This is a genomic window from Halogranum roseipondis (assembly GCF_059695585.1).
In genome coordinates this window covers 2315851-2369937 of the sequence record NZ_CM185235.1, presented here as the reverse complement: position 1 = coordinate 2369937, position 54087 = coordinate 2315851, and the positions used below count along the sequence as shown (strand labels likewise).

The 54087-nt window shown below is 65.9% G+C and carries 56 protein-coding genes and 2 tRNA genes (2 of these 58 cut by a window edge); 17 read left to right on the top strand and 41 right to left on the bottom strand.

The genetic code is table 11. The annotated features are described in order from the left end of the window. Positions 1-611: the 5' portion of a Nif3-like dinuclear metal center hexameric protein gene (locus EOHIBHHM_RS12395; RefSeq protein WP_497251002.1), read on the bottom strand. Its footprint begins 157 nt before the window's first position; only the first 611 of its 768 coding nucleotides appear in the window; its start codon is at positions 609-611; its stop codon lies beyond the left edge, outside the window. An 88-nt stretch (positions 612-699) separates the two neighbouring features. Between EOHIBHHM_RS12395 and EOHIBHHM_RS12390 the strand changes: the two genes are divergently transcribed. Further along, positions 700-2223: an HTTM domain-containing protein gene (locus EOHIBHHM_RS12390; protein WP_497251000.1), complete on the top strand. Its 1524-nt coding sequence runs from the start codon at positions 700-702 to the stop codon at positions 2221-2223. Positions 2224-2534: 311 nt separating this feature from the next. On the opposite strand, the gene EOHIBHHM_RS12385 is transcribed toward EOHIBHHM_RS12390, so the two are convergent. From EOHIBHHM_RS12385 to EOHIBHHM_RS12365, 5 genes are all read right to left on the bottom strand, one after another. Continuing rightward, on the bottom strand, positions 2535-3401 hold the full coding sequence (locus EOHIBHHM_RS12385; RefSeq protein ID WP_497250998.1) for an arginase family protein: 867 nt from the start codon (positions 3399-3401) through the stop codon (positions 2535-2537). Next, on the bottom strand, positions 3401-3775 hold the full coding sequence (locus EOHIBHHM_RS12380; protein ID WP_497250996.1) for a translation initiation factor IF-5A: 375 nt from the start codon (positions 3773-3775) through the stop codon (positions 3401-3403). Before EOHIBHHM_RS12380 ends, EOHIBHHM_RS12385 begins: the two co-directional genes overlap by 1 nt. Positions 3776-3972: 197 nt before the next feature. Then, on the bottom strand, positions 3973-4644 hold the full coding sequence (locus tag EOHIBHHM_RS12375) for a nitroreductase family protein (protein WP_497250994.1): 672 nt from the start codon (positions 4642-4644) through the stop codon (positions 3973-3975). 152 nt (positions 4645-4796) lie between these two features. After that, positions 4797-5216 carry a universal stress protein gene (locus tag EOHIBHHM_RS12370; RefSeq protein WP_497250992.1) on the bottom strand — a complete coding sequence of 140 codons (420 nt, stop codon included), beginning with the start codon at positions 5214-5216 and terminating at the stop codon, positions 4797-4799. A 303-nt stretch (positions 5217-5519) separates the two neighbouring features. Next, the gene (locus EOHIBHHM_RS12365) at positions 5520-7397 is read right to left on the bottom strand and encodes an ATP-binding protein (RefSeq protein WP_497250990.1); all 1878 of its coding nucleotides are present in this window, start codon (positions 7395-7397) and stop codon (positions 5520-5522) included. A gap of 99 nt (positions 7398-7496) precedes the next feature. Between EOHIBHHM_RS12365 and EOHIBHHM_RS12360 the strand changes: the two genes are divergently transcribed. Next, positions 7497-7838: a DUF7113 family protein gene (locus tag EOHIBHHM_RS12360; RefSeq protein ID WP_497250988.1), complete on the top strand. Its 342-nt coding sequence runs from the start codon at positions 7497-7499 to the stop codon at positions 7836-7838. Positions 7839-7971: 133 nt separating this feature from the next. Here the strand turns inward: EOHIBHHM_RS12360 and EOHIBHHM_RS12355 are convergent, their stop codons facing one another. The 4 genes from EOHIBHHM_RS12355 to EOHIBHHM_RS12340 all read right to left on the bottom strand — a co-directional run bounded on the left by EOHIBHHM_RS12355 (position 7972) and on the right by EOHIBHHM_RS12340 (position 10239). Beyond that, positions 7972-9210: a DNA double-strand break repair nuclease NurA gene (locus EOHIBHHM_RS12355; protein WP_497250986.1), complete on the bottom strand. Its 1239-nt coding sequence runs from the start codon at positions 9208-9210 to the stop codon at positions 7972-7974. Positions 9211-9255: 45 nt separating this feature from the next. Continuing rightward, positions 9256-9501, bottom strand: a complete 246-nt coding sequence (locus EOHIBHHM_RS12350; RefSeq protein WP_497250984.1) for a DUF8066 domain-containing protein — start codon at positions 9499-9501, stop codon at positions 9256-9258. 31 nt (positions 9502-9532) lie between these two features. Beyond that, positions 9533-9922, bottom strand: a complete 390-nt coding sequence (locus EOHIBHHM_RS12345) for a DUF7993 family protein (RefSeq protein WP_497250982.1) — start codon at positions 9920-9922, stop codon at positions 9533-9535. A gap of 122 nt (positions 9923-10044) precedes the next feature. After that, on the bottom strand, positions 10045-10239 hold the full coding sequence (locus EOHIBHHM_RS12340) for a cold-shock protein (RefSeq protein WP_089820879.1): 195 nt from the start codon (positions 10237-10239) through the stop codon (positions 10045-10047). Positions 10240-10489: 250 nt separating this feature from the next. Here EOHIBHHM_RS12340 and EOHIBHHM_RS12335 point away from each other — a divergent pair, with 250 nt between their 5' ends. Next, entirely contained in the window at positions 10490-11188 is a 699-nt protein-coding gene (locus EOHIBHHM_RS12335) for a class I SAM-dependent methyltransferase (RefSeq protein ID WP_497250980.1), read from the top strand. Here EOHIBHHM_RS12335 and EOHIBHHM_RS12330 read toward each other — a convergent pair. Both EOHIBHHM_RS12330 and EOHIBHHM_RS12325 read right to left on the bottom strand, forming a co-directional pair. After that, the gene (locus EOHIBHHM_RS12330; RefSeq protein ID WP_497250978.1) at positions 11185-11634 is read right to left on the bottom strand and encodes a DUF2240 family protein; all 450 of its coding nucleotides are present in this window, start codon (positions 11632-11634) and stop codon (positions 11185-11187) included. The genes EOHIBHHM_RS12335 and EOHIBHHM_RS12330 overlap by 4 nt on opposite strands. Positions 11635-11694: 60 nt before the next feature. After that, entirely contained in the window at positions 11695-11976 is a 282-nt protein-coding gene (locus tag EOHIBHHM_RS12325) for a HalOD1 output domain-containing protein (RefSeq protein ID WP_497250976.1), read from the bottom strand. A gap of 164 nt (positions 11977-12140) precedes the next feature. On the opposite strand from EOHIBHHM_RS12325, the gene EOHIBHHM_RS12320 reads away from it, so the two are divergent. After that, complete coding sequence (locus tag EOHIBHHM_RS12320) at positions 12141-12518, top strand: 30S ribosomal protein S8e (RefSeq protein WP_497250974.1); 378 nt, start codon at positions 12141-12143, stop codon at positions 12516-12518. Positions 12519-12620: 102 nt separating this feature from the next. Here EOHIBHHM_RS12320 and EOHIBHHM_RS12315 read toward each other — a convergent pair whose 3' ends face one another. Continuing rightward, on the bottom strand, positions 12621-13313 hold the full coding sequence (locus EOHIBHHM_RS12315; protein ID WP_497250972.1) for an SDR family NAD(P)-dependent oxidoreductase: 693 nt from the start codon (positions 13311-13313) through the stop codon (positions 12621-12623). 168 nt (positions 13314-13481) lie between these two features. Between EOHIBHHM_RS12315 and crtID the strand changes: the two genes are divergently transcribed. The 3 genes from crtID to cruF are packed head-to-tail and all read left to right on the top strand — an operon-like array spanning position 13482 to position 16798. Continuing rightward, the gene (gene crtID, locus EOHIBHHM_RS12310) at positions 13482-15089 is read left to right on the top strand and encodes a bifunctional phytoene desaturase/3,4-desaturase (protein ID WP_497250970.1); all 1608 of its coding nucleotides are present in this window, start codon (positions 13482-13484) and stop codon (positions 15087-15089) included. 7 nt (positions 15090-15096) lie between these two features. Then, positions 15097-15930, top strand: coding sequence for a prenyltransferase (locus EOHIBHHM_RS12305; RefSeq protein WP_497250968.1), 834 nt, complete (start codon positions 15097-15099; stop codon positions 15928-15930). Next, entirely contained in the window at positions 15923-16798 is an 876-nt protein-coding gene (cruF, locus tag EOHIBHHM_RS12300; protein WP_497250966.1) for a bisanhydrobacterioruberin hydratase, read from the top strand. The genes EOHIBHHM_RS12305 and cruF overlap by 8 nt, the downstream gene beginning before the upstream one ends. A 44-nt stretch (positions 16799-16842) precedes the next feature. On the opposite strand, the gene EOHIBHHM_RS12295 is transcribed toward cruF, so the two are convergent. The 4 genes from EOHIBHHM_RS12295 to EOHIBHHM_RS12280 all read right to left on the bottom strand — a co-directional run bounded on the left by EOHIBHHM_RS12295 (position 16843) and on the right by EOHIBHHM_RS12280 (position 23107). Continuing rightward, positions 16843-17796: a phytoene/squalene synthase family protein gene (locus EOHIBHHM_RS12295; RefSeq protein ID WP_497250964.1), complete on the bottom strand. Its 954-nt coding sequence runs from the start codon at positions 17794-17796 to the stop codon at positions 16843-16845. Between the two features lie 183 nt (positions 17797-17979). Beyond that, the gene (locus EOHIBHHM_RS12290) at positions 17980-18111 is read right to left on the bottom strand and encodes an HVO_2523 family zinc finger protein (protein WP_497250962.1); all 132 of its coding nucleotides are present in this window, start codon (positions 18109-18111) and stop codon (positions 17980-17982) included. Between the two features lie 96 nt (positions 18112-18207). Next, complete coding sequence (locus tag EOHIBHHM_RS12285) at positions 18208-19728, bottom strand: short-chain fatty acid transporter (RefSeq protein WP_497250960.1); 1521 nt, start codon at positions 19726-19728, stop codon at positions 18208-18210. Between the two features lie 286 nt (positions 19729-20014). After that, the gene (locus EOHIBHHM_RS12280) at positions 20015-23107 is read right to left on the bottom strand and encodes an adenosylcobalamin-dependent ribonucleoside-diphosphate reductase (protein ID WP_497250958.1); all 3093 of its coding nucleotides are present in this window, start codon (positions 23105-23107) and stop codon (positions 20015-20017) included. A gap of 381 nt (positions 23108-23488) precedes the next feature. Here EOHIBHHM_RS12280 and EOHIBHHM_RS12275 point away from each other — a divergent pair, with 381 nt between their 5' ends. Next, entirely contained in the window at positions 23489-23710 is a 222-nt protein-coding gene (locus EOHIBHHM_RS12275) for a DUF8029 family protein (RefSeq protein WP_497250956.1), read from the top strand. A gap of 92 nt (positions 23711-23802) precedes the next feature. Here the strand turns inward: EOHIBHHM_RS12275 and trpG are convergent, their stop codons facing one another. Genes trpG through trpD form a run of 4 tightly spaced genes read right to left on the bottom strand, consistent with a single transcriptional unit; the run spans position 23803 to position 27801 of the window. Beyond that, the gene (gene trpG, locus EOHIBHHM_RS12270) at positions 23803-24429 is read right to left on the bottom strand and encodes an anthranilate synthase component II (protein WP_497250954.1); all 627 of its coding nucleotides are present in this window, start codon (positions 24427-24429) and stop codon (positions 23803-23805) included. Further along, positions 24426-26138: an anthranilate synthase component I gene (locus tag EOHIBHHM_RS12265; protein ID WP_497250952.1), complete on the bottom strand. Its 1713-nt coding sequence runs from the start codon at positions 26136-26138 to the stop codon at positions 24426-24428. The genes trpG and EOHIBHHM_RS12265 overlap by 4 nt, the downstream gene beginning before the upstream one ends. Beyond that, positions 26135-26782, bottom strand: a complete 648-nt coding sequence (locus EOHIBHHM_RS12260; protein WP_497250950.1) for a phosphoribosylanthranilate isomerase — start codon at positions 26780-26782, stop codon at positions 26135-26137. The genes EOHIBHHM_RS12265 and EOHIBHHM_RS12260 overlap by 4 nt, the downstream gene beginning before the upstream one ends. After that, positions 26782-27801 (bottom strand): anthranilate phosphoribosyltransferase, encoded by a 1020-nt coding sequence (gene trpD, locus EOHIBHHM_RS12255; protein WP_497256989.1) that lies wholly within the window; start codon positions 27799-27801, stop codon positions 26782-26784. Before trpD ends, EOHIBHHM_RS12260 begins: the two co-directional genes overlap by 1 nt. A 280-nt stretch (positions 27802-28081) precedes the next feature. On the opposite strand from trpD, the gene EOHIBHHM_RS12250 reads away from it, so the two are divergent. The 3 genes from EOHIBHHM_RS12250 (at position 28082) to EOHIBHHM_RS12240 (ending at position 30324) form a co-directional block, all read left to right on the top strand. Then, positions 28082-28156: transfer RNA gene (locus tag EOHIBHHM_RS12250), tRNA-Val, on the top strand. A 41-nt stretch (positions 28157-28197) separates the two neighbouring features. Then, a tRNA-Val gene (locus EOHIBHHM_RS12245) sits at positions 28198-28272 on the top strand. A gap of 909 nt (positions 28273-29181) precedes the next feature. Continuing rightward, the gene (locus EOHIBHHM_RS12240) at positions 29182-30324 is read left to right on the top strand and encodes a CBS domain-containing protein (RefSeq protein ID WP_497250948.1); all 1143 of its coding nucleotides are present in this window, start codon (positions 29182-29184) and stop codon (positions 30322-30324) included. 67 nt (positions 30325-30391) lie between these two features. On the opposite strand, the gene EOHIBHHM_RS12235 is transcribed toward EOHIBHHM_RS12240, so the two are convergent. Both EOHIBHHM_RS12235 and radB read right to left on the bottom strand, forming a co-directional pair. Beyond that, positions 30392-30856 carry a hypothetical protein gene (locus tag EOHIBHHM_RS12235; RefSeq protein WP_497250946.1) on the bottom strand — a complete coding sequence of 155 codons (465 nt, stop codon included), beginning with the start codon at positions 30854-30856 and terminating at the stop codon, positions 30392-30394. A gap of 72 nt (positions 30857-30928) precedes the next feature. Beyond that, entirely contained in the window at positions 30929-31627 is a 699-nt protein-coding gene (radB, locus tag EOHIBHHM_RS12230) for a DNA repair and recombination protein RadB (protein WP_497250944.1), read from the bottom strand. Between the two features lie 88 nt (positions 31628-31715). Between radB and EOHIBHHM_RS12225 the strand changes: the two genes are divergently transcribed. Beyond that, positions 31716-32516 (top strand): hypothetical protein, encoded by an 801-nt coding sequence (locus EOHIBHHM_RS12225; RefSeq protein WP_497250942.1) that lies wholly within the window; start codon positions 31716-31718, stop codon positions 32514-32516. Between the two features lie 8 nt (positions 32517-32524). Here EOHIBHHM_RS12225 and larC read toward each other — a convergent pair whose 3' ends face one another. Continuing rightward, positions 32525-33874 (bottom strand): nickel pincer cofactor biosynthesis protein LarC, encoded by a 1350-nt coding sequence (larC, locus tag EOHIBHHM_RS12220; RefSeq protein ID WP_497250940.1) that lies wholly within the window; start codon positions 33872-33874, stop codon positions 32525-32527. 198 nt (positions 33875-34072) lie between these two features. Between larC and EOHIBHHM_RS12215 the strand changes: the two genes are divergently transcribed. Both EOHIBHHM_RS12215 and EOHIBHHM_RS12210 read left to right on the top strand, forming a co-directional pair. Then, complete coding sequence (locus EOHIBHHM_RS12215) at positions 34073-36298, top strand: CDC48 family AAA ATPase (RefSeq protein WP_497250938.1); 2226 nt, start codon at positions 34073-34075, stop codon at positions 36296-36298. A gap of 112 nt (positions 36299-36410) precedes the next feature. Continuing rightward, entirely contained in the window at positions 36411-36632 is a 222-nt protein-coding gene (locus tag EOHIBHHM_RS12210) for a dodecin family protein (protein WP_497250936.1), read from the top strand. A gap of 166 nt (positions 36633-36798) precedes the next feature. Here the strand turns inward: EOHIBHHM_RS12210 and phoU are convergent, their stop codons facing one another. From phoU to EOHIBHHM_RS12185, 5 genes are all read right to left on the bottom strand, one after another. Next, positions 36799-37479, bottom strand: a complete 681-nt coding sequence (gene phoU, locus EOHIBHHM_RS12205) for a phosphate signaling complex protein PhoU (RefSeq protein WP_497250934.1) — start codon at positions 37477-37479, stop codon at positions 36799-36801. 129 nt (positions 37480-37608) lie between these two features. Continuing rightward, positions 37609-38487, bottom strand: coding sequence for a phosphate ABC transporter ATP-binding protein PstB (pstB, locus tag EOHIBHHM_RS12200; RefSeq protein WP_497250932.1), 879 nt, complete (start codon positions 38485-38487; stop codon positions 37609-37611). A gap of 3 nt (positions 38488-38490) precedes the next feature. Continuing rightward, positions 38491-40116, bottom strand: a complete 1626-nt coding sequence (gene pstA, locus EOHIBHHM_RS12195) for a phosphate ABC transporter permease PstA (RefSeq protein ID WP_497250930.1) — start codon at positions 40114-40116, stop codon at positions 38491-38493. A gap of 40 nt (positions 40117-40156) precedes the next feature. Then, complete coding sequence (pstC, locus tag EOHIBHHM_RS12190) at positions 40157-41077, bottom strand: phosphate ABC transporter permease subunit PstC (protein WP_497250928.1); 921 nt, start codon at positions 41075-41077, stop codon at positions 40157-40159. 103 nt (positions 41078-41180) lie between these two features. Beyond that, complete coding sequence (locus EOHIBHHM_RS12185) at positions 41181-42200, bottom strand: PstS family phosphate ABC transporter substrate-binding protein (RefSeq protein WP_497250926.1); 1020 nt, start codon at positions 42198-42200, stop codon at positions 41181-41183. A gap of 312 nt (positions 42201-42512) precedes the next feature. On the opposite strand from EOHIBHHM_RS12185, the gene EOHIBHHM_RS12180 reads away from it, so the two are divergent. Then, on the top strand, positions 42513-43514 hold the full coding sequence (locus EOHIBHHM_RS12180; RefSeq protein ID WP_497250924.1) for a PhoU domain-containing protein: 1002 nt from the start codon (positions 42513-42515) through the stop codon (positions 43512-43514). Positions 43515-43576: 62 nt separating this feature from the next. Beyond that, the gene (locus EOHIBHHM_RS12175) at positions 43577-44443 is read left to right on the top strand and encodes a ZIP family metal transporter (RefSeq protein ID WP_497250922.1); all 867 of its coding nucleotides are present in this window, start codon (positions 43577-43579) and stop codon (positions 44441-44443) included. Positions 44444-44458: 15 nt separating this feature from the next. Here EOHIBHHM_RS12175 and EOHIBHHM_RS12170 read toward each other — a convergent pair whose 3' ends face one another. The 4 genes from EOHIBHHM_RS12170 to EOHIBHHM_RS12155 all read right to left on the bottom strand — a co-directional run bounded on the left by EOHIBHHM_RS12170 (position 44459) and on the right by EOHIBHHM_RS12155 (position 47757). Next, positions 44459-44869, bottom strand: a complete 411-nt coding sequence (locus EOHIBHHM_RS12170) for a hypothetical protein (RefSeq protein WP_497250920.1) — start codon at positions 44867-44869, stop codon at positions 44459-44461. A gap of 161 nt (positions 44870-45030) precedes the next feature. Beyond that, positions 45031-46341: a phosphoribosylamine--glycine ligase gene (locus EOHIBHHM_RS12165; protein WP_497250918.1), complete on the bottom strand. Its 1311-nt coding sequence runs from the start codon at positions 46339-46341 to the stop codon at positions 45031-45033. A gap of 97 nt (positions 46342-46438) precedes the next feature. Continuing rightward, a complete protein-coding gene (locus tag EOHIBHHM_RS12160) occupies positions 46439-46750 on the bottom strand; it encodes a DUF8060 family membrane protein (protein WP_497250916.1) in 312 nt (103 codons plus the stop codon). Further along, positions 46747-47757 (bottom strand): DUF7490 domain-containing protein, encoded by a 1011-nt coding sequence (locus EOHIBHHM_RS12155; protein WP_497250914.1) that lies wholly within the window; start codon positions 47755-47757, stop codon positions 46747-46749. Before EOHIBHHM_RS12155 ends, EOHIBHHM_RS12160 begins: the two co-directional genes overlap by 4 nt. 74 nt (positions 47758-47831) lie before the next feature. Here EOHIBHHM_RS12155 and EOHIBHHM_RS12150 point away from each other — a divergent pair, with 74 nt between their 5' ends. Then, a complete protein-coding gene (locus EOHIBHHM_RS12150) occupies positions 47832-48233 on the top strand; it encodes a universal stress protein (RefSeq protein ID WP_497250912.1) in 402 nt (133 codons plus the stop codon). An 11-nt stretch (positions 48234-48244) separates the two neighbouring features. On the opposite strand, the gene EOHIBHHM_RS12145 is transcribed toward EOHIBHHM_RS12150, so the two are convergent. From EOHIBHHM_RS12145 to secY, 8 genes are all read right to left on the bottom strand, one after another. Next, positions 48245-48571 (bottom strand): hypothetical protein, encoded by a 327-nt coding sequence (locus EOHIBHHM_RS12145; RefSeq protein ID WP_497250910.1) that lies wholly within the window; start codon positions 48569-48571, stop codon positions 48245-48247. Positions 48572-48704: 133 nt separating this feature from the next. Further along, the gene (locus EOHIBHHM_RS12140) at positions 48705-49937 is read right to left on the bottom strand and encodes an ornithine cyclodeaminase, nickel-pincer nucleotide-dependent (protein WP_497250908.1); all 1233 of its coding nucleotides are present in this window, start codon (positions 49935-49937) and stop codon (positions 48705-48707) included. A gap of 102 nt (positions 49938-50039) precedes the next feature. Further along, positions 50040-50540: a hypothetical protein gene (locus tag EOHIBHHM_RS12135; RefSeq protein ID WP_497250906.1), complete on the bottom strand. Its 501-nt coding sequence runs from the start codon at positions 50538-50540 to the stop codon at positions 50040-50042. 103 nt (positions 50541-50643) lie between these two features. Next, positions 50644-51603 (bottom strand): alpha/beta hydrolase, encoded by a 960-nt coding sequence (locus tag EOHIBHHM_RS12130; protein ID WP_497250904.1) that lies wholly within the window; start codon positions 51601-51603, stop codon positions 50644-50646. Further along, positions 51600-51977 carry a DUF8159 domain-containing protein gene (locus EOHIBHHM_RS12125; protein WP_497250902.1) on the bottom strand — a complete coding sequence of 126 codons (378 nt, stop codon included), beginning with the start codon at positions 51975-51977 and terminating at the stop codon, positions 51600-51602. The genes EOHIBHHM_RS12130 and EOHIBHHM_RS12125 overlap by 4 nt, the downstream gene beginning before the upstream one ends. A 121-nt stretch (positions 51978-52098) precedes the next feature. Then, on the bottom strand, positions 52099-52299 hold the full coding sequence (locus EOHIBHHM_RS12120) for a DUF7511 domain-containing protein (protein ID WP_497250900.1): 201 nt from the start codon (positions 52297-52299) through the stop codon (positions 52099-52101). A gap of 253 nt (positions 52300-52552) precedes the next feature. Further along, positions 52553-52750, bottom strand: a complete 198-nt coding sequence (locus EOHIBHHM_RS12115) for a SymE family type I addiction module toxin (RefSeq protein ID WP_497250898.1) — start codon at positions 52748-52750, stop codon at positions 52553-52555. Between the two features lie 215 nt (positions 52751-52965). Next, positions 52966-54087: the 3' portion of a preprotein translocase subunit SecY gene (secY, locus tag EOHIBHHM_RS12110; protein ID WP_497250896.1), read on the bottom strand. Its footprint extends 351 nt past the window's final position; the window shows 1122 of its 1473 coding nt (coding positions 352-1473); its start codon lies off the right edge, out of view; its stop codon occupies positions 52966-52968.

The following is a 54087-nucleotide window of genomic DNA, read 5'->3' as shown; positions in this document are numbered from 1 at the left end:
CCCTCGCCGGTGACCAGCACGTCCGCGCCGACGTCGACGGCCTCGTCCAGCCAGTCGACGCCGCTGCCGGTGACGACGGCGACGTCCTCGACCTGCTCGGGGCCGGCGTCGACGAGACGGACGCCGCGGCCGCCGGTGTCGAGCGCGTCGTCCAACTGCGCGGTGAGGTCGTAGATCGACGCCGGGTCGGCGAGTCGACCGCGCTGGCCGACGTACTCCGGCCCCAGCGCCCCGAACGGGTCGCGCTCGTGGAGGTCCAGTACGTCGCCGACGCCCGCGGCGTTCCCGAGCGTCTGGTGGCCGTCCAGCGGGAGATGCGAGACGTACAGCGCGACGTCGTTGCGGGCGAGCGGCGCGATCCGCTCGTACTCGCGGCCGGTGACCCGGTCGAGCCCGCCCCAGACGAAGCCGTGGTGCGTCACGAGCACGTCCGCGCCGACGGCGACGGCGCGTTCGGCGGTCGCCACGGCGGCGTCGACGGCGAAGGCGACGTGGTCGACGGTTCCCTCGTCGCTGCCGACCTGCAGCCCGTTCGGACTGGCGTCGACGTCGGCGTAGTCGTCGGTGCGGAGTTCCTCGTCGTACCGGGCGAAGAGGTCGCTTCGGTCCATGGTCGAGACGTGGCGCGGCGGTCGCTTGTAACCCCCGCTCGACGGCGGGAACACAAACTATTCACGGACGGACACGACCACGGGGAGTATGTCTCTCCAGTCCGGGTCTCGACTCCTGTCTCGCGGCCGGACGGCGATCGAACGCCGGGTCGGCGTCGACGTGCGTGCGCTGGCCGCGCTCCGCGTCTCGCTCGCGCTCGTGCTCCTCGCCGATCTCCTCCTCCGTTCGCGCAACCTCGTCGCCTTCTACACCGACGCGGGGACGCTCCCGCGGTCGCTGCTCGCCGCCAGCTACCCGGCCTTCGCGACGTACTCACTGCACGGGCTCTCCGGCGACGCGTGGCTACAGGTCGCGCTCTTCGTCGTCGCCGGCGTCCTCGCCCTGTCGCTGCTCGTCGGCTACCGGACGAAGACGACGCTGTTCCTCTCGTGGCTGCTTCTCGTCTCGCTGCACGCCCGCAACCCGTACGTGCTCAACGGCGGCGACTCGCTGCTGCGCCGACTGCTGTTCTGGGGACTGTTCCTCCCGCTCGGGCGACGGTGGTCCGTCGACGCGCGCCGCCGCAGCGGTGCCGAGTCCGTTACCGCCGTGACCGACCGCGTCCCGGAACCGCTCGTCGCCTCCGTCGCCTCGGCGGCACTGCTGACGCAAGTCGTCCTCGTCTACGCGACTAACGCGGTCATCAAACTGCGCGGCGACGTCTGGCTCGACGGGACGGCCATCCTGCAGGTGTTCAGTCTCGATCAGTTGACGGTGTTTCTCGGCGATACTCTCGCGAACTACCCGACGCTCCTCCGCGCGTTCGGCGAACTGTGGCTCCTCATGGTCGTCGCGTCGCCACTCCTGATACTCCTCACCGGACGGGCACGGGCCGCGTTCGTCGCGCTCTTCGTCGGGATGCATCTCGGGATGCTGGCGACGATGAAGCTCGGGATCTTCCCGATCGTCTCGATCTGTGGCCTCTTGGCGTTCCTCCCGACCGTAGTCTGGGAGACGATCGAGCGCCGGGGCGTCGACCCGCTGCGACGACGGACACGCGTCGCTCGGACCGAGCGTACCGTCGACGACCTGTTGCCGACGACGGCGTTCCGGAGCGGGGAGCGGTGGACGACGCTGTCCGACCGCGTCGCTCCGGCGGTCGTCAGCGTGCTCCTGGTGGTCGTCCTACTCTGGAACGCTGCGTCGGTCGGCGTCGTCGACACGCCGGAGGTGGTGGAGTCGAACGTCGATCCCGGCCAGTTCCGCTGGAACATGTTCGCCCCCGCGCCGCTGAACGTCGACGGCTGGTTCGTCGTCCCCGGCCGTCTCGACTCCGGCGAGCGGGTCGACGCCTTCCGGGGGTCGGACGTCGACTGGGAGAAACCGGACGAGGTCGACCGGACGTACCCGAGCGCCCGCTGGCGGAAGTACCTCCAGGACGTCCGGTGGGGTGGCGACACGCGTCTCCGCCGCGGGTTCGCCGACTACCTCTGTCACCGCTGGAACAGCGACCACGAGGACGAACTGACGTCGCTCACCGTCAGCTACGTCCAGCAACCGACCCGGCTCGACGGTCCGGAGCCCACGAAGCGGGTCGAACTGCTCGAACACCGGTGTCCGGCCGGGACGTGAGACCGACGGAACCCCGCGACCGACGCCCACCAGCGTTTTCCGTGTCACGAGAGTAGCGATAGCTGCGCTCGTGCCCTCGGGTACGGGTCGCGACCAACGAGAGGTGTCCACTATGGGTAAATTCCGCAAAGCGATGTACGCGTGGCGAAGTCTTCCACGACGGACGCAGCGACGTATCATGCGCAAAGGAAAGAGCCTACTCGGTAAGGTCAAGCGATAGCTGACCTCGCACCGCTCGTTTCTCCGACGACCGCCACCGGAGAGCCGTTGCTCCGGTATCCGTGATATTCGGAAGACGAAGGATCGAAGAGCTACGACTGTGCGGCGTGTCCGGCGTGCGAGAAGACGAACTCTCTCAGTAACTTCCCGGCGAGCGCCGCGGCCTGTCCGTCGTCGCGGTCGTTCACCTCGACGACGTCGAACCCCGTCGTGTAGGGCGCGACCGCGCGGACGACGTCGCGCATCTCTCGTGGCGTCAGTCCGAACGGCTCCATCGTCCCCGTCCCCGGTGCGAACCCCGGGTCGGCGGCGTCGACGTCGACGCTCAGATAGACGCTGGTGTCGTCGTCGAAGTCGGGTGTCCAGTCGGCGACCTCCTCGGGTGGGACGACCGTCACGTCGTCGGCCTCGGCGCGTTCCCACTCTTCGGGCGACCCGGTCCGCGTACCGAGGATGACGGCCTCGTCGGCATCGCCCGCGGCGTCTCCGTCGTCCACGTCGTCCGCACCGTCTTCCGGCCACCCGTCGAGGATCCGGCGGGTGACGGCCGCGTGGCTCCACGGGTTGCCGTCGTAGTCGTCTCGGAGGTCGAGGTGGGCGTCCAGACAGACGAACACGTCCGGGTCGACGGCGGCGACGCCCGCGGCGGAGACGGTGTGTTCGCCGCCGACGGTGATCGGGAGCGCGTCGTCCCAGACCACGTCGGTCAGCGTCCCGCGTAGCCACTCGACGTAGGCTGGGGTGTCGTCCCACGCGCGGACGTCGCCCGCGTCGTGGACACCGAGTTCGGAGAAGAACTGGTCGGTTCGTCGGTCGTAGTCGTCGTACGTCTCGGCGTACGTTCGCACCCGGTTCGGTCCGAATCGCGTTCCGGGCTGGAACGACGTCGAGACGTCGAGTGGAGCGCCGACGACCACGTACCTCGCGTCGCTGCGGTCGGCGGTCGCCCCGGGAAACATTACACTACCTTACGCTGGCCCTCGTACTCGAGGTACTCGATCTCGTCTTCGGGCGAGAAGTCCTCGTCCTCGGGGATGCGCATCGTGAACGTCTCGTAGGTGTCGAGGTCCATGATCTGTGCGTCGCTTCCGGTGACGGAGACGACCTGTCCCTGCTTCCGCTCGATGATCGGGACCCAGATCTTCGCGTCGACCGGCTGGCTGAGGCTGCGCTTCTTTCCGTCGAAGACGCCCTTCCCCTCGACGCGAGCCTTGGCGCTGCCGTGTTTGCCCGGCTTCGCCGTACTGTAGTGGTTGATCTTACATGCGGCGTCCTCCATGATGACGTAACTGCCCTCTTGCAGTTCGCGAACCTGCTTTTGCTCTTTGACCATGTCTGCGCTTTGTTCAGGTGGCGGTATAAACGGTACGGAACGTCGCGCCGAACGGTCGGCAGCGAGTTCGAGGAAGGACCACAGGCGGTTCGCCGCGTGACGACCTCCGAGAAAGTATCGTCACCAGCCGGAACTCACCGCGTCTCCTGGTGACTCCGGTCGTCGGTCGTTGCGAGAGGCGTCGACGAGAATCCTTCTCAGTCGTCGGCGGGAGCGGTCACCGTCTCGGACTGTTCGGGTTCGAACGTCTCGAAATGGACGATCTCGTCGACGGGGCGGCGGAACTTCCGGGCGTTCTCCTGGTCTGCGGCGTCCTCCGGCGCGTAGCCGAGCGTCACCAGCATGACCGGCTCGTACCCCTCGTCGACGTCGAACTCGCCGACGAGCGCGTCCGCGTCGAACCCCTCCATCGGACAGGAGGCGACGCCGTGGTCCCACGCGGCGTGCATCAGCGCCATCGTCGCCAGCGACGTGCTCCGAGTGGTCCAGACGCGACGCTCCTCTTCGGGCAGCTCCGACATGTTCTCGACGACGCCGAGCAGGTTGTCCCGGACCTCCTCGCTCGGGATGTACTCCTTGTCGAGCCAGTCGTCGAAGACGCGGTCGGCGTGCGCCGAGGGGTCGGTGTTGCCGAGGACGACGACCGTCGCGGCGGCTTCGGCGACGGTCTCCTGCCCGTTTGCGACCTCCTGTAGCCGTTCGAGGTTGTCGTCGTCGCGGACGACGAGGAACTCCCACGGCTGGAGGTTGAAGCTCGACGGCGCGTACCGGACCTGCTCGAAGATCGCCTCGAGGGTGTCGTCGTCGATCTCCTCGTCTGTGTACTGGTGGACTGAACGTCGCGTCTCGATGACTTCGTCGAACTCCATCGACTCCGGGTTGGAGCGCGACGGATAATACGGGCACGCTCCCGGTCGACGTTTCCTCGTTACAAACGTCACCTGGTTACACGAACGTCACCCCGGTCCGAGCCGCTGACGACGATCTTTCGGGAAAACCCGACATCGTGTGACACGATCGTCTACCGGACGACCGTCACCGGCACCGTCGAACTCCGGACGACGTCTTCGGCGACGCTCCCGAGGAGGATCCGCGACACGCCGGTGCGGCCGTGGCTCCCCATCACCACGTGGTCGAACCCCGCTTCGTCGGCCACCTCGACGATGGTGTGTGCGGGACGACCGACCTCGGTCATCGTCGACGTCTCGACGGTGTTCCGCGGCGTCGCCTCCGAGAGTAGCTCCTCGGCGTCGGTCTTGGCGTTCTCGAACCACTCCTCCGCACCACTCGGGACGCCCGTACCCGGTCCGTACCCCGCTCCGGCGGGGTTGATGACGTGCAACAGCGTGAGTTCGGCGTCCGGCCACTCGTCGACGGCGAACTCGACGGCGCGAGCGGACTGCGGCGAACCGTCGATGGGGATGAGGATCCGCTTGGGCATAGCTATCAGTACGCGAGGGGGTGGTTAAAATTCGACGGCGAACTTGTCGACCTCGACTGGTTCGGTCGCCGTGGCCACGGGGGCCGTGGTTGCTCACTCACCGTGGGGAATCAGAGACCGTCACGGTTGGTTCGGTCGCCGCGACGACGAGCGCCGTGGTTGCTCACTCACCGTAGGGAATCAGACACCGTCACGGTTGGTTCGGTCGCCGTGGCCACGGGGGCCACGGCCGCTCACTCACCGTGGGGAGTCAGACACCGTCACGGTTGGTTCGGTCGCCGTGGCCACGGGGGCCACGGCCGCTCACTCACCGTGCCGGGTCAGACACTTCGACAGTCCGATCAACTCCACCGGTTCGGAGTTGTCCGGCGAGTAGACCACCATCTGCCCCTTCTCCATGTACGGCACCTTGTTCGCCAACTTCTGGGGGATGTTGACCGACTTGATCGCGTCCTCGTCGCCGAGGTTGAGGATGACCTTCGTGTTCACCTGCTTGAACACCGATTCGGCGATGTCCTGGGGGTCCTGGGTGATGAGAAAGAGGCCGAGTCGTTCCTTGCGTCCCTGTTTGGCCGCCTCGGTGAACTTCGAGATGACCTTCCGCGCCTGCACGCTGTCGGCGTCGGTGAGGAAGTTGTGCGCCTCGTCCATCCCGACGACCAGCGGCGTCTCCTTGATGCGGGCGTGCTCGGGACTGTTCGACAGCTTCTCGTCGACGAGCAGACTCGACACCGCGAGCACGACGATCTCGGTCGCCCGACTGTTGTTGACGTGGTAGGTCGGGACGACCGACAGTCCGCCGGGACGGACGAGGTCGTGGACGAGTTCCGTGATGGGCCGAGCCTCCTGGTCGAACACCTGGTTGGCGGCCTTCGTGCGCGTCTTGCGCATCACGGCGTCGAACGTCGCCTCGTGGATGCGTCCGGACTCGTCGAGTTCCTCTCTGAGCGCGGGGTCGTCGAGGAAGTTCGTGAACTGTCGGTAGGTTCCCTCGTCGCCGTAGTCGCGGAAGAACCGATCCAAGAGGAGCGTCAGCGCGTTGTACTGGTTGTCGTTGAGACTCGCGCCGGCGACGAGCCACGGACGACGCTTCACCATCGAGAAGGGGACGGTGAACGACAGCTGCTCCGCGCGGTGGCCCGTCCCGGGGTACGTCGACCCGGCGACCTCGGGGACCAGCGCGACCGTGTCGTCGTGGCCGCCGTAGGCGACGCCCTCGCGGTCGAGTCGTCGGGCGAACTCGGCGTCCAGCTCGGGGTTGTCGTCGTGCATCTGGGCGTACTCGTCCTGCGGGTCGAACTGGACGACGGCGGTCTGGACCTCGCGGCCGTCGTCCATCGCGTAGGTCCGCTCGTCGGTGAGGTACTGCCGGAGGATGTTCTTCGAACCGTGGGTCTTCCCCGACCCCGTGCCGCCGGCGACGAGCGTGTGCCGGAACACGAGCGGGTCGCCGTCGCGGTAGTCGTCCTTCAGACGGTAGTCGATAGTCGGCGGTTCCGCGGCGGTGCGGACTTTCTCGCCGCCGACCGAGAGATGGCCGAGGAACACGCCGTCTTCGGGGATCTTCAGCCCCGTCTTGATCTGCTCGCTGTCGGTCGCCTCGGCGACGACCGCACCGGGTTTGGGGACGCGGTCGGTCATCCGCCGTCTGAGGTCGCCGTCCTCCCGGTAGAGCACCGCCACGGGTTCCAGCGACGCCATGAACTTGTAGTCGCGCTCCTGGAAGTCGTCCTGTCGCATCGCCCGTCGGGCGTGGATCTCGGTGGCGTCGTCGGTCTGGAACTCCTGGGCGTACTCCAGGGAGGTGATCCGACAGAACAGCGTCTCGTCGTCCGGGTACGGGACGAGGAGGTACTTCCCGAGGCGAACCGACTCGCGGTTGCCGGTGGTGACGAACGCCCGGAGTTCGGTCTCCTCGCCGTCCTCGGCGACGCGGAGTCCCTGCGACACCGAGACGGTGCCGATACCGCGGTCTCGGCCGACCGCCTCGACGGCGAACCGTTCGAAGCTGTCACCCGTCTCGTCGGTGTCGTCCGAATCGACGCCGCTTCCGGCGTCCACCGCCGTCGGCGACGTCGTCGCGTCTCCGTCGACGGGGGCGGAGTCGGCCTCGTCGCCTCCGCCTCCGTCCTCGCCGTCGGCGTCGTCGGAGGAGAAGTCGGTGAAGTCCTCGAGAGTCATGTGGGTGGCCACGGAGTGGGCCGTCAAGGGCCTTTCCCTCCTACTCACGGCGAACCGACTCGCACACGGCTTTTACGTATCGGGCGCGAAGTCGAAGCTATGTTGTTAGTTCGCGGTCACGGCGGCGGCACGGCGCTCACGGGGACGGTCTTCGAGCGCGGTGAGGAGGCGCCGTCGTACAAGGGTGCACCCGACGAGGACGCACCCTACGTCTGGGTCTGCGACGAGTTCTACGAGGTCGAGAGCGGCGGGTCGCCGATGACCGTCGACGGCCGAGAGATCCGCGTCGCCTTCGACACACCGATGCCGCGCGGGTTCGAGACGAAAGAAAACGCGCTTTCGGCCGCGGAGGAACACATCCGGACGCAGTTCGCCCGCATCGGGGTCGCCGAAGACGACGTCGAGATCGAGGTCGTCAAGCAGAAACCGGGGACGGCCTGACCGGTCGGCCCACCGTCGTCGCCGACCGCGCTCATAGGGGTTATCGTCGCCAACCGGAAGACCAGCAATCTCCGGCGAACCACAGGGTTCGATTCTCGTGAAGAAAATCGATGAGACTCGACGATAACCCCTATCAGTACTCCGCGCCCCACCGAGCGTCGTCGTACGTCTTGACCGACTCCGTCTCGAAGTGGTCCTCCAGCTTTCGACGGAGTGCCGTCTTCTCCCGTGCGCCCACGCGGGCGAGTTCGTCGGCCTTGTCGATCGCCTCCGGCGGCCCGCGCGCGACGGCGACGTCGCGCAACACCTGCGTCGTCAGCGCCTGCCGAGTCTCGGGGTCCTTGGTGAACGCGTAGGGTGCCTCGACCCGATAGAGCAGGTCGCGTCGCGGTTCGTAGACGACGAAGAACGTCACCTCGTACTGCTTCGGATCCAACCTCCGTTCGACACCGAGGGCGTCGCCGTCAGCGGCGAGCGTCCGGTCGGACCCCCCGCGGGAGACGAACCACGAGGTGAAGGTGAGGTCGTCGGTCAGTCGCTCGCCGTCCTCCCGGCGTTCGAGCAGTCGCGCGAACAGCGCCGTGTCGTCGGCCCACGGGGCGTCGACGCCCTTGTCGCGGACGGTCTGCGTGACGAGCTTCGACGAGGGGTTCTTGATGAAGCCGGCGAGCGGGACGTCCTTCTCGACGAACGTCTCGACGAGACGGACGTAGTTCTCGACGATACTGCGGGGCTTTGCCTCGCGGGCGAGTTCGCCCAACTCCGCGTCGCGGTCCTGCCAATTCAGCAGTTCTTTCGGATACAGTGGGCCATCGAGCAGGAGCAGGTCCTCGACGGTGTTGGCGTGGACGAGCGCGTGGTCGCTCTCGGCCAGATACAGCGAGAGTGCGTGGACGACGCCCTCGGCGAACCGCGAGACGCGGGGCGCGTGTAGCACGCGCCGGCGGCCGTAGCCGTCGTCGTAGTGGACCCAGTCTTCGGGGAAGTGGGCGGTCGCGTCGTTGGAGTGGACGGTGGCGACGAGGCTCCGCGAACGGTGGAGGTCGAGGTCGGTCGGGACGCAGGCCATCGCCGCCTGCGCGACGTCGAGGACGAGGCCGTTCTTGAACGTCGTCGGGTTAATCGTCCCCGAGTCGAGGCCGTGGACCGTCGGGAACGGCGTCTCCGCGAGCGCGACGTCGTCGATGGCGGCCGCCTGTAACCGCTGTTCGCCGAGCGGTTCAATCACCGTCCGACCGCTTCTGTGCAGCGGGTCGAGCCAGTCGCTCCAGACGGTCTCCGCGAACCCGTCGTGGTCGCTGTCGTCCACGCCGTCGGCGATGGCGGAGGCCAGTCGCGCGATGCCGTCGACGTGGACGGGGTCGAGCGTCATTGTGGGGTGAGGGGGACGCCGCGGCTAAAAGGGTGGGGATGCCGGTCAGTCGTCGTCGGTGACGGTCGACGCTGTGGCGAGAGCCTCGGTCGCAGCGGCGATGCGCTCTACGGCCTGCACGAGTCGCCAAAACAACCAGAGCACGAACGCGGTGATGGCGAGAGAGAGGAGGAGCGCGACGCCACCGAACACGGAGGCGAACCCGAGTCCGGAGACGACGAGCAGGAGGAACCCGAGTGCGACGGCGATGCTGACCGCAGGGTGCTGGAGGGCGTCTGCGACGGCGGACATACCACAACCGCCACAGACCGCGAACAAAAGTCTACTCTTCGCCGTGTGCCGTCAACACCGCCTCGAAGACGGGGAGAATCCACTTCACCTGCGCGCCGTCCTCGACGAAGACGAGCGTCCGCGGGGGACGGACCGCCTTCGGTCGAACGCGGAGGTCCTGCCCCTCTCCGACGTCGGCGGCAGCGTCTTGGCCGACGAGGAACTCGACGCGGGCGCGGTCCTGCTGGACGTACACCTCGGCGACTCGCTCGTCGGTCTCCTCGTCGCGGACGACGTAGGCGAGTGCGCCGTCGGCAGTCGGTTCGACGTCCGGGTCGGCGTCGCTGACGACGAGCGATGCCAGTGCGCCGCCGTTACCCTCGATCTCGGAGGCGAGTAACTGTGCGACGCGCGTCCCGTCGCGGAGACGGTCTTCGACCATACTCGTCGTTGCTCGGGGCGACGGATAGCGTGTTCGACTCGGCGAGCGAGCGTCCCGCTGGCCAGCGTGAGATAGTGAGAATGTGGGGTCGTTTTGCCGCGTGAGCAGCGTACTAAACTAGTTTAAAGTCGGGTCAGGTTCTTCGCGCGCGGGCCCTTGGGAGCCTGCTCGATCTCGAATTCGACTTCCTGACCCTCTTCGAGGTCCGGACCGCTGATGTCTTCCATGTGGAAGAACACGTCGTCGTCCGCGTCGTCCGTCGAGATGAAACCGTAGCCGCCTGTGTCGTTGAAGAAATCAACTTCGCCTTTCGCCATTGCTCTTGAACACAGTAGAGGGACCTAATTAAGGCTTGTGCGGGTCGTGGTATCACGGCGGTGGCTTCGTCGACCGCTGTTCTCCGATCCGGCGGAAACGGTCGGCAGTCGCCGTGGTTCCGTCGGTTCTCGGGGTGTCGACGTCGACGTCTCGGGTCGATTCGGGCGGGGCTCTCCCGTATTCGTCGTTTCTCGCCCGCGACGGGCACGCTAACGAGGCTTTATCCGACTGCGCCCGGTGTCGGTAGACGTGGATTCCAACGACGTCCGTCGGGAGTGGGAGGAGCGGTCGGGAGCGTACTCGCCGGACTACTACGCCTACTACGGGCCAGACGAGACCAGCGAGTCGCTCCGGGCCGTCCTCGACGACGCCGTCGACAGCGACGCGTCGATCCTCGAACTCGGCTGTAGTTCGGGGCGACATCTCGCACACCTGCTCGACCACGGCTATCACGACCTCCACGGCGTCGACATCAACGACGAGGCGTTCGATGTGATGGCCGACAACTACCCCGACCTCGCCTCGCAGGGGACGTTCCAGGTCGACGCCATCGAGTCGTTCCTCCCGTCGGTCGAAGACGACCGCTTCGACGTCGTCTACTCGGTCGAGACGCTCCAGCACATCCATCCGGACGACAGCGACGTGTTCGCCGACGTCGCACGGATCGCCGCCGACCTCCTCGTCACCGTCGAGAACGAGGGATCCGGAGACGAGAGCAAAGAGAAGAGCGGAGACGGACGTACGGACGGAGACGTCGAGGGTGGAAGCGAGGGACGCACGGGCGAGACCGCCGGGAGCGACGCCGAGCAGGGAGTCAACTACGTCCACGACGAGTTCCCCCTCTACTACCGCGACTGGGAGGCGGTGTTCACCGACCTCGGGTTCGTTCAGACGGCGTCGCGGTCGACCGACCGGGACACGATGCGCGTCTTCCGACCCGAACGCTAGGACTCGACGAGTTCGCCGCGCGCTTTCTCGGCCGCGTTCGGGACGTCGACGCCGTTGCGACGAGCGTAGAGCACCGCGGCCGTCTCGAGCGTCACGCCGAGGTCGCGCTGGCGCTCGTTGACGGTGGCGACGACCGTCTGTTTCTCGTGGCCGGCGGCGACGAGCGCGTCGAGGATCAGCTCGAACGTCGACTGCTCGCGGAGGACGGAGGCGTCGGGCGTGAAGTTCTCGGGGACGTCGACGGCGTTCGGGTCGAACTCGGCGACGACCTCGCCGTCTTCGCGGGAGACCAGTCCGCGACCGGCCGCGACGTCGATGAGGCGTTTCGCCTGGTCCGGCGAGAACCAGTCGCGGTCCAACGAGAGTGCGACGACGAACGCGCCCTCGCCGAGTCGCGTCTTCCCCTTCTGTCGGAACGGAACGGCCACGGCGACGTCGAGACTCATTGGTGGAGGACGGACGACCAGCGCACTAAACGTTGCTGAATGGACTGTCGGGACGAACGCTCACTTCGGCGTGACGACGACCCGCCCGTCGCCGTGGACGCGGACCTTACAGCCGTACATGGACAAGATGAGGAGACCACCCTCTCGCGGTGTACCGTCGAACCGGTCGGCGAACAGCGCGTCGAGTGCGTCCGGGTCGACGTAGTCGTTCAGCTCTGAGTCCATCTCCGGGACCGGAACTCCCGTCGCGTCGCTGACGGCGTCGACGATAGTCGTTCCGAGATGGGCGTCCGGCGGATGCTGCCGTTCGACGTTCCGCCGACCGATCGTTCGCTTGCTCATGACTGTCTGCTACACAGGGAGAGTTGATAATCTCGTCGGCGGGGACCGAGCGCCGAGCGAATCTCGAGAGTGAGAGACGTGTGGCAGTCGAGCCTGCTGCAGTGAGACGGGCGCTCCGGTCCCGATTCGGTTCATTCAAGTAGTTGCTGGCAGTCTTACCCGGTATGAAAGATCAGGGACGCTCCAAGCGAAAGCGTACCGGCGGTCGACTGAAGCACTTCCGCAAGAAGAAGCGCTACCAGCTCGGTCGTGAACCGACCGAGACGACGGTCGGCGAACCCCGGTTCCGCGTCATCGACTCCCGCGGCAACGAGACGAAGGTGCGCGCGCTCTCGACGAACGTCGCGCAGGTCGCCGACGGCGGCGAGACGAACTCCGCCACCATCGAGAACGTCGTCGACAACCCGGCGAACATCAACTACGTCCGCCGAAACATCATCACGAAGGGCGCCATCATCGAGACGGACCTCGGAACGGCCCGCGTCACCTCCCGTCCCGGTCAGAACGGTCAGGTCAACGCCGTCCTCGTCGACGACGAGTAATCGACTCGCTTCTCTTTTGGATTTCGGCCGTCGAGCGACAGGTTCGTCTCGTCTCTCACTCCTCGTCACTCCCGGATCACGACCACAACCGGACCCGGTGAGTCACCGCGTCGCCTGTTTCCACTGTTTGACCGTCACTCGCTGTCCGTCTAACTCCTCGGCGGCGAGTTCCGTCGCCGCCCAGCGATACAGCGGCGCGAGGTCGGCAGGGTGGCGGCCCTGTCCGCCCGTCAACTCCGTCGCCGCCAGTCCGGGGTCGACGACGCCGACCGTCTGCTCGACGTCGGCGGCGAACCCGCGGGCGACTGCTTCGGCCGCCGCCTTCGAGACGGCGTAGCTCCCCATTCCGGCTTTCGCGTCGTGGGCGACGGACCCCGAGGGGACCAGCACGCGGCCGTCGGACGACATGTGCGGCAGCGCCTCTTTGATCGTCGCGAAGACCCCGCGGACGTTCGTCCGGAGCGTGTCGTCGAAGGCGGTGTAGGACTCCTCGTCGACGGGAATCGCACCGGGCGTGCCGTGGATGGTGCCGGCGTTGGCGACGACGACGTCGAGACCGTCGGTTCCGCGCACTGCCGTCTCCATCAGCCGCTCGACGTCGAACTCGTCGCGGACGTCCGCACGGACGCCTGTCACGTCACCGCCGACATCCGCGAGTTCCGTGACGGCCGCGTCGAGTTCGTCGGTCTCTCGCGCACAGACGACGACTCGCGCACCGGCGTCGGCGAACACGCCCGCGACCGCCTTGCCGAGACCTCGACTCCCGCCGGTGACGACGACTGTCTTGCCGTTCATGCGGGCGGTACGGACGAACTCGACCTAAAACTACGTGAGACGGACGGCGCGGACGACGGTCACTGGACGGCGCGGACGACGGCCGGATCGGAGAACCGGTCGACGCGATGGCGGCAGTCCATCGGGTGGGTCAGTTATTTTATGCTTGCCACGTCCTTAGAGTGGTCCATGGATTCGGTCTCGGACTACGGCGACGGCTCTCTCTCTTCGTCTGGCGACACTACTCGCTCGTACGACTTCGACGGCGACTCCGGGCTCGACCCGGAGAAGCGCCACCTCACGACGGACCTCAGTGCGGTCGACGGCGACTCCGTCGTCGTCGTCGGCAGCGGGTTCGGCGGCCTCTCGACGGCGTGTTACCTCGCCCAGGCCGGTGCCGACGTCACCGTCCTGGAGAAGAACGAACAGCTCGGCGGGCGGGCGAGTCGCCTCGAACGCGACGGGTTCCGGTTCGACATGGGGCCGTCGTGGTATCTGATGCCCGACGTCTTCGAGCACTTCTTCGCCGACTTCGGCGAGCATCCCTCGGCGTACTACGGGCTCACCCGGCTGGACCCCCACTACCGCATCTTCTTCAAGGACGGCGACCGCGTGGACATGGTGCCGGACCTCGAGGAGAACCGCCGGACGTTCGAGTCGTACGAACCCGGCGGCGCGGAGGCGTTCGACGACTATCTGCAGAAGTCCAAACGGAACTACCAGATCGGGATGGACCACTTCGTCTACACCGACCGCCCGAACCTCCGCGACTACGTCGACCCGGACGTCCTGCGATACTCCTGGGGGCTCTCGCTCGTCGGGTCGATGCAGGGCCACGTCGAGGACTACTTCGACCACCCGAAACTCCAACAGATCATGCAGTACACCCTCGTCTTCCTCGGGGGTGCGCCGACCAACACGCCCGCGCTCTACAACCTGATGAGCCACGTCGACTTCAACCTCGGCGTCTACTACCCCGAGGGCGGACTGGGCGGCGTCGTCGACGGTATCGTCGAGTTGGCCGAGGAGTTGGGCGTGACGTTCCACACCGACGCCGAGGTGCGAGAGATTCGCGGTCGGCGCGGGGCGTTCGTCGTCCGCACCGACGACGATGCGTTCTTCCCGGACGTCGTCGTCAGCGACGCCGACTACGCCCACACCGAACAGGAGCTCCTCCCGCCGGAGAAACGCCAGTACAGCGCCGACTACTGGGACTCTCGTACCTACGCCCCCTCGGCGTTCCTGCTCTATCTCGGCGTCGAGGGCGACGTCGAGGAGTTGGAGCACCACACGCTCGTGCTCCCGACCGACTGGAACGAACACTTCGACCGGATCTTCGAGGACCCCGAGTGGCCCGACGACCCCGCCTACTACCTCTGTGTCCCCTCGAAGACCGACGAAACCGTCGCCCCCGAGGGCCACAGCAACCTGTTCGCCCTCGTCCCCATCGCGCCCGGGCTGGAAGACACCCCCGAGATTCGCAGCCAGTACCGCGATCTCGTGCTCGACGACGTCGCCGAAAACACCGGCGTCGACCTCCGCGACCGGATCGTCCTCGAGGAGTCGTTCTGTATCGACGACTTCGCCGACCGATACAACAGTCGACAGGGGACGGCGCTCGGCCTCGCTCACACGCTCACCCAGACGGCGCTGCTGCGGCCGCCACACGCCTCGACGGAGGTGGACGGCCTCTACTTCACCGGGTCGTACACGACTCCTGGCATCGGCGTTCCGATGTGTCTCATCAGCGGTCGACTGACCGCCGAGTCGGTGGGCAAGACGACGCCCGCGAAGTGAGCCGACGATGACTACGCTCCGCTATCTCCTGAAACTCTCGCGGCCGCGGTTCTGGCTCTATCTCGCCGGGCCCGTCGTCGTCGGCGTCGCGTTCGCCGCCGAGACGGTGGCGGAGCTGTTCGTTCCGGAGGTGCTCGCGCTGTTCGCGTACTTCCTCCTCCCGGCGAACGTGCTGCTCTACGGCGTCAACGACGTCTTCGACGCCGACGTCGACGCGGCGAACCCGAAGAAAGACGAGAAGGAGGTTCGGTATCGGGGCGACCGCACCGTCGTCGCCGCCGTCGTCGTCAGCGGCCTGCTCGGTCTCGCCACGTTCGCGCTGACGCCGCCAGTCGCGTGGCCGTGGCTGGCCGGGTTCTTCTTCCTCGGCGTCGAGTACAGCGCCCCGCCGCTGCGGTTCAAGACGACGCCGTTCCTCGACTCGCTGTCGAACGGGCTGTACATCCTGCCCGGTGTCGCCGCCTACGCGGCCGTCGCGGGTGCGAACCCGCCGCTCGCCGCCGTCGTCGGTGGCTGGCTCTGGACGATGGGGATGCACACGTTCTCGGCCATCCCCGACATCGACCCCGACCGCGAGGCGGGCATCCAGACGACCGCGACCTACCTCGGCGAGACGCGTACCTACTGGTACTGTGCGCTGACGTGGCTGCTCGCCGCAGTCGCATTCGGGACGCTCGATCTCCGACTCGGGGCGCTGATGCTCGCCTACCCGGTCGCCGTCTTCGGCATCACGCGCGCCGGCGTCGACGTCGAACGCGCCTACTGGTGGTATCCGGCGCTGAACACGGTCGTCGGGATGCTGCTGACGCTGGGTGGCCTCTGGGAGGTCGTCTATGGCTGATCTGACCGCCTTCGAGTCGGTCCCCGAGACCCGACGGGAGGCCGAGGCGTGGCTCGACCGCCTGATTCGGGAGAACCGCTTCACCGTCTCGGTGTTCTTCCCGCTGAACGGGGCGGTGTTGCTCGTCGCGAGCGCGATGGGGTGGCTCCCCGACCCGCTCTCGTTCAACCCCTTCCTCGTCCTCTTCGGGACACTCGTCATGCGCGCGCCGCTCGTCGCCGGCGTCGTCCCGACGATGGGGAAGAGAGCGCTCGCCGGGGTGCTCGCGCTCGCGGGGTACGCCTACGCCATCGAGTACGTCGGCGTCCACACCGGGTGGCCCTACGGCGACTTTTTCTACGGCGTCGAACTCGGCCCCACGCTCGGCGGGATTCCGCTGGCGCTCCCGGTGTTCTTCCTCCCGCTGGTGATGAACGCGTACCTGCTCTGTTTGCTGCTACTCGGCCCGCGAGCGGACCGAATGGCGGTTCGACTGCCAGTCGTCATCGTCACCGTCCTGCTCATGGACGTCGTGCTCGACCCCGGCGCGGTCGCACTCGGCTTCTGGGTCTATCCGAACGGCGGGGCGTTCTACGGCGTCCCGCTGTCGAACTACGCCGGGTGGGTGCTCTCTTCCACTGTGGCCGTCGTCGTCCTCGACTGGGCCTTCGACCGCGGCGACCTGCTCGCGAGACTGTCGAGCTGTGAGTTCATGCTCGACGACCTCGTGAGCTTCGTCATCCTCTGGGGCGGGATCAACGCGTGGGACAGCAACTGGGCGGCCGTCGCCGTCGCCGCGGCGTTCGGCGTCGGGCTCGTCCGGACCGAGCGGTTCGACTCGCGGTTGTTTCGGTTACCGTCGTCGCCGACGTGGTGGCGGAGCGATTGACGTGGTGGCGGAGCGAGTGAGGGGGAGACAGAAGAGTCGGTCGGCTACCGCGTCGGCAGCCGCTCTGCGGGTTCCGGTCCGCTCGGCCGAGCGTCGGGATACGAGAGGGAGCTCACCTTGCGGAACACCGTCTCGGGGTCTTTGTTGAACTGCCAGTGGAGCCACGTCTTCGCGCCGAGAAACGCCTTCCGAGCGGTGCTCAGCTGTGGCGTCTTCGAGAGGACGTCGTAGTCTCGTTTGCGGATCAGCCGGTGGTGATCGGCGTAGAGCACCGCCGCCAGGAGGACGGCGAACTGGCAGTCCTCGGGGAGATATCTGATGCCGGCGACGCCCTCCTCGTAGAGCTGCTCCGCGCGGTGGATTTCTGTCCGCATGACGGCCGCGAACCGGTCGTCCATCTCGAAGTTCCGGATCTGCTCGTTCGTGACGTCGTACTGTTCGAGCGTCGTCTGCGGCAGGTAGATACGGTCGCGTTCGACGACGTCCTCCCGGACGTCTCGCAGGAAGTTCGAGAGCTGGAACGCCTCGCCGAGCGCCGTCGCGTGCGGGAGCGCCTTCTCGGCCTCCTCGGGGTCCATCACGGCGGTCATCATCCGTCCGACGGCGGCCGCCGACCCGTCCATGTACGCCTCGAGTTCCTCGTACGTCTCGTAGCGACGCTTCGTGATGTCGGTCAGCATCGCGTCGATGAAGACGTCGACGTCCTCGTCGTCGATGCCGTACTGCTCGCGCATCTCGGAGAACGCCGACAGGACGTCGTCGTCGCTCTCCTGCCGCCCCAGCGCCTCCGCCCGGAGGCGTTCGAGCGTCTCGCGTTGTTCGTCAGGGGTTGCGCGGTCGGCGTCGTCGACGACCTCGTCTGCGACGCGAAAGAACGCGTAGAGCACGTAGGTCGCCTCTCTGACTCGCTTCGGGAGCAGTCGCGTCGCGAAGTGGAACGTCTTTCCCGTTCGCTGCTGAATCTGCTTGCTCCGCGCGATCTGGTCCTCGTCTACCATGGCGGAGAGACTGGCGGCACTCTCGTTAGTCGAGTCATGTCAATCCCGCGCATACTATGTACGTTCTCTAAGGGTGGCTCCGACATAACGTTTCGCGCCACGGCGAACAAGAAATCGCGCGGGGGAGACGCCCCCGCACTCCCTCGTTCCAACTCACCGACAGTCAGTGAACCGTCTCGCTCATCAGTAGAACGTGTCCGCACAGTCGTAGACGACGCCGTGTTGCGGACAGACGTACTTGCAGTGGCGGTGGTACATCGGCTCCTCACACATCGGGCAGGGACGACCGCCGTGTTCGACCGTCTCGTCGCTCACGGTCGGGAGTCGGCGTCGGGACGACAAAGAGGTTTCCCACGCGAGGGGTGCGGACCGTCGGCCGGAACGGTGAATCGTCGCCCTCTGGTCTCCCGGTCAGATCGGGAGCGACCCCCAGAACCCCGAGTACGGGACGACGACGACGGCGACGAGGATGACCGGGAGCGTCAACACCAGCATCATTATCGCGTAACCGAAGATGTCGCGCGCACGCATGTCGGTGATGGCGAGCAGCGGGAGCGCCCAGAACGGCTGGACGAGGTCCGCGAGCGACGCACCGAACGTGTAGGCGATCACCGTCTGTCCGACCGGGACGCCGAGATCTTTCGCCGCCGGGATGACGATCGGGCCGATGACGGTCCACTCGCCGCCGCCCGACGGGACGAACGTGTTGACCGCCGCCGACACGAGCACGACGGCGGCCGGAAGCGTCTCGGCTCCGGCCAGCCCTACGATAGACTGCGCGATCGTCTCCGCGAGCCCCGAGTTCGAGGTCATCCCGATGATGCCGGCGTAGAACGGGAACTGGAGTATGATGTCGCCGGTCGACTCGACCGCCGCCGAGAACCGCTCCTCGTAGGCCTGCGGTCGCGTGAACAGCGCCAGCCCGATGAACAGAAACGAGAAGTTCACCGTGTTGAGGTTGAGGGCGTTCAGTCCCTGAGTGGCGAACGTGTAGATCGCGAACACGACGCCGGTCAGCGCGATCGTCCCGCCGATCAGCCGACTGTTGTTGAGGCGGTCGGCCGGCGTCTGCGACTCGGTGGTCTGCTCCGCTGGACGGTCGCTCTCGACGCCCTGGTCGGTCGTCGAGGGACGGTCCGTCTCGGTCGCCGTGCCGCCGTCGGTGGTCGTCGTGTCGCCGGCCTCGACGGTCTCCTCGGTCAACTCGCTCGCGGGGAGGAACTCCGTGATCCCCTCTGACTCGGCGTCCGGCGGCGAGAGGAGGTACAGCGCGACCAGCGAGTAGAGGATGCCGAACACCAGCAGCACGATCATGTACGGGTGGAAGATCGTCTGGGTGACGGGGACCAGCCCGTCGACGATCCCCCGCCGGACGAAGACGTTGTCCGGCGTGTTCATCAGGAGGGCGGACGCCCCCGAGAGCCCCATGTTCCACGTGAGCGCCAGTCCCATGTACCCCGCGACACAGAGCAGCGGGTAGTGGATATCCAGCCCCCGTTCGTGGCCCTGTCGCCCCATCTCGCGAGCGAGGAGGGCGCCGACGATGAGGCCGAGCCCCCAGTGGAACCACGCCGTCACCATCGCGAGCAGCGCGACCAGCAGGATCCCCTGTCTCCCGGTCGACGGTATCGACAGCAGCCGCTTGATCTGGTTCTGGACGAACGGGTGGTAGGCGACGACGAACCCGGTCACGAGCACCAGTACCGCCTGCATCGTGAACGACAGCAGCACCCAGAAGCCGTCGAACCAGTACTGCACCATCTGCACCGGTCCGCTCCCCTGAACCAGCACTCCGGCGACGAAGACGACGTACGTGAGGAGGATAGCGAAGATGAACGGGCTCGGCATCCACCGCTCGACCCGCTTCGACAGCCGTGACCCCGTCCGCTGGAGGATCGTTCCCTCGGTGGAGTCCTGTGGTGCCGAACTCATACTCCGGTCCTGGACGCTGCCGTGACCGCGACTGCCGCGGTCCGGACGCCGTCGTTCTCGCGACCGTCGCGTCTCTCGACTGCCTCGCACCTCCGAGACCGCTCCCCGAACGGAGTCGCCTCTCGCGTCGACTCGATGTGTATCATGGAGTGTGGGGTGTACAGATGAGTCACCTGAAAGCTTGGGGGCCGCCGCGTCGACTCGTGGCGACTCGAACGCGGGCGCTACGGGAGAGAGAGAGAACGAGAAGGGAGAGAGGAGAGTTAGCCGACCGAAGCGGACTGCCCTAACACTCCGACCAGCCGCAGGACTCGCAGGTCTTGCAGCCCTCTGAGAAGTACAGCGTCATGTTGCCACACTCGGGGCACTCGGGGCTCTCGCCGGCCTCGAGCAGGTCCTGCGTCGCGTCGTCGGAGGGTCCGGACGTCGTCGCCGCGCCGCCGTCGGGTTCGGGCGCGTCGGCGACGCCGGTCGCCTCCTCTTCGATCTCGGTCAGGCTCTGCTGTTTCGGGTACGGCTTGTCGATCTCGCCGTCGAGGTAGCGGCGCATGGCGACGCCGATCGCGTCGGGGATGGAGTTGATCTGCTCACCCTTGTCCCAGGCGACCTTCGGGCTGCGGATCCCCTGCAGGTCGCTGGCGATCTCCCGCGGGTCGACGCCCGAGCGCAGCGAGTAGCTGATGACCTTCGCGAGCGCCTCGGTGAAGGAGTTGGTGAACCCACCGGAGTTGCCGATGGTGGCGAACAGTTCGAACGGTTCGCCCTCGTCGTCCTCGTTGATGTTGACGTACATCTTCCCGTAGCCGGTGTCGATGCGCTGGGTGACGCCGTGGAGCACGTCGGGACGCGGTCGTTCCTGTGCGTAGGCGTCGCCGGTACGGTCCTCGAAGCTGAACTCGTCGCCGAGGGCGGCGCGGACCTCCTCGTTGTCGAGGAACCCTTCGAGGCCGCCGAAGACCTCCTCGATCTGGGCGACGAGCGTCTCCGCGGCCTCGCCGTCGTCGGCGAAGTCGGCGTTCTTCGCACGCGTCGTCAACACCTGCTTCGAGCGGGTGCCGTCGCGGTAGACGGTGACGCCCTTCCCGCCGTGGTCGTAGATGTAGCGGTAGACCTCGTCCATATCCTCCACAGACGCGGAGTTGGGGAAGTTACAGGTCTTCGAGATGGCGGAGTCGACGCCCTGCTGGCAGGCACACTGGACGGCCGCGTGCTGCTTGCCGGTGAGGTCGGCGGTGACGACGAACAGTTCGGAGATGGCGTCGGGAACGGACGAGAGGGAGTCGACGCCGTCGAACTCGTTGTCGGCCATCTGCTCCTGTGCCTCGCGCTTGACGGCCTCGACGTCGATGTCGTTGGCCTCCAGGACGCGCAGGAAGTAGTCGTCGAACTCGACGAGCATCTCGTCGCCCTGCACGTCGTCGGAGACGTTCTTGTAGTAGGCGACGTTGTAGATGGGTTCACAGCCACCCGTCGTGTTGCCGACCATCGATGTCGTCCCCGTCGGGGCGATGGTAGTCGTGTTGTGGTTGCGGACGGAGAAGCCGTCTGCCCACTCGTCGGCGTCGAGGCCGGTGTGGTGCTCGAACCACTCGCGGTACTCCGTCGGGTCGGCGTACTTCGAGTCGTCCCAGTCGTTGAACGGACCGCGCTGCTCGGCGAGTTCGTGGGAGGCCCACTTCGAGCGGTGGTTGATGTGGGTCATCACCTGTTCGGCGACCTCGTTTCCTGCATCGCTCCCGTAGCGGATGCCGAGTTGGATGTAGAGTTGGGCCAGCCCCATGACGCCGAGGCCGATCTTCCGCATGTCGCGGACCTTCTGTTCGATCTCGGGCACCGGGAAGTCCGACATCGTGACGACGTTCTCGAGGAAGCGCGTCCCCGTCTCGATGCGGTGGTCGAACTCCTCCCAGTCGAGTGCATCCTCGAGGAAGGCCTCGACGGCCTCCGTCTCGGAGTCGTACTCGTCGCGGTGGGCCTCCGACCAGACGCGCCAGTCGGGGGCGTTCGTCGCCGCGAGCGTCGAGAGGTTGATGTGACCGAGGTTACACGCCTCGTACTCCTCGAGGGGTTGCTCGCCGCAGGGGTTCGTCGCGAGGATGCGGTGGCCGGGGTGCTCCTCGACGTCGAAGGAGTGCTGCTTGTTGACGCGTTCGAGGTAGATGATGCCCGGTTCGCCGTTCTCGTGAGCACCTTCGACGATGTGGTTCCAGAGCTCTTCGGCGGGGATCGAGAGTACCTCTCCGACCTCGACGTACTCGCCGAGACCGAACATCTCGTAGAGCTCTTTCGTCTGCGGCGTCGCGACGTGGGGTTCCTCCGTGCGGGGGTTGGTGAAGGTGAACTCCTCCTCTTCGTAGAGCGCCTCCATGAAGTCGTCGGTGACGCCGACGGAGATGTTGAAGTTCGAGAGGTGGCCCTCGACGGCGTTGCGCAGATGCTTCGGCACCTTGCCGTCCTCGTCGATGAGTTCGCGCGCCTCGTCGAGCGCGTCGGCGAACTTGGTGTGCGTGAAGTCGTCGGGGTCGTTCAGGCGGAGCGTGTTCGCCAGCGAGACGTCCTTGTTCTTCGCGTGGATGAACTGGATGACGTCGGGGTGGCTGACGCGCATGACGCCCATCTGGGCACCGCGGCGGGCACCGCCCTGCGCGATGGTCTCGCACATCTGGTCGAACGTCCGCATGAACGTGATGGGGCCGGAGGCGATGCCGCCGGTCGAACCCACGGCGTCGCCGTACGGGCGGAGTCGCCAGAAGGCGTACCCCATCCCGCCGCCGGACTGGAACACTTCGGCCGCCTCCTTGGCGGTCTGGTGGATGTCGGTGATGTCGTCGTCCGGCGAGTCGACGAAACACGCCGAGAGCTGCTGGAGTTCGTCGCCGGCGTTCATCAGCGTCGGCGAGTTCGGCATGAACGAGAGGTTCTCCATCAGCCCCTGGAACGACTCGCGCTTCTCCTCGACGACGGCGCGGATCTCCGCGGGGAGCTCCGGAACGACCGTGTCGTAGGCGAACTTGTTGACGTTGTAGACGGAGAGCGTCGTCTCGATGTCGTCGTCGACGCTGGTTCCCTTCCCGAAGACCTCGCCGGCGAGTTCGTCGCGGCGGGGGTGGTCGGGCTTCAGCTGGGAGGGCGTGACGGTGACCTCGACGTCGCGCTGGTCGGCCGCGAAGACGGCCTCTGCGAGGGCGATGTTCTTGGCGACGCGCGGGAACAGATCCTCCTGCGTCTCGGTCAGTTCGCCGTCGGCGTTCTTCCGGAGATAGCGGGCCGGCAGGATGTTGTTGTACGCGTTGCCGGTCATCCGCTCGGCCAGCGTCTCGCCGTCGGTTCGCTTGATCGGGAGTCGAAGCTCCTCCGCGGAGATGTCCGCGTCGCTCATCTATCTTCCTCCTCGCCGGCAGCGTGTGCGTGCCGGTCGTTTCCGACGTGTGACGTGGTTCTCTCTACGTTCATTTGTAACGGGAAACTCATACGAAGCCACCCTGATAAACGGTGCGACTTCACTTGTGTTAGTTCAAACACGGTTGCACAAGGACGTCTCTCGGGGGGTTTCTTGCGTTCACGCGGTGAGGGCGCTTCGTTCGTAACTAACCGTCCAGCGGATATAATAGTATTCAGACCAGGGTGAAAGTGGTTTTCGACTTCAGGCCGTCGAACGGAGAGCGAGTCTCGCACAGTCCCGCGTCAGCGGACTGTTTCGGCGGCGGAAGTATCTCCTCTCTCCCACAGACTTATCTTCTTCGTGGTAGTTACTCTACGTATGATACACCCCGCCCTCGCGAGTGTCCTCCCGGTGTTGCTACAGGCCGGCGGCATCTTCGAGACGCCGCTCGGACAGCTGTTCGTCGTCCTCGTCGGCGTCGGTGCCGTCGTCCTCGTCGGTCGACTACTGCTCCACGTCGCGTGGCGACTCGTCACCATCGCCGCCCTCGTCGTCGGCGTCCTGCTGGTGGTGTCGATGTTCGCTCCGGGACTCCTGTAAGCGCGCCGTCAGAAGTGGACAGGGCGATCTGACCGCCGACTCGACCGACCCGTTCTCGATCGTGACCGACCGTGACCGACCGACGAGTGACCTCACTCGGCCTCGACGACGGTTGCCGCGTCGGCGACACACTCGGTGAGGAAGTTGCGGACGACGTCGTGGCCGACGGCGGTGAGGACGCTCTCGGGGTGGAACTGGACGCACTCGATGGGGTGTTCGCGGTGGCGGACGCCCATCACGAGTTCGGTTCCGAAGTGGTCGGTCGTCGCCGACACCTCGAAGCAGTCGGGCACCTCCGTGGCGACGAGCGAGTGGTAGCGCCCCGCTTGGAACCCCTGGTCGAGTCCGACGAAGACGCCCCGTCCGTCGTGGTCGACGGGGAACGCCTTCCCGTGGATCGGTTCGGGTGCGTGGCCGACGGAGCCGCCGTACTCGTAGACGGCCGCCTCCAGCCCGAGACAGACGCCGAACGTCGGAACTTCGGGACTCAACTCGCGGAGCACCCGTGCGGTGACGCCGACGTCTCGCTCGTTTGCCGGATGGCCGGGACCGGGACTGATGACCAGCGCGTCGGGGTCGGTCGCCCGCACCTCGTCGAGCGAGGCGGTGTTCTTCAGCACCTCGACATCGACGCTCTCCCCGTCGACCCGCTGTTCGGAGAGGTACTCGACGAGGTTGTACGTGAACGAGTCGAAGTTGTCGACGACGGTCAGCTTCATGGCTCTTCCTCGATTCGGTCGACGGCGGCGAGCACGCCGCCCATCTTCTTCTCGGTCTCCTCGTACTCCTTCGTCGGGTCGCTGTCGGCGACGATACCCGCACCTGCCTGGACCGTGATGCGGTCTTCGACGCCGCGGCCGGTCTCGACGCCGTGGTCGATCGTCGCCGTCCGGATGACGATGGCGAAGTCCGCGTCGCCGGTCCACGAGTAGTAGCCGACGCCACCGCCGTAGAGTCCCCGAGGGCTGCGTTCGAGGTCGTCGATGATCTCCATCGCGCGGACCTTCGGTGCGCCCGAGAGCGTCCCGGCGGGGAACGCCGCGCGCGTCGCGTCGAAGGCGTCAGCAGACAGCGTCTGCTTGCCCGACGAACCCTGTTCGTCGACGTCGACGGACCGCGTCCGTCGGCCCGCCGAGGTTCCCTCGGCGACGTCGCAGTCGGCCGCGAGCGTCCCCGTCACCGTCGACTCGATGTGCTGGACGTGCGAGTACTTCAGGACGTTCATGAACTCCTCGACGCGGACGCTGCCAGCCTCGGAGACCCGCCTGACGTCGTTGCGTGCGAGGTCGACGAGCATCGTGTGCTCCGAGCGCTCCTTGTCGTCGGCGAGCATCTCGCCGGCGAGACGGCGGTCCTCGACGGGGCTGTTCCCGCGAGCACACGTCCCGGCGATAGGGTTCGAGACGACCCGCCGCCCCTGCACGGAGACGAGCGTCTCCGGACTCGCGCCGACGATAGAGCGGTCGCCGTGCTGGAGGAGGTACATGTACGGCGAGGGGTTGACCGCGCGAAGCGCCTCGTAGAAACCGAGCGTGTCGACGTCGCCAGTCAACTCGCGCTTCCGCGAGATGACGCCCTGATAGATGTCGCCGTCGAGGACGTGCTGTTTGGCCTGTCGAACGGCGTCTTCGTACTCCGCCTGGGGGCCTGCGGTCTCGTCGGTTCGCCGGAACCCGCCGGTCTCCGGTTCGTCGGCGTCGGCGAGCACCGAGGCGACGCGCGTCGCCTCCGCGGCGAGGTCGTCGTAGACTGCCGCCGCGTCGTCGTCCGGGTGGACGATAGGCGTGCAGACCAGCGAGAGAGTCCCGTCGCTCTCGTCGAAGACGAGCGTCCGGGTCGTGAGAACGAACTGGGCGTCTGGCAGGCGCTCTGTCTCGTCTGCGACTTCGGGCCGGTCGACGCCGACTTCGTCCAACCAGAGGTCGTAGACGGCGTCGTACGCGAGGAAACCGACGAGGCCGCCGTCGAGATGCTGGCGGTCCGAGTCGGGGAAGCCGACCCGTTCGACGTCGGGGAGCGTCCCACGGAGCCGGTCGAGCACGTCGCCGTCGTCGGGCGAGAGCAGGTCGGCGACGCGGTCGTCGACTGCGTCGACCTCGGTGTCGTCGGGGGTGACGGTGACGACGGCCTCGGGGTCGTAGCCGACGAACGAGAAGCGTGCGTGTCGGTCCGCCGAGGAGGCGTCCGGGGTGAACGCACCGGCCGGGTCGCTGGAGGCGACCTTCTCTGCGCTCTCCAGCAGGAAGCTGTACTCGCTCTCGTCGGCGAGTGCGGCGTAGGCGGTGAGCGGCGCGACGTCGACGTCGAGAGTGGCGGCGATACGGGCGACCGCCGGGCCGTCAGCCGAGTCGACGAGGTCGTAGAACGCCTCCTTCGAGCGGTCGAACGTCACGCCGTCGTGTCGTCCGTGTTCGAGATCCGACGTCACTGTGTCACCTCGCGGTCGCGGCCGGCGTTCGCGACGAACGAGCGGACGGCCTCGGGGTCTTTCACGCCGCCGTCGCGCTCAACGCCGCTTGCGACGTCGACGGCGAACGGCTCGACGACCGAGACGGCCTCCGCGACGTTCTCCGGCGTCAGTCCTCCCGCCAGAATCAGCGGCGAGGACAGCGAGCGGGCGAGACGCCGCGTCTGTTCCCAGTCGTGGGTCTCGCCGGTGCCGCCGGCACCCGACTCCGAGGTGGAGTCGACTAGGACGGCGTCGGCGACTTCGTCGTACGCGTGCGCGAGCTGTTCGTCCTCGCTGTCGACGACGGGGACGACCTTACAGTCGGACTCCGCACGGACGTACTGGAGCTGTTCTGGGTCGAACTCGGCGTGGAGCTGGACGACGTCGGGCTGGACGACCTGCGCGAGGTCGACGGCGTGTTTCGGCGACTCCGGCATCAACACGAGCGTCGTCGTGACGAGTGGCGGTGTCTCGGCGACGAGTTCGGCGGCGACGCTCGGGTCGACGTCGCGCGGCGTGTCGACCGGGACGTCGCTGATGAGACCGACGGCGTCTGCGCCGGCGTCGACCGCGGCGCGGAGGTCCGTCTCACGCGTGATGCCGCAGACTTTCACCCGGACCATCAGTCGCTCTGGGGGACCTCGACGGCGCCCCCGCGGAGAGTGTCCAGTTTCTCGGCCGCGGTGCCGGAGTCGATGGCCTCGCGCGCCTGTTCGACCCCCGTCTCGAGCGAGTCGGCGAGTCCGGCGACGTAGACGGCCGCGCCCGCGTTGGCGAGGATGATGTCACGTTTCGGGCCGGTGACGTCGCCCGTCACGATCCCTTCGAGGTCCTCGGCGTTCTCGTGTGGCGTCCCGCCGGCGACGGCCGAGACGGGTGCCCGGTCGAGCCCGAGGTCCTCGGGTGTGAGCGTGTACTCGGTGACGTCCTCGCCCTCCACCTCGGCGACGACCGTCTCGTCGTGGATGCAGATCTCGTCCATCCCCGACCCGTGGACGACGAGCGCGTGTTCGACGGGCATGTGTGCCAGCGCACGAGCGACGACGGGGACGAGGTCGGCGTCGTAGACGCCGAGCACCTGTGCCTCCGCGCCCGCGGGGTTCGTCAGCGGACCGAGGATGTTGAACACGGTCCGGATACCGAGCTCCTGTCGCGGGCCGATGACGGCCTTCATCGCCGGGTGGAACACCGGAGCGAGCATGAACCCGATCCCGTCGCGTTCGATCGCCTCCTCGACCGCGGGCGGTTCGGCCTCGACGCTGACGCCGGCTACGTCGAGCACGTCGGCACTCCCGGAGGAAGAAGAGACGGAGTAGTTGCCGTGCTTGGCGACCGCCGCACCCGCGCCCGCGGCGACGATCGCACTCGTCGTCGAGACGTTGATCGTGTCGTAGTCGTCGCCGCCGGTTCCGCAGGTGTCGACGAGCGGTGCCTGCTCCGGGTCGATCGTGCGGGCGGCATCGCGCATCCCCTGTGCGAAACCTGCGATCTCGGTCTCCGTCTCGCCTTTGGACCGCAACGACGTCAGCAACGCACCGATCTGTGCGTCCGTCGCGTCCTCGAAGACGATGCGCGCTGCGTCCCGCGACTCCTCGAGAGTCAGATCCCCACCCTCCGTCACCCGCTCGATGTAGTCCGTCATTGTAGCCATCATTGTACGAGTTCGTCTTACGATGTACAAATTCGTACATCAACTTAAGGTTGTCGTCGGAACAGTCTCTCGCGGGAGAATCACACACAGGAGGGGCGTCGGGGCGACAGGACCGGCGACGGGGGGTCGGCCGGAAGAACGGCGGGCGAACCGGACTCACCCCGGCGCTTTCGTCGAAATCGCGAGGCAGCGAGGGATTCCGAAAGGTTCAACTACCAATCGGCGGTAGGTGTGAGTGCGCTCAGACGGGGCGTGATTGTAAGCACACACCGGGTTGGTGGTCTAGTCTGGTTATGACACCTCCTTGACATGGAGGAGGCCGGCAGTTCAAATCTGCCCCAACCCACTGGCTTTCTCACCGAACCGTCGAGCGACTGTACGCACACCGGGTTGGTGGTCTAGTCTGGTTATGACACCTCCTTGACATGGAGGAGGCCGGCAGTTCAAATCTGCCCCAACCCACTTTCTGATTTCTCGCAACGACGAGCGGAGTCGCTGTAAGCGAAGCGAACGAGACGAAGCGAGGAGTCCGTGGAGTCGAAAATGGTGCCGAGCAGATTTGAACTCGAGAGTGAAGAGAGGAACCCGTAGTCTCGACTGGAGACGGGAGTCGTAGCGCAGCGAGGTGGTCGGAACTCTCGGAACGGGAAGCGACACAGAACGGAGGCTCACGGAGAGAGATCTCGTCGGATCGAGGACAGATGTAGGCCATCTACCCCGTCCCGAAGGAGCGAGTCAGACGACCACATCCGGCACCACAACGCCGAGACCGGATAGCCACACCCAGGAGGGTGTGGCCGAAATCGGTGGTGGCATTCCGGTGCTGCCCGTACAAGACGTACGGGCAAGAGAGGAGAGACTACACTGGTATTTTAATGTTCACATTCACTCGGTCGGCACACGAAATAAGCGAGGCGCTGAAGAAACGAAACGACCGACACAACTGAGGCGCTGAAAGCGTGAGAACGGCCGCGAGATCGCGGCCGTTCGACGCCGGAATGCCACCGGTCGACCGATTTCGCTCCGGGTCAAGAAACGATCCGTCGACCGGGAATGAAGATACGTCCCCCTCCCGTATGTGTCTCGTGCTTCGGTGTTGCAGCTATCTATATACCACCCCGGCGGTCCGACCAGCGTCCCGCAGAACCGCCCGGCCCGGATGGCCGGAAAAAATACTAGCCAGCCACCCGAACCGCCACGTGTGCGACGAATGATCCGCGGTAGGACGTCGTTGCCGACCCCGGTGTCGCGACAGACCGGGAGACAGGACGAGCAGCCGACCACCGGTCGTGACGCGTCGACGTGGGTCGGAAACTGCGGTGCGGCGCAAGAACTTTCAAGAGTACGCGCAGAGTAGGAGGACGTTGGACTATGAATATTACTGATATTGCCATACCGGAGCACGTCGAGGTCGAGTCCGACGAGCGCCTGGGCAAGATCCGTTCTATCTTCGAGCGGGACAACCCCAAAGGAATCATCGTCGTCGAAGACGGCGAGTACGCGGGTGTCATCGGCGAGAAGCAGCTCATTCAATCTCACATCGACGACGACACGAAGGCTGCGGCGCTGATGAAGTCCGCCCCGAAGGTCGACCGCGACGAGGACGTCCGCGAGGTCGCGCGGATGCTCGTCGAGGGCGACACGCAGATCGCCCCCGTCTACGAGGGCGAGAAGCTCTGGGGGACGGTCACGGGCGACGCGATCCTCGAGGCGGTGCTGGAGAACCTCGACGCGCTGACCGTCGATCAGATCTACACCGAGGACGTCGTCACGGTCACCGAGGAGGACCGCGTCGGCAAGGCGATCAACCGCCTGCGCGAGCACGGTATCTCTCGGCTCCCGGTCGTCAACGAGAACGGGAAACTGACGGGCGTGCTGACGACGCACGACATCGTCGACTTCGTCGTCCGCAAGATGGACCGTCAGGGCAAGGGCGACCGTCGCGGCGACATCGACCGGATGCTCGACCTGCCGGTGTACGACCTGATGACGAGTCCGGTGTTCACGACGAACCCCGGCGAACAGGTCGACGACGCCGTCCGGAAGATGTTCGACCGCGACGTCGCCGGACTCGTCGTCACGCCGACCGACAGCGACGCCGAGGTCATCGGTGTGCTCACCAAGACCGACGTGTTGCGTGCGCTCACCTACACCGAACGAGAGCAGATGGACGTCCAGGTGACGAACATCGACCTGCTCGATACGATGTCCCGCGAGGCACTCGTCGAGTCGATCACCGAGGTCGTCGACAAGTACCAGGAGATGCAGGTCCACCACGCGCACGTCCGCTTCCACGAGCACAAGGAGAAGCTCCGCGGCACGCCGCTCATCCAGTCGCAGGTGCGACTCCGCACCAGCCACGGGCAGGTCGCCGGCTCCGGTGAGGGGTACGGCGCGGAACACGCCTTCCGGGTCGCCCTCGACAAACTCGAACGCAACGTACTCGAGATGAAGGGTCTCAACGCCGACGAGGAGTACCGCGGGCAGCTCCTCCGGAAACTCGGCGAACTGTAGGGCTCCCTTCTCGCTTTTCGCTCTCCGACCGTTCACGCTCGACCCGCTTTTTTGGCTCGTCGACTCGTCAGCGACGCTCGACGACGAACGCACAGCAGACGCCGACGAGTGCCCCGACGACGACGCGGCCGCCCCGTTCGACGACGTCGACGGCGTGGCCGACGAGCGATCGCCCGAGTGCGGGGTCGTCGGTGAGGAGGACGGTCACCGTCTCACCGAGCAGTGCGACTCCGAGACCGAAGACGAGTCCGCCGACGACGAACCCCCGTAGCACACGCCTCGGCGTGTGACCGGAGGCCGTCAACGATGCCGCCAGCAGGGCGCTGAGAAGCGGGAGGCCGAACACCAGTACGATCTCGCCTCCGGTCATCACGAGTCCGGACCACCTGAGGATGGCGTCGGTACGAGCGGCGGCGGTCGACGCCCACGGGTAGTCCGGGATGACAGCGAGCAGGACGGTCGCGAGCCCGGTGACCGCGACTCCGATGCCGCCGACGCCGACGCCCGCCGTCGTCGGTGTGCGATAGTTCATCGAATCGAACATTCTTCTTCAGAGTAAAGTACGTTTCGCAGGGAGGAGCGTGCCACAGAACGGAACGGGCGCTCAGAACTCGGTGGTGCCGGTCATCCCGCCGTCGGTGATCTTGAACGTCACCGACTCGCCGGCGGGTTTTGCACGGTGTTTCTCGAGCGTCGCCCGTCGGTTGCCGCCGCGGAAGCGGTCGAGTCGGAGCACCGCACCGGTCCAGTGTTCGAGTGTGTGACCCCCCAGCGCCCGGGTCGTGTCGCTGTCGGGGTCGGAGTAGACCTGGTTGGTGAGCACGACGGCCAGGTCGTGTTTCCGTGCGAGCGACAGCAGATGCGTCACCTGTCGGGCGACTCGTCTGAGCGACTCGCCGCCGTCGCCCTCACCGGTGCGTTCGAGACGGTAGAACCCGGTCGCGCTGTCGAGGACGATGACGTCGGCTCGTTCGGCGAACTCGGCGGCGTCGCGGACCGCCTCCTCCTGCTCTTCGAAGTCGTAGATCTCGGTGATGACGAGTCGCGAGGCGATCTCCTCGAACTCGGTGGCATCGTCGGTACGAGCCTCCACGAGTTGCCGGAAGCGGTCGATAGAGAGCCCCTCGCTGTCGATGTACACCGCAGTTCCACCGGCCGCGGCGACCTCGACGGCCGCCGACAGCGCGAGGTTGGTCTTACCCGCCGCTGGCGGGCCGTACACCTGCGTCACGGTGCCGCGCTCGAACCCGCCGTCGAGGAGGTCGTCGAGCGGCGCACAGCCGGTGGAGATAGACTCGCTCACGGCCGCAGTTGGCGCGTTCTCCGCAAAAAGCCCCCGGTCCGGTGGCCGCCCCCGACACGTTTTTTCGGGTACCCGGCGAACGTCGCTCGTGATCGTCGTCGCCACCGATGACTTCGAACTCTACCACGAGGCCGTCGCCGAACTCCGCGAGCGGGGCGTCACCTTCACGACGGTCCGCCCCGACGAGGAGCTCCCCGACGGGACGCGGGTCGTCCTCTCAGCGCCGACGGACGGACTCAGTTTCGACGACGTCGTCCACGTCGTCGTCGCCGCCGCGGACGCCCGTCACGGCGTCGAGGAGGCGCTCGCCGCCCTCCGCAGCAGCGACGGACGAACCGTCGTGGGCGTCGACCCCGGACCGCGCCCCGGTATCGCCGTGCTCGTCGGCGACGTCGTCGTGGCCGCCTTCCACGTGCCGATAGCCGACGCCGTCGACGTGATCCGGCGCGAGATCGCGGACGCTCCCGACGCGCTCGTCCGCGTCGGCGACGGCGACCGACTCCAGAGTGCGAAGCTGATAAACCAGCTCCAGGAGGCGCGCGTCGAGATGGTCGACGAGACGGGGACGACCCCCTACCTCGGCACCGGGGTCCGCGGGATGGGCGACGTGTTGGCCGCGGTCAACATCGCCCGACTGGAGGGCGAAGCCGTCCAGAGCCGCGACATCGAACCGACGGCCGGCGAACTCCAGCGGATCAAAAACGAGTCGCGTGAGCGCTCCAGCGACAACCGCACCATCGACGAGACGCTCGCCCGCCGGGTCGCCTCGGGCGAACTCACCGTCGACGAAGCGCTGGCGACGCACCGAGACGGGAGAGACGGATCGGACGACGCCGCAACGGACGACGCCGCAATCGACGGAGAGACGGGCGACGAATCGGACGCGTAACGGGACGACTACGACGCGGACCGAACCGTCTCCTCGGCTCGCCGCATCACCTCGCGGACCGACAGCTCCGTCTCGAGTGCGACCGCGAGGGCGTCGTCGTACTCGGCGCTGTAGTCGTAGACGTCGCCGGCGGCGTCGCTGGCGACCTTGACCGTGACGTCGTACGCCGTCCCGTCGACGTCGAGCGTCGCCGTCTCGAACGACCGGGAGGCGATCCAGCGGTGGCCCGCACCGTGCTCGCGGATGCCGAGCGTCCCCGTCTCCTCGGCCAGTTCTCGGGCGACGCGCTCGGCGTCCTCGGGTTTGACGACGACCTTCACCAGATGGCCTGGCCGGGACTTCTTCATCGTCGCTGGAATGACCGAGACGTCGCGAGCGCCCGCGGCCTTCAGCGTCTCCTGTAGCCCGCCGAGCACCTCCGGGGGTGCGTCGTCGAGGTTCGTCTCCAGGACGGTGATCTCGTCGCGAGTCAGTCGGTCGCCGCCGTCGCCGACGAGCGCACGGAGGACGTTCGGGTGGCTGGGGAAGGTGTAGCCGCCGGCCCCGTACCCCGAACTGTCGAGCGTGAGCGGCGGCAGGTGGTCGACGCCCTCGGCGAAGTGTGCGAGGATGGCGGCACCGGTGGGGGTGAGCAGTTCGGCCTCGACGGGGCCGCCCTTCAGTGACCAGTCGGCCCGCTGGGCGATCTCGACGACCGCCGGCGTCGGGACGGGGTAGACGCCGTGGTCGATGTCGACCTCGCCGCCACCCGTCGCCAGCGGCGTCGTCACGACGCGGTCGACGTCGAGGTCCGCGAGGAGCAGACAGGTGCCGACGACGTCGGCGATTGCGTCGTCCGCGCCGACCTCGTGGAAGTGGGTGTCGTCGAGGTCGGTGCCGTGAACCGACGCCTCGGCCTCCCCGAGTCGCTCGAAGACGGCGAGCGCGTCGCGTTCGACGTCCGTCGGGAGCTCCATCCCCTCGACGAGTTCGACCACCTCGGCGTAGGTTCGGTGTGGGCCGTGACCCTCTGCGTGCTGGTGGTCGTGATCGTGGTCGTGACTGTGGCCGTGGCTGTGGTCGTGATCGTGGTCGTGACTGTGGCCGTGGCTGTGGTCGTGATCGTGATCACCGTCCTCCTGCTCGTGTCTCTCGACCTCGTCGTCGCTGGCGTCCGGCCGCTCCTCGTCGTCCGTCAGGAGGACGTCGACGGTGGTCGCTCGGATCCCGTTTCTCTCCGTCGTGCCGATCTCGTAGCGGACGTCGAGCGCCTCCTCGACGGGAGCGAGGACCTCGGAGTCGGCACCGGCGGCGACGAGCGCAGCGAGGAGCATATCTCCGCTGGCACCCATCCGGCCGTCGAAGGCGAGTGTACGCATACCGGAGAAGGCGGTCCCAGCGGCAAAAGCGTCTCCGTCTCGCACCGAGCATCCCTGTGTCGTCTGTTGAACCCGGTAGGGATTTGTACGACCCTACCGTATGTGCTAACAGATGACACACGATCGACGCTCGGTGGGGGGTAGCAAAGCACTTAACCGACGCGGAAGCGCAGGGGAACGTATCCCCGCAAGTGAACTATGAACGAAGTCCAACTCGAAGTGGCGAAGGCGTACCCGAACGACTCGGGTCGTGGTATCGCCCGTCTTGATCCGGACACGCTGCTCCATCTCAAACTCTCGCCGGGAGATATCATCGAAATCGAGGGTGCAGAGACCACTGCCGCGAAGGTGTGGCGTGCGGACCGACAAGACTGGAACACCGACACCGTCCGCATCGACGGGTTCACTCGACAGAACGCCGACGTCGGCATCGGCGAGCGAGTGACGATCCGGAAGGCCGAGGCGAAGAAGGCCGAGAAACTCGTCCTCGCCCCGCCGGAGGAAGCCAGCGTCCAGTTCGGCAGCGACGCCGCCGGGATGGTCAAACGGCAGATCCTCAAGCGCCCGGTCGTCGAGCGCGACATCGTCCCCGTGATGTCGAGTACGAACCACCCGTTCATGCGCTCGCCCGGACAGGCGATCCCGCTCATCGCCGTCGAGACCGACCCCGAGGGCGTCGTCCTCGTCACCGAGGACACCGAGGTCGAACTCCGCGAGGAGCCCATCTCCGGCTTCGAGAAGGCCAGCGGCGGCATCACCTACGAGGACATCGGTGGCCTCCAAGGCGAGATCCAGCGCGTCCGCGAGATGGTCGAACTGCCGATGAAACATCCGCAGATCTTCAAGAAGCTCGGCATCGAGCCGCCGCAGGGGGTGCTGCTGCACGGCCCGCCGGGCACCGGGAAGACGCTGTTGGCGAAGGCAGTCGCCAACGAGACGTCGGCGAGTTTCTTCTCTATCGCCGGCCCCGAAATCATCTCGAAGTACTACGGCGAGTCCGAACAGCAGCTGCGGGAGATCTTCGAGGACGCCAAAGAGGAGTCGCCGTCGATCATCTTCATCGACGAACTCGACTCTATCGCGCCGAAACGCGAGGACGTCACCGGCGAGGTCGAACGCCGTGTCGTCGCCCAGCTGCTGACGATGATGGACGGCCTCGAGACCAGAGGCCAGGTCATCGTCATCGCGGCGACGAACCGCGTCGACTCCGTCGACCCCGCACTCCGCCGCCCCGGTCGGTTCGACCGCGAGATCGAGATCGGCGTCCCCGACGAGATGGGACGTAAGGAGATCCTGCAGGTCCACACTCGCGGGATGCCGCTCTCCGACGACGTCTCGTTGGACTACCTCGCAGACGAGACCCACGGCTTCGTCGGTGCCGACATCGAGAGCCTGACGAAGGAGGCTGCGATGAAGGCGCTCCGGCGCTACCTCCCCGAGATCGACCTCGACGAAGACGACATCCCGCCGAGTCTCATCGACCGGATGATCGTCAAGCGAGACGACTTCAACGGCGCGCTCGCCGAGGTGGAACCGAGCGCGATGCGCGAGGTGCTCGTCGAACTGCCGAAGATCACCTGGGACGACGTCGGGGGGCTCGAAGGCCCCAAACAGAAGGTCAAAGAGAGCGTCGAGTGGCCGCTCACCGAGCGAGAGAAGTTCTCGCGGATGGGTATCGAGCCGCCGGCAGGTGTGCTCCTCTACGGGCCGCCGGGAACCGGGAAGACGTTGATGGCGAAGGCCGTCGCCAACGAGACGAACGCCAACTTCATCTCGGTGCGCGGCCCGCAGCTGCTCTCGAAGTGGGTCGGCGAGTCCGAGAAGGCGATCAGACAGACCTTCCGCAAGGCGCGGCAGGTGTCGCCGTGTATCATCTTCTTCGACGAACTCGACAGCCTCGCACCCAGCCGCGGACAGGAGATGGGCAACAACGTCTCCGAGCGCGTCGTCAACCAACTTCTGACCGAACTGGACGGCCTGGAAGAGATGGGCGACGTGATGGTGATCGGCGCGACCAACAGACCGGATATGATCGACCCGGCGCTCATCCGTTCGGGGCGGTTCGACCGCCTCGTGATGATCGGATCGCCCGGCGAGGAGGGCCGCGAGCAGATCCTCAGGATCCACACGACGGGGATGCCGCTCGCGCCCGACGTCAGCCTGCGTGAGATCGCCGAGATCACCGAAGGCTACGTCGGATCCGACCTCGAGTCGATCGCCCGCGAGGCCGCCATCGAGGCGCTCCGCGAGGACGACGACGCCGAGGAGGTCGAGATGCGGCACTTCCGGAAGGCGATGGAGTCGGTCCGTCCGACCATCACCGAGGACCTGCTCGGCTACTACGAGAAGATGGAAGAGCAGTTCAAAGGCGGCGGTCGCGAGCAGATCGGCGAACGTCGCGACGGCCGCATCGGGTTCCAGTAGCGAACTGACTCGCTCCAGACTCTCCTTACCCCGTCTCTTCGAGGCGCCGAATCGATCTCCCTCGACTCCTCAACCAGCGAACAGCTATCTGCTCGAAAGCCGTACAGTTGCTATGGCCGTCTCGAAACACGTCACCATCTCGGCGACGAGTACCGACTCGTGGGAGGACGCAGCGCTGAAAGCTGTCGATCGAACCGAGGCCAGCGTCTCACACATCCAGTCGGCCGAAGTCGTCGAACAGTCACTGGATTTCTCCGTCGGGACGGACCCCCGATTCAAGACGACGGTCGCCATCGAGTTTTACGTGAAGGAACCGGACGAGGGCGACGACTGACGTGCGAGTGGGCGTGGAGAGTGTCGAGGATATCGCACCGCGAGTGAGAGCTGGAGACCGAACGAGCGACCTCGTTCAGCAGCGAAAGACGCTTTGCGTCTTTCTACCTGTGAAACCGCGAGGACGGGTTTTTTTGAGTAGATCCGACGCCGAAAGATGTCGAGGGTTAGTACAGCAGTTCGTCGTTGTTGTCGATCATGTAGAGCGTCCGCGCGGCGATGTTGACCGCGTGGTCGCCGATGCGTTCGACGTCGCGGATGGTGAGGAGCAGTCGCGACACCTCGCGCATGAGCGACTCGGTGTCGATGTCGGTGTCCTCGTCCAGCGGGTCGCTCTCGAGGAGATCACGGACGACGAGTTCGCTCGCGGCCTCGCACATCGCGTCGACCTCGTCGTCGTTGCTCGCGACGTCGTAACAGAGCTCGACGTCCTCGCTCCGGTAGGCGGCCATCGACTGCTCGAGCATCTCGATGGTCTCCTCACCGATCCGCTGGATGTCGACGTCGGGGAAGACGTCGTTTTCGGCGGCGATGGCGTACTGGCCGAGGTTCGTCGCCAGGTCGGCGATACGTTCGAGGTCGGTGATGATCTTGAACGACGCGGCGATGAACCGGAGGTCGCCCGCCACCGGCTGTTGAAGCGCCAAGAGGTCGATACAGTCCTGTTCGAGATCGAGGTACATCCGGTTGATCTCGCCGTCGCCTTCGATGACCTCCTCGGCGAGTCGGTTGTCCTTCTGTTCGAGGGCGTCGAACCCCTTTCGGAGTCGTTCGCCGACGACTTCGCTCATGTAGAGGACGTCCTCACGGAGGTCCTCGAGTCGCTGTTGATATTCTACGCGTGCCATGGTGAGCAGTTGACTGTCCGAACTGTTAAATATGCTGTGTCACCCGACGAGACCGCCCTACGACGGCCGTTCTGCCGTGGTCGGGGGACGAGTGACCGTCGATGCAGCCGTGACCCGAGTTCGACGCGGTTATCCGAACTTGCCGGTGATGTAGTCTTCGACCCGCTGACTCTCGGGGTTCTCGAAGATCTTCTGGGTGTCGTCGAACTCGACGAGTTCTCCGCCGGTGAGGAAGACGGCCGTCTTGTCGGAGATGCGGGCCGCCTGCTGCATGTTGTGCGTGACGATGACGACGGTGTAGTCCTCGGCGAGGTCGGCGATGAGGTCTTCGACCTGCGAGGTGGCGACCGGGTCGAGCGCCGACGCCGGCTCGTCCATCAGGATGACGTCGGGGTCGACGGCGATGGCGCGGGCGATACAGAGTCGCTGCTGTTGGCCGCCGGAGAGGTCGAGACCGGACTCGTCGAGGCGGTCTTTCACCTCGTCCCACAGCGCCGCGGACTTGAGGGCCTGTTCGACCTTCTCGTCCATGTTGTCGGTCTTGCCCTGAATCTTCAGCCCGTAGGCGACGTTCTCGTAGATGGTCTTCGGGAACGGGTTCGGCGACTGAAACACCATCCCGATGCGACGGCGGAGCGCGACGGGGTCGACGTCGTCGTCGTAGACGTTCTTCCCCTCGAAGCGCAACTCGCCGTCGATCCGACAGGAGGGGATGAGATCGTTCATCCGGTTGATACACCGGAGGAACGTCGACTTTCCACAGCCCGACGGACCGATCATCGCGGTCACCTGCCGTTTCGGGATGTCGATGTCGATGTTCTGTAGCGCCTGTGTCTCGCCGTAGAAGACGTCGAGGTCCCGCGACGAGACGACCGTCTCGTTTCGTTGGGCACTGTTCTGCTCGCTGCTGTCGACTACTTCCGACCCGGGTCGGGGCGACGTCTGCGATTCGACGGTACTGTCGCTCTCGGTGTTCGGTTCGGAAGCAGTCATGTTCTTGTTGCTCATTGTTTACGACCTCCGCTCATATTTGTTCCGGATGAGTATCGCTGCGGCGTTCATCGACAGCATCACCGTGACGAGCGTGACGACGCCTGCGGCCATCACGCCGTACTGGAACTCTTGGGACGGCTGACCGACCCAGGTGTAGATCTGTCGCGGCATCGCGCTGAAGATGTCGAAGAAGCCGTCCGGCGCGCGGAACACCGACGCCGCGGCCCCGATCATCAGCAGCGGAGCCGTCTCGCCGATGGCGCGGCCGAACGCGAGAATACTTCCGGTGAGGATCCCCGGAATCGCCTCGGGGAGGACGACTCGCCGAACCGTCTGCCAGCGGGTCGCACCCATCCCGTAGGACGCCTCCCGGAGCGATTCCGGTACTGCCCGGATCGCCTCCTGTGCCGAGATGATGATGATCGGCAAGATGAGCAGTCCGACGGTCATCCCGCCGACGACGACGATACCGCTGGCGAAGTCGAGCCAGTTGACGAACAGCGCCAGTCCCAGCAGGCCGTAGACGACCGACGGGACGCCAGCGAGGTTCGCGATGTTGATCTCGATGAACTTCACGACGACTCCGAGCGGACCGTCGCTCGGAGCGTACTCTTCGAGATACAGCGCCGCACCGACGCCGATGGGGAACGACGAGACGGCGACGACGACCATCATCAGGATCGACCCGATGAGTGCCGGGTAGATACCGGCTTCTTCGGGGAACCGGGAGTTCGCGTTCGTGAGGAACTGGAAGTCGAGCCACGCTTCGGGCCCGGCGAACCCGAGCACGTTCACCAGTGCAGCGCCGAGGAGCGTCCCGGCGACGACGACGAGCGGGAACAACAAGCCGACGGGGCGGCCGTCTCTGCGACGGACGACGCCCTCGGCGTACAGCGCCGTGGGAACGCCAGCGAACGTAAAGAGGATGACCCACACGGGCGGCGTGATGCCGGTCGAGGGGTCGATGAACACGCCGGCGGTCACCGTCACGAACAGCGCTGCGAAGGCGAGAAGCCCGGAGCGCTGGTCGTTACGACGGCGAGCGACGACGAGACCGCCGACGGCCGCCCCGCCGAGGCCGAACGTGAGCAGGTAGATGATCCACGCCTGCGGGAGAACCGGATACGTGGAGACGAACTGGAACGTCAGCGGCGCGAGTCCGAGGAGAGTGATCGCACCGACGAGAAGCTCCTCGACGAACGACGCTCTCGGCCGGAACCGCCTGTGACCGGCGAGAACCCCTCCCGCTACGACGGCGGCGACGACGAACGCGAGCCACTCGAAGATGCTGAGTACGTCGATGAACAGTAGCAGGACGCCACTGCCGAGCAGTAGCCCGAACAGCGGAATCCCGAGCGCGGTCGTCCCGACGGTGGCCCCACCGTCGGTTCGCCGCCAGAGATAGCCGAGGAACGCAGTCGACGGGAGCACGAGCGTCAGGAAGAAGACGAGGAACCAACCGGGGTTGGCGGTGAACGGCCGGATCGCGTCTTTCGTCACGTAGACGAGCAACCCGGCGACCATCACGATGCCGAACAGCGTCGCCGAAAGACAGACCGCCGCGAACACCTTGCCAGGGAGTCGGTTGATCTGTTCGGTGTTCCCGAACCAGTCACCGGTCTGCTCGTCGTGTTCGGTCGCCATCAGGCCGTCACCTCCGCGGACTCGGTGTCACTGTCTCGGTTCATTTGTACTCCTCCCGGTACCGCGATGCGACGAACGAACTGGTGAGATTCATGGCGAACGTGATCGTGAACAGCGTGATTCCGATCGCGAACATCGCCTTGTAGGCGGTCGACCCGCCGGCGATGTCCGTCGTGACGAGCTGGACCATCGCGGCCGTCATCACTTCGAGGGACTCGAACGGACTCGGGACGAGGCGCGGCCGCATCCCGGCGGCGACGACGACGATCATCGTCTCGCCGATCGCCCGCGAGAGCGCGAGGATGAACGAGGAGAAGATTCCCGAGGCCGCCGCCGGGATGACGACGCCGGTCGACACCTCGAGCTTCGTCGCACCCATCCCGTAGCCCGCCTGTCGCAGCGAGTCGGGGACGGCGCTCATCGCGTCCTCGCTCAGGCTCGACACCATCGGGATGATCATGATTCCCACCATGATGGACGCACTGAGGGCGTTGAACGTACTCAGCGGGACGCCGAGCCACTCCAGTGCGGGCGTGAGGTAGACGAGCGCGAAGTAGCCGTAGACGACGGTCGGAATGCCGGCCAGAATCTCGAGCGAGGGTTTGAGTATCGAGCGTGTCCGTTCACTCGCGTACTCGCTCAGGTACGTCGCCGACGCCACGCCGACGGGGATGGCGATGAGCGCCGAGAGTGCGGTCACGAACAGGGTCCCCGAGACCAGCGGAAGGACGCCGAACTCCTGATCGATCGTCGGACTCCACGTCGTTCCGAGGAAGAACTCCAGCGGCGGAACGCTGAGGAAGAAGTCGACGGCGTCGACCAACAGCGTCGCGACGATCGCCGTGGTGACCGCGATCGAGAGTGCGGCACAGCCGAACAGTAGCCACTTGATCCCCTGCTCGCGCGCAGAACGGACGCCCGAGCGACCGACGAAGTCGGGTGGGTTACTTTCCTGGCTCATCTTGTGGTGACTGGGTTGTGTGCCTTCAAAAGCAGCATGGTTCGTGTCGTTCAGTGGTGTGTCTGTGTCTACTCGACAAAGTCGGAAGCGGTCGCAGACGGCCTCAGTTGCCGCTGTACTGCTTCAGTTTGTTCAGGTTTTCGTCGCGGAGTTTGGTGCTGGCCGGGACGTAGCCGATACTGCTCACGAGGTCCGTCGCGGCCTGGTTGAGGTAGTACTCCATGAACGCGTACACCTGCTGTTTCTCCTCCAGCGAGGACTTCGCCGCGTAGACGAACAGCGGTCGCGTCATCGGGTAGTCGCCGCTCTTGGCGTTCTCGATGGTCGGCTCGACGCAGCTTCCGTCGGCGTTCTCCTTGATCTTGACCGCTTTGACGTTTTCACGGTTCTCCTGGTAGTAGGCGAAGCCGAAGAAGCCCATCGCGTACTGCGAGCCCTGGATCCCCTGGATGATGCGGTTGTCGTTCTCGGTCGGTTCGTAGTCGCTGCGAAGGGAACCGTCCTCGCCGATGACGTTCTCGATGAACCAGTCGAACGTCCCCGAGGAGGACGCCGGCCCGTAGAGCTCGAACTCCTCGTCGGGCCACTCGGGGTTGATGTCGCTCCACATCTGTGCGCCGTCGGGCTTCCAGATCTGAGCGAGCTGGTCGAAGCTCAGACAGTCGACCCAGTCGGCCTCGTTGTTGACCGCGACGGTGAGGGCGTCGCTGGCGACCTGGAACTCGACGGGCTCGACGTCGTTCTCCGAACAGAGCTGCTTCTCGCTGTCCTGAATCTGGCGCGACGCGCCGTTGATGTCGGCGTTACCGGGACAGAAGTGGTTCTGGAACCCGCCACCGGTACCGGTCGAGTCGACCGAGACGTTCACCTCGTGTTCCTTCATGAACTCCTCGGCGATCGCCGAGGAGACCGGGTAGACGGTACTGCTCCCCTTGACGACGACCTGACCGGAGAGGCTTCCGGAACTTCCGCCAGCACTCCCGTTTCCAGAGCCACCGTCACCGGAACTCCCGCCGGGGTTGGTCGTACAGCCCGCGATTCCCATCACGCTCGCCGTCCCTGCACCGGCGAGGAACTTCCGCCGTGATACGCCGTCTTTTCCATCCGACGTCTGTCGCGTCATCGATTGTTCGTGGCCGACTGAGACATAAGTACCCTGCTATGACAACTATATAGTGATAGATATGTGTACGACTCACGGGCTGACTAGACCTCTCCTGACTGCCCTCCGCACGAGAGGACTGGGGAGTGACTGCAGATAGACGCTCTACAGGCCCTGTACCGACTGTAAAGGATATATTTTCACCGATATTGATACTCGATACAACGAGATCGATCGCGATGGGAGAGATCTGTTCGTCCGAGTGATGGGTTCGAGAGACAGCAATATATAGAGATGACCAGGTTTATTGTGTGGTCCGCACCAACGACTCACATGGTCGAGACACGGAAGGTGCAGGTCACGGGTGGATCGACGTACACGGTGTCGATTCCGAAGGACTGGGCGACCGAGAACGGCGTCAGCGCGGGCAGTCAGGTGGAGTTCTATCCGGAGGGCGACTCGCTGTTCTTGACGCCCCGAAGCGAAGAGGAACGGACCGAGGGGACACTCGACATCACGAGCCTCGACGGCGACGAACTCATGCGTGCGGTGATGACGATGTACGTCAGTGGCTTCGACATCATCGCCCTCGAGAACTCCCGGATCTCGAACGACCAGCGTCGGACGATCCGGAAGGCGACACAGGGGCTCGTCGGCCTGGAGGTGCTCGAGGAAACGCGCGACCGGGTCGTCATCCGCGACCTGCTCGACTCCTCGGAGCTCTCGATTCACAACGCCGTCACTCGGATGCGTCTCATCGCGCTCTCGATGCTCGAAGACGCCGTGGCGGCGCTCGAGGAGAACGACGACGACATGGCTCGAGACGTGATCCAGCGCGACGACGACGTCGACCGCCTCTGGATGGTCGTCTCGCGTATCTTCCGTGCGACACTCCGGACGCCGAAGGCTGCCGAGGAGCTCGGACTCCCCCGCGAGATCTGCTTCGACTACCACTCCAGCGCGCGGCAGTTGGAGCGCATCGGCGACCACGCGACGAAGATCGCCCACCTCACGCTGACGCTCGAAGAGCCCATCCCCGACAACGTCGTCCAGGCGCTCGGCGAACTCCACGACGACGCAGTGGACGTCATCGACGGTGGAATGGACGCGCTGTTCACCGACGACAGCGTCGAGGCGACTCGTCTCGCCAACGACGCCCGCGAGGCCGTCCAGGAGATCGACGAACACGCCCGCGCGATCGACGAACTGCTCCGTGAGCTCGACCCCGCCCGCGCACAGATGCTCGGACTCATCGTCGACTCCATCTCCCGGAGCGCCGACTACGGCGGCAACATCGCCGAGACGGCGCTCCAGAAGGCCGCACCGACGCCGTAGCGTCTCGGCGAGTCGGTCGCCGCATCGACAGCCCTATTAAGCGCAATCATCGAGTTAATAATATGGCACTCACCGACATCGCCGGTCGCTCTCGGAGCCTTCGTGAGGTCTCGACGGTCGGTGTCGCGAGCGTGGCCGTGCTGCTCGTCCTCTCTGCGTTCGCCGCACAGACCGGGCTCTGGAAGCTTCTCGGGATCTCGTGGGTCGCGTTCGTGGCGATGGCCGGTGCGGGCGTCGTCGCGACGTACACCCGTCGGGACCACGCCGAGTCGCTCGTCTGGGGGTACGGTCTCGCCAGCGGCGCGATGATCACGAGCGCGGCCGTCTTCCTCGTCCCGCAGGCGATCGGCGTCTCGGGCGGGACGCCGCAGTACGGCGGGTTCGGCATCGCACTCGGCCTGCTCGTCGGCTTCGGCTCGCACACCGTCGGCCACCGACTCGCGCACATGGATCTCCCACTCGATCGGACCGTCGCGGAACTCAGCGCCCACTCGCTCTCGGCGGGCGCGATCATCGGCATCATCTACGGCAACATGCCGGAGCTCGGCCCGCTGCTCGGGCTCGCCATCGTCTCTCACAAGGGACCGGCGGGCTATGCGGCCGCGGACAGACTCACTCGCAACGGCCACGGATGGACCGCGCTGCTCCTGCCGGCGGCGGGCGTCGGCATCACCGCTCTCCTCTCGAGTTTCGTCGCCGTCCCGGCGTCCGGTGCGGTCCGCGGCGTCGTCTTCGGCTTCGCCGCCGGCGTGTTCCTCCACGTGGCGATGGACTTCCTGCCGCGGTGTGAGATCGGCAGCGAGATCCACGACGTGTTGAAGCTCGAAGGCGATGCACACCAACTCCTCGACCGACTCCGACTCCACGCCGTCGCGAGCACCACCATCGGCGGGCTCGTCGTCTTCGTCGCGTGGTCGATACTCGCCTGAACCGTCCGTTTTGCGTCAGTTCTCGGCGTTCGACCCGTCTCGACAGCCTTCGAGCCAGAAGTCGTAGCGTTCGACACAGTCGGACTCGTAGGGGCCAAACTCGAAGCGACCGCCGCCGTCGGTGAGCTGTCTCGAGACAGACTCCGTCCCGTCGCAGGAGACGATCTCCCCGCTCAGCGTCGGCGGATCGGAGACGTCGAGGTCGACTTCGACGACCAGCGTCTCCCGTCCCGAGTCGTCGTTCTGGGGGTCGAGGTAGCTGTCGATGGTGACGGCCATACAGTGGGTGGGTTGCGCGGTCTGGACGGTCGCGTTCGCCGTCCCGTTCGCGTCGCCGACGGCGTTCGAGGCGTTCCCGGTCGACTCCTCTCCCGTGAGTCCGGAGACACCGAGATCGGAGAGACAGCCGGTGAGAGAAACGGTCATCGCACTACAAGCGGCCAACAGCGTCCGACGGCTGGGTTCGGAGGGCATCGTCTTCTCTCACTCGTTCGACTGGTTTGTGTCTTTCGGTCAACAAGAATCAGTCGCTATCGAAACGAACTCCTCCAGGGGCGACTGTCTGTCCCCGTAGACGGTCCAGCGAACTACTGCGGTGGACCGAGATACCCCCACGCCAGCAGGCGGTCGCCGTCGCCGTCGATCCACCGTTCGCCGACGTCGTCCCGGTAGTACATGTTCGGTATCAGGATGCTGTCGACGCGGTCGTAACACTGCGCGCGTGCCTGCTGCATCGTCTCTCCCTTCCCCGTGACGACGAGCGGCATCCCGTTGTCGCCCGCGACGCGCCACTGGCCGCCGACGTTCTTCGCGTCTTCGAGGTGGATCCCCTCTCTGCTCTCCGTCTCGAAGACGACCGCGGCGTTCCGGGAGTTCTCGTCGTACGCCTTCTCGTCGTCGAAGGGGAACGGCGGCAAGACGACTCGGACGGCGACCTGATACCCTCGGTGGACCGCCAACTGTGGGTCGTTGCCGTGAGCGAGCTCTGAGAGGAACTCCCCGGTCGGCGACTCGAACGACTCCTCCTGGAGCGTGATCGTCGGATAGCCGAACCGGGGCGTGAACTCGAGGGGGTAGATGCCTCGCTCGTTGACGATGCAGTTGATGTCGATGCTCCCGACGTACCCCTCCTCGGCCAGCCACCCTTCGAGCCTGCCGAGCGTCGCCTCGAACAGTCGGTTCCGGCCGGCCCAGAACATCGAGGTCCCCATCTCGCCGGTCGAGGGGCCGATGTTTCCCGGGAACAGTCGCTTGTGCTCGAAGTTGAAGTTCACCCGATCGACGAACGTCTCGCCGTCGAAGAACCCACAGACCGCGACCTCGACGCCGTCGACCTTCCGCTGGAGTTGAAACCCCTTCATCCGGTGACCCCACGCCTTCTTGTACGCCGTCAGGACGTCGACGACGTCGCTGCCGTCGTCTTCGTCGCCGACGTACAGCAGGCGTTTGACGTTCTGTACCTCGCCGAGCGGTTTGACGACGTACGCGGCGGGGTTCTCTTCGACGAACTGGATACCCGCGTCGAAGTCCTCGAACACGCGGTGTTCGATAGTGTTCACGCCGTGCTCCTCGAGGACCTCCATCGCGTAGCCGCGGTCCTCCTCGAGGCGATCCGTGTTCGGCGTCCCGCCGATCACCGCCTTCCCTCGCTCCCGGAGTTCTCGGGCGAGCGCACCAGTGCCGACGTCCGATCCGACCCAGACGTCGTCGAAGACTATCACGTCCGCCCACTCGACCTCCGCCTCCCAGTCGTCGGTCTTGGGGACGAACCCGTCGCCGATCTCGCGGTCGCTCTCGGCTTCGACGTAGTACTTCACGTCGTGGCCCTCCCTGTGGACCTGCCACGCGAGGTCGGTGATCAAGGCGGCGTCGGCGGAGACGAACAGGAAGTGTACCATATCTCATGGGCGACGACGAGACCGATAAACGCTCGGGTGCGGGCGGTGGCGACGCGGGTCGACGGAGCGAGACGACGCGGACGGGGACGAAGCGCGACTACGGCCCGGACAGCCGTCGCAACTGCAACGAGATCGCCGCGCCGACGACGAGCAGGACGACGAGGTTGAACACGGCCTGAAACAGCGAGCGGTACTCGCGGGTCACCCAGACGTCGATCGCGCGCGACGTGCTGAGATAGAACTGCAGCGTCGCGACGAGCGCGAGCAGACAGAGCCCCGCGAGGATCGCGTAGTTGACGTAGGTCCGCAGGTCTCGCGACGACTCGCCGGGGGTCGCCGACTCGACGACGTCGCCGCCGTCGGTGAAGCCGAGGCGGTCGTCTCCGTCTTCGGCGGACGGCGATCTCATCGCGACCACCGCCGTGCGAGGAGCGCACTCGCGGCCAGCGCGACTACCGCCACACCGACGCCGAAGCCGGGCGACTCGGTCTCAGTCGTCGTGCGCGGGCCACCGCCGTCGTCGCCGCCGGTCTCCGAGTCGGTCTCGAAGTCCTCGACGCGGAACTCCACCTCCTCGACGGACTCGTTGATCCGGATGCGTCGCTGGGGGTCGAGGTTGGCCACGCTCTGTGCGGTGTCGACCATCACGCCGTCTTTCCACAGCACCGCGTCGACGTAGTAGTTGTAGTTCGAGGGGACCGTCACCGTCGTCTCGGCGGTGGCGGTCCGACCCGGGCGGACGGTTCCGACGTCGACGGTCTGGCGGCCGGCGACGAGGTTCGAGTCGGCCTGTCGCAACACGAGCGTCACCTGCAGGTCCTCGGAGGGGTCGTCGCCGCGGTTCGTCAGCGACGCACCGAGCGAGAGCGTCGTCCGATTGTCCGCGGTGTCGGCCACCGACACGGCGACGGGCGGCAACACGTCCGAGTCGGTGAACCCGACGCTCGTCCGGGCGTACGCGGGAGTGAGCGCCTCGAGACCGCGGACGGTCGTCGTCCCCGAGTCGATGCGCTCGGTGTCGCGGAAGACGACCGTCTCGATCCGGTAGTCGCCCTCGCGTCGGACTGTCAGGTTCGTCCGGACGACGCGCTCGCCGTCCCGAGTGAAGTTGCCGACGTCGACGGTCCGCGTCGTCTCGACGAGCCCGGACTCGGCGTCGACGGCGCGGAACCGCACCGTCACGTTGTTCGCGGTGTTCCCCCGGTGGTGGAGGCGCGTCTCGACGTCGAGCGTCGCCGTCTCCCCGGTCACGTTGCTCGGTGCGAGCGCCAGGTCGTCTGCGAGGGTGACGCGGCCCGGCGGGAGCGGCCCGCGGTCGGTCGGATCGGCGAGCACCCCGGGGACGACGGCGACCGCGAGGAGGGCGACCGCGACCACGACGGCGGCGCCGGTCGTCAGTGTCGTCTCGCGGTTCATGTCACATAAAAGAGATGCTCGGCGGCAAGTACTTTGTGGAGCGTTTTATGTGCCCTCGCTGCGCGGTGTGTGACATGACAACGTTCGTGCTCGCGACGAACTCCGTTCACACCAGCGCACTGCTCTGTGACTACCTCGACGACCGACTGCAGGAGGGCGACGTCGTCCACGCCGTCAACTCCCTCCGTGGTGGTGACGCGACGTCTTCGGCGGACGTCCGCGACGGCGAGGACGCGCTCAACACCGTCGACGCCCGACTGGGGGGGAGCGCGGAGGTCGAGACCCACCAGCTCGTCCGCGAGAACAGTCCCGCCGAGGACGTCGTCGGCTACGCGGAGCAGATCGACGCCGACGAGATCGTCCTCGGAGTCAGAAAGCGAAACCCGACGTCGAAGGTCGTCTTCGGGAGCGTCGCACAGGACATCCTCCTGAACGCGAACCGACCGATGGTGGTCGTCCCCCGAGAGGAGGTGTAGCGTCGACGTGGTCAGGCGAGCGCGTCGGTGTACTGGACGCGCCGCCCGTTCGCGTCGACGAGGATGGCGTAGAACACCGTCTCTCGTCGTCGTTCGGCGACGTCTCGGAGCGTCGTATGCCGGTCGTGGTCGGCCGAAGTGTCGGTCTCGACCTCGATGACGCGACGGGTGCTGCGCTTCGTGGCGACGATGTCGGGGACGTAGCCGTCGACCGGGTCGGGGTCGTCCCACCCCGGGACGGCGGCGGTGACCGTCCATCCGGCACGTTCCAGTTCCTCCGCCTCCCGTGCGACGCCGGTGTCGTGTGCCGTCTCGAGATCGTCGGAGCGACTGGCCATATCTCGTTCTGCAGTGACGTGAATATAAATCCCATACAACAGTCACTGACATATCAAATATAGCTGACTTGACGGGAGTAGTGGACGTCTCCCGTAGATATTAGTAGGGGAACGCGGGCTAGTGCCTCGAGCGTCACTCCTCGGCGAGCACTCTGTCGGCGAGCGACGGGACGAACGTCCCGATGTCGGTGACCATCCCGATCGCCTGTGAACTGCCGCGGTCGAGCAGTTGGGTGACGGTCGCGGGGTTGATGTCGACGCAGACGACCTTCGTCGTCGACGAGAGGCAGTTGCCGACGGCGACCGAGTGAAGCAGCGTCGACAGCATCAACACCATGTCGGCCTCGTGGGCCTGTTCGCGGATGGCGTTCTGCGCCTCGACGGCGTCGGTGATGGTGTCGGGGAGTGGGCCGTCGTCGCGGATCGACCCTGCGAGCACGTACGGGACGTCGTTCTGGATACACTCGTACATGATGCCGGAGTCGACGAGCCCTTCGTCGACCGCCTCGGCGATGCCGCCGGCGCGGATCACCTCGCTGATGGTGTAGATGTGGTGTTTGTGTCCCTTCCGAGGGTGTTCCATCGTCTCCATGTCCATCCCCAGCGACGTCCCGTAGAGGCCGCGTTCGATGTCGTGGGTCGCAAAGCCGTTGCCCGCCGAGATCATGTCGACGAACCCCTCGCGGACGAGTCGCGCCAAGTCGTCGCCCGCACCGGCGTGGATGACTGCGGGGCCGGCGACGACGAGCACCTTCCCACCGTTCTCTTTCGTCTCGACGAGCGCCTCCGCGACCTGTCGGATGAGCGACTCGGAGGGTCGCTCCGAGGAGACTCCGCCCTGCATGAAACCGAAGGGGCCGGAGCTGTCGCGCGGTCGTTCCGGCGGGTCGACGCGGATACCCGCCTCGTCGGTGACGACGAGGTCGCCCTCCTCGATGGCATTGAGTACCTTCGTGTACGCGCGCGGACGTCCGTCAGCTCTCTCGACGACGATGGCGCAGTCCATCTCGATGTTCTCGACCTCGATCCACTTGCCGTCGTGGCGAACTTGCGTCGGGTGGTTCGTCGTTGAGTAGAACCCCTTGGGGACGACCTGATCCGCCGGAGCGGCGACCAGTTTGGCGTCGACCGGGTCAGTGAGGTTCGCCCCGATCTGGTGGAGTTCGTGGACGATCTCCTGCAGCGTCACCGCGTCGTCCGCGTAGATCTCCATTCTGCAGTACGACTCGTCCTCTTTGTGGACGCCGACGTCGAACGCCTCGACGTTGAAGTTGCCGTCGAGGTCCATCACGATACCCATCGCCTGCTGCAGCATCCCGGAGTCGATGATGTGACCCTCGAGCTCGACGGTGCGGGAGTGTGTCATTGCTGGAACGACGATACAACAGGGTATGAGAGTTGTGGACCGTCCCAGTCGTGCGGTTCCGGTGAGGCCCTCGACGGCGCTCTCCGAGTCGAAAACAGTCGCTCAGAGGAGGAAGCCCTTCAGGGCGTTGACGACGGTCCACTTGACCTGTTCGACGAACTGTCCGGACTCGCCGGCGACGGCGACGTCGCCGTTCGCGACGGCCGAGCGGAACGCCGCCGCCGGGTTGTCGGCGTTCGCGATGCGGTCGATCGTGGCTCTGTCGGTGGTCATCTTCCGTTTCGCGTCCGAGTCGATTCCCTGCTGGACGTCCGTGATCCGGTGGTTCCGGTCCATGGAGAGCGTGTACGTCGCCCGCTCGTCCCCGTCTGTCACGTAGACGTTCGTCGCGCCGCCGAGACTGATCGGGCCGAGGTCGACGTCGCCGGCGTGGGCGTTGTAGTCGTCGACCATCGACGAGAGCTCCGCGAACAGTTCCTGTCCCCAGTCGGGGTTGGAGTCGTCGGCAGACGCGTCCTGTGCGGCGACGCCGCCGACGCTGCCGACCAAGAGCAGCACGGAGAAGACGAGCGCTGCCAGCTGTGACCGCTGAATCGTAGGCATGAGGAAGTAGAGGGGCCACAAGATATATAAATATTCGTGGAACTTTCGAGTGAAGCTATCGGTGGCGCTCACTCCGTCCGTGAGGCGTCGGAGTCGACGCAACCTACTTCACGACCGTATCGAGGAACGCCAGTTGGTGACCCAACGCCTCCTCGAACGTGTCGCCGTCGAAGAAGCCGAAGTGGTCCGTCGGGAGTCGGAGGTAGGTCGCGTCCGGGACGGTGTCGGCCGCCGACTCGATGGCCGACAGCGAGACGATCTCGTCGTCGGTACCGCCGACGAAGAGCGTCGGACACCGGACGTCTTCGGCGGACGTGATCGGGCGATACCGCGGCATCGCGAGGAGCGTCCGGGCGGGACAGCTGTTCTCCCAGTCGCTCCCCGTCGGCACCAGGCCGAAGACGCCCGCCTTCGCGCCGGGTTCGTTGACGACGGCGAACTCCTCGGGGTCGCCGACGATGGGGACGGTGTAGGCGCCGAGAGCGAGCGACTGCAGTTTGTCGCGGAGACCCAGCGCCGTCGCCTTCAGGTTGTACTTGATCCCCTTGCGCTTCAGGGCCGCTCGCCCGTCGACGAACGGGGCGACGGCGACGACGGCGGCGATGCGGGGGTCCTCGGCGGCGACGCTCAACGCGTGTCCGCCGGCGAACGAGTGTCCCCAGAGCACCACGCGCGACCCGTCGACGCCGTCGAAGTCGCGTGCGGCGGCGACCGCCTCGCGCCAGTCGGCCACCTGCCGACTCGGACTGACGAGGTTCCGCGGTTCGCCCTCGCTGTCGCCGAAGTGACGGTAGTCGAAGAGGAGGACCGCGTACCCGCCCTCGGCGAGTCGCTCGGCGATCGCCGGATAGCCGAACGTCCGTTCGGCGCCGAACCCGGGCGCCATCACTACGACCGGCGGGTCGTCCGGCCGGTCCGGTCGGTAGAGCCAGCCGACACACTCGTCGCCGTCGCTGTCGAAGCGGACGCGGACCTTCGAGAACGACTCGCGAGAGGGGCGTCCGGACCGACGGTGGTCGGGCGTGGTCGTCCGCTGTCGACTGCGAGTGCGCTGTCGGGTCACGCCGACTCCTCCTCCGTGCTGGACGTTGCGGCCGCAGGCTCAGAGAGCGTCTCGAGCACCCGCTCGGAGAAGTCCTCCTCGCTCAATCGGTACTCGAGCAGCCCCTCGAACCACTCGGGTTCGGCGCGCCAGGTCCCCTGGACGTCGTCCTCGGAACGGACGACCGTCGCTTCGACCGGTTTCGGCTCCCACTGGTCGACCTTCGCCAGGTCGATGAACACGTTCAACGCGCGGCCCATCTCCATGTGGTGGACGGTGGGGCCGGGGAAGGCGGTCATGTAGACGAGTTCGACCGTCTCGCCACGGTCGACTCGCTCGACGCTGATTCCGTTGCTCCGGAGCTCTGCTTCGAGTCCGGTCAACTCGTCTGTCATACTGTCGGATACAAGCGCCGGGGGCTAAACCCTTACCGCGGAACGGAGTCCTCGGGATCGTCCGAGTCACCACTCGGCGGCCGACGGGATCGCATGCAGAAAACGGATCGAGGTGGAGAGACTACTGGATCGAGTCGAGTGCGACGGTGTGCGGATAGTCCATCGTGATCCACCGAACCGTCAGGTCCTCTTCGGAGGCCCCCTCGAAGATGGTCACCTCTGTGGGATCCTCCTCGTCGTCGTAGAGGTAGGTCAGCTCGAACTCGGGGAGTTCGTCGAGCACGGCACCGTCGGTCGAGTTTGGAGGTTCGATAGCGCTCATCGTAGACCACGTGTTCGGTGTGGGCAGTGAACGGACGGAGGACAGAAGCGACACGTGGGACGGTCTGCCCGTCACGTCAACGTCGGAACCTGTCGTGACACGGGTAGCCCACTGCCCGCGTGCCGTCCTGCCGTCTCCAGCCGTCACGTCAATCACCCTATCTGTTTATCTGTCTCCACAGTATAAAAAGGTATGGCATGTCATGACACGGGGAGAGTCGAGCCGATTGTCCGGCCGTCCACGAAGCGGAGCCTCAAAACTGGTGTTCGAGGACCAGTTTCGAGGCCTTCTGGACGATGATCTTCCCGTCGCGGACGCGGACGAACACCTGCTCGCCGACGTCCAACCCCGCGACGGTGAGTTCGTCGGAGTGGAGGTTGAGCGTGACGTTGCGGTATTCACCGTCGCCGTCCTTCGACCCGGTCGGAGAGAGCGTCTTACGTCTGACCATCGGATTGTCCCGCACTACGGTCCCGAGCGGAGGTCTGTTACGGTCTGTGCCGTGCTGGCCGTACCGTTCCGCCTCGTTTCCGTGTCGGTTACTCGTGGGCAGACCGGCTACTGTCTATAGTGTTCCGCTTGACTCGACAAAAGCAGGTACGGACGACACAGACCTACCGGTACTCTCCGATTCGAGACGAGAAAACGAACCCCCGTCGAACGCGGTTAGTTGCCGCCGCCGAACATCTGGCGCATCATCGGGTGCATCTCCATCAGCTGCTCTTCTGCGATCTCCTCGTACAGTTTGTACGTGATAGAGACCGTCAGCAGCAGCCCCGTTCCGGAGACCGCACCGATGGTGCCGAGCATGTTCGCTGCCACGGCGAGGATCCCGACGAGCGCGCCGCCGATGACAGTCACCTGTGGGATGTATCGCTCCATCACTTTCTCGATGACCTGCGGGTTGCGGCGGAAGCCGGGGATCTGCATCCCGGAGTTCTGGATCTGCTGGGCGGTGGCCTCCGGCCCCATGCCGGTCGTCTCGACCCAGAAGATCGCGAAGATGGCGCCGCCGATGACCATGAACGTCAGGTCGATCCCGACGCGGATGAGCACCTGCCACGCCTCGGCGGTCGTCTGGGCGGTCCACCACATCCAGTCACCGGGCGACTGGATCGGTGCGAAGTAGTAGAACAGCCCGCCGGTGGGCTGTCCCTGCGCGTTGTAGCTCCCGAGCCACGTGGGCATGTTCTCCAGTTGGCTCGCGAGGATGCGGCCGAGGAACTGGATGTTCGCCTGCAGCGCGCGGACGAGGATCATCGGCAGGACGGACGCGTAGATGAGCTTCACCGGGAAGCGACCGCGCGCGCCCTTCACCCGAGCGTGACTGAGCGGGATCTCTACCCGCACCGACTCGGCGTAGACGACGACGGCGAAGATGAGCACCGTCGTGATGAGCGCGAGCAGTTGACCCGGCCCCATGAACAGCGCCTGGATCCCCTCGGCGGTGAGCAGCGACGGCATGTCGACGTCGCCGGTGACGATGCCGAACCACGTCGGGAAGAACCCCGAGACGTTGCCCAGCCCCTGCCAGGCGAACAGCCCGGCGACGAGCTGCTGGCTCACGCCGGCGATGATGAACAGCCCGATACCGGAGCCGACGCCCCACTTGCTCACGATCTCGTCCATGAACAGGATGAGGATGCCGCCCACCGCGATCTGCGCGAAGATGAGCGACTCAACGCCGAGCATTCCGCCGGGGAACGTCTGCGCGAGCTGTTGGCTCGCCGGCAGGAAGTCGCTGGCGAACACCATCGGGATCCCCGTCAGACAGATCATCACGACCAC

Bases quoted from the DNA above. Each gene is read 5' to 3' on its own strand.
- EOHIBHHM_RS12390 (WP_497251000.1), top strand. From the start codon at position 700: ATGTCTCTCCAGTCCGGGTCTCGACTCCTGTCTCGCGGCCGGACGGCG.
- EOHIBHHM_RS12385 (WP_497250998.1), bottom strand. From the start codon at position 3,401: ATGTTTCCCGGGGCGACCGCCGACCGCAGCGACGCGAGGTACGTGGTC.
- EOHIBHHM_RS12380 (WP_497250996.1), bottom strand. From the start codon at position 3,775: ATGGTCAAAGAGCAAAAGCAGGTTCGCGAACTGCAAGAGGGCAGTTAC.
- EOHIBHHM_RS12375 (WP_497250994.1), bottom strand. From the start codon at position 4,644: ATGGAGTTCGACGAAGTCATCGAGACGCGACGTTCAGTCCACCAGTAC.
- EOHIBHHM_RS12370 (WP_497250992.1), bottom strand. From the start codon at position 5,216: ATGCCCAAGCGGATCCTCATCCCCATCGACGGTTCGCCGCAGTCCGCT.
- EOHIBHHM_RS12365 (WP_497250990.1), bottom strand. From the start codon at position 7,397: ATGACTCTCGAGGACTTCACCGACTTCTCCTCCGACGACGCCGACGGC.
- EOHIBHHM_RS12360 (WP_497250988.1), top strand. From the start codon at position 7,497: ATGTTGTTAGTTCGCGGTCACGGCGGCGGCACGGCGCTCACGGGGACG.
- EOHIBHHM_RS12355 (WP_497250986.1), bottom strand. From the start codon at position 9,210: ATGACGCTCGACCCCGTCCACGTCGACGGCATCGCGCGACTGGCCTCC.
- EOHIBHHM_RS12350 (WP_497250984.1), bottom strand. From the start codon at position 9,501: ATGTCCGCCGTCGCAGACGCCCTCCAGCACCCTGCGGTCAGCATCGCC.
- EOHIBHHM_RS12345 (WP_497250982.1), bottom strand. From the start codon at position 9,922: ATGGTCGAAGACCGTCTCCGCGACGGGACGCGCGTCGCACAGTTACTC.
- EOHIBHHM_RS12340 (WP_089820879.1), bottom strand. From the start codon at position 10,239: ATGGCGAAAGGCGAAGTTGATTTCTTCAACGACACAGGCGGCTACGGT.
- EOHIBHHM_RS12330 (WP_497250978.1), bottom strand. From the start codon at position 11,634: ATGAGTCTCGACGTCGCCGTGGCCGTTCCGTTCCGACAGAAGGGGAAG.
- EOHIBHHM_RS12325 (WP_497250976.1), bottom strand. From the start codon at position 11,976: ATGAGCAAGCGAACGATCGGTCGGCGGAACGTCGAACGGCAGCATCCG.
- EOHIBHHM_RS12320 (WP_497250974.1), top strand. From the start codon at position 12,141: ATGAAAGATCAGGGACGCTCCAAGCGAAAGCGTACCGGCGGTCGACTG.
- EOHIBHHM_RS12315 (WP_497250972.1), bottom strand. From the start codon at position 13,313: ATGAACGGCAAGACAGTCGTCGTCACCGGCGGGAGTCGAGGTCTCGGC.
- crtID (WP_497250970.1), top strand. From the start codon at position 13,482: ATGGATTCGGTCTCGGACTACGGCGACGGCTCTCTCTCTTCGTCTGGC.
- EOHIBHHM_RS12305 (WP_497250968.1), top strand. From the start codon at position 15,097: ATGACTACGCTCCGCTATCTCCTGAAACTCTCGCGGCCGCGGTTCTGG.
- cruF (WP_497250966.1), top strand. From the start codon at position 15,923: ATGGCTGATCTGACCGCCTTCGAGTCGGTCCCCGAGACCCGACGGGAG.
- EOHIBHHM_RS12295 (WP_497250964.1), bottom strand. From the start codon at position 17,796: ATGGTAGACGAGGACCAGATCGCGCGGAGCAAGCAGATTCAGCAGCGA.
- EOHIBHHM_RS12285 (WP_497250960.1), bottom strand. From the start codon at position 19,728: ATGAGTTCGGCACCACAGGACTCCACCGAGGGAACGATCCTCCAGCGG.
- EOHIBHHM_RS12280 (WP_497250958.1), bottom strand. From the start codon at position 23,107: ATGAGCGACGCGGACATCTCCGCGGAGGAGCTTCGACTCCCGATCAAG.
- EOHIBHHM_RS12275 (WP_497250956.1), top strand. From the start codon at position 23,489: ATGATACACCCCGCCCTCGCGAGTGTCCTCCCGGTGTTGCTACAGGCC.
- trpG (WP_497250954.1), bottom strand. From the start codon at position 24,429: ATGAAGCTGACCGTCGTCGACAACTTCGACTCGTTCACGTACAACCTC.
- EOHIBHHM_RS12260 (WP_497250950.1), bottom strand. From the start codon at position 26,782: ATGGTCCGGGTGAAAGTCTGCGGCATCACGCGTGAGACGGACCTCCGC.
- trpD (WP_497256989.1), bottom strand. From the start codon at position 27,801: ATGACGGACTACATCGAGCGGGTGACGGAGGGTGGGGATCTGACTCTC.
- EOHIBHHM_RS12240 (WP_497250948.1), top strand. From the start codon at position 29,182: ATGAATATTACTGATATTGCCATACCGGAGCACGTCGAGGTCGAGTCC.
- EOHIBHHM_RS12235 (WP_497250946.1), bottom strand. From the start codon at position 30,856: ATGAACTATCGCACACCGACGACGGCGGGCGTCGGCGTCGGCGGCATC.
- larC (WP_497250940.1), bottom strand. From the start codon at position 33,874: ATGCGTACACTCGCCTTCGACGGCCGGATGGGTGCCAGCGGAGATATG.
- EOHIBHHM_RS12215 (WP_497250938.1), top strand. From the start codon at position 34,073: ATGAACGAAGTCCAACTCGAAGTGGCGAAGGCGTACCCGAACGACTCG.
- EOHIBHHM_RS12210 (WP_497250936.1), top strand. From the start codon at position 36,411: ATGGCCGTCTCGAAACACGTCACCATCTCGGCGACGAGTACCGACTCG.
- phoU (WP_497250934.1), bottom strand. From the start codon at position 37,479: ATGGCACGCGTAGAATATCAACAGCGACTCGAGGACCTCCGTGAGGAC.
- pstB (WP_497250932.1), bottom strand. From the start codon at position 38,487: ATGAGCAACAAGAACATGACTGCTTCCGAACCGAACACCGAGAGCGAC.
- pstA (WP_497250930.1), bottom strand. From the start codon at position 40,116: ATGGCGACCGAACACGACGAGCAGACCGGTGACTGGTTCGGGAACACC.
- pstC (WP_497250928.1), bottom strand. From the start codon at position 41,077: ATGAGCCAGGAAAGTAACCCACCCGACTTCGTCGGTCGCTCGGGCGTC.
- EOHIBHHM_RS12185 (WP_497250926.1), bottom strand. From the start codon at position 42,200: ATGACGCGACAGACGTCGGATGGAAAAGACGGCGTATCACGGCGGAAG.
- EOHIBHHM_RS12180 (WP_497250924.1), top strand. From the start codon at position 42,513: ATGGTCGAGACACGGAAGGTGCAGGTCACGGGTGGATCGACGTACACG.
- EOHIBHHM_RS12175 (WP_497250922.1), top strand. From the start codon at position 43,577: ATGGCACTCACCGACATCGCCGGTCGCTCTCGGAGCCTTCGTGAGGTC.
- EOHIBHHM_RS12170 (WP_497250920.1), bottom strand. From the start codon at position 44,869: ATGACCGTTTCTCTCACCGGCTGTCTCTCCGATCTCGGTGTCTCCGGA.
- EOHIBHHM_RS12165 (WP_497250918.1), bottom strand. From the start codon at position 46,341: ATGGTACACTTCCTGTTCGTCTCCGCCGACGCCGCCTTGATCACCGAC.
- EOHIBHHM_RS12160 (WP_497250916.1), bottom strand. From the start codon at position 46,750: ATGAGATCGCCGTCCGCCGAAGACGGAGACGACCGCCTCGGCTTCACC.
- EOHIBHHM_RS12155 (WP_497250914.1), bottom strand. From the start codon at position 47,757: ATGAACCGCGAGACGACACTGACGACCGGCGCCGCCGTCGTGGTCGCG.
- EOHIBHHM_RS12150 (WP_497250912.1), top strand. From the start codon at position 47,832: ATGACAACGTTCGTGCTCGCGACGAACTCCGTTCACACCAGCGCACTG.
- EOHIBHHM_RS12145 (WP_497250910.1), bottom strand. From the start codon at position 48,571: ATGGCCAGTCGCTCCGACGATCTCGAGACGGCACACGACACCGGCGTC.
- EOHIBHHM_RS12140 (WP_497250908.1), bottom strand. From the start codon at position 49,937: ATGACACACTCCCGCACCGTCGAGCTCGAGGGTCACATCATCGACTCC.
- EOHIBHHM_RS12135 (WP_497250906.1), bottom strand. From the start codon at position 50,540: ATGCCTACGATTCAGCGGTCACAGCTGGCAGCGCTCGTCTTCTCCGTG.
- EOHIBHHM_RS12125 (WP_497250902.1), bottom strand. From the start codon at position 51,977: ATGACAGACGAGTTGACCGGACTCGAAGCAGAGCTCCGGAGCAACGGA.
- EOHIBHHM_RS12120 (WP_497250900.1), bottom strand. From the start codon at position 52,299: ATGAGCGCTATCGAACCTCCAAACTCGACCGACGGTGCCGTGCTCGAC.
- EOHIBHHM_RS12115 (WP_497250898.1), bottom strand. From the start codon at position 52,750: ATGGTCAGACGTAAGACGCTCTCTCCGACCGGGTCGAAGGACGGCGAC.